We start from the raw sequence: 55,170 nt of genomic DNA, 5'->3' as shown, positions 1-55,170 counted from the left end.
GCAAAATATCAGCATGACAAAAATCGAATTTCAGCAGCATAAGTTGTCATTGGCGTCATGAACACCCCCTTCGATACGCTCATCACGTCATCAACGTTTTCGGAGAACACGCTCATGAACAATCCCTTGCTCAATCAACACGTGATCATCGACGGGCGACGCATCGCCACTGGCTGTCACGGCGAAGGGCTGCCGGTTGTCCTGCTGCACGGCACGCCTGCGCACTCGATCATCTGGCGCAACGTCGTACCCGCGCTGGTGGAGGCCGGGCTGAAAGTGCATCTGTTCGACCTGCTGGGTTTCGGCGCATCGGAGTTTCCGCAAGACCAGGACACGTCGGTTGCGGCCCAACGGATCCTGCTGGAGCAGTTGCTGGACCACTGGGGGCTGGAGCAGACGCATATGATTGCCCATGACATAGGCGGAGGCGTCGCGCTACGGCTGGCGATTGATGCACCGCGACGTTTCCTGTCCCTGACCATCGCCGATATCGTCAGTTATGACTCGTGGCCCTCTACAAGCTGGCAACACATCCGCACACATTACCCCGAACACGCGGTCATGAATGCAGACGAACATCGGCAATTAATGATTCGGCAATTGCGCATGGCGGTTTTCACCAAAAGCATCATGGAGGGCGAGTTGCTTGAAGCTTACCTGACACCGATCACCGGTCTCATCAGCCAGCAAGGCTTTTACAAAAATCAGGTCGCGCATTACGACTCGCGCTACACCCAAGACTTTGCGCAACGTCTGCCCGAGCTGAATATTCCAGTGCAGATCCTCTGGGGCGCCGAAGATGAATGGCAACCATCAAGTTATGCCCACCGTTTGCACGGCGACATTCCTGGCTCGATATTGCAGATCATCGACAACGCAGGTCATTTCCTGATGGAAGATCAACCGCTGTTATTTGCCCTGAAGGCCAGTGCGTTTATCCACAACCATCAATGATTCAAACACGACCCTATAGGAGCGCACGAGCAACGCGAGGCCGCGATGGCGATTCGTCTGACACACCCCCATCGCGGCCTCGCGCTGCTCGTGCACTCCTACAGTTAATATGAACCCCAACGCAAAAAACCCCGGAGGGTCATCACCGTCCGGGGTTGTTTTTTACCCATCGGTTACAGCTTGGCGATAGAAACCTCAGTGGACTTCACGAACGCGATTACTTCACTGCCAACCACCAGTTCCAGCTCTTTTACCGAGCGAGTGGTGATCACGGAAGTCACGATACCCGAAGCAGTCTGTACGTCGATTTCCGACAGGACATCGCCTTCGACGATTTCCTTGATGGTGCCTTTGAACTGGTTACGAACGTTGATGGCTTTAATAGTCATGATGATCTTCCTGTGTGGGATGGATTGCTAACGGTCGGTTAATTGGCCCAACGCAATTGCGTAGGCAGCGGTGAAACGGGATCAGGTTCTGGCGGCGAGCCGGGCAGAGACAGCACTCGTTCGAGCACTTGCGCTTCCAGATTGGCCAGACGATGCGAGCCGCGGGCGCGTGGCCGTGGTAAATCAACCAGCAAGTCCAGGCCAATGCGCCCTTCTTCGATAAGAATCACGCGGTCCGCAATGGCAACCGCTTCGCTGACGTCATGAGTCACCAGCAGCACGGTGAAACCATGTTTACGCCAGAGGTTTTCAATCAGTTGCTGCATCTCGATGCGGGTCAAGGCATCCAGCGCGCCCAGAGGCTCATCGAGCAACAGCAGGCGCGGCTGGTGAATCAACGCACGAGCCAAAGCCACCCGCTGTTTTTGACCACCGGACAAAGCCGCTGGCCATTCCTCGGCACGTTCGGCCAGGCCGACCGCTTCCAGAGCTTCCAAGGCTTTACCACGCCAGTCACCGCTCAGACCAAGACCGACATTGTCGATGATCTTTTTCCAAGGCAGCAGACGTGCTTCCTGGAACATCAGCCGTGTGTCTTCACGGGCATCTGCCAGCTTTCCAGAACCGGCGAGCAGTTGCCCTGCAGTAGGCTTGTCCAGACCGGCCAGCAAGCGCAGCAGCGTACTTTTGCCACAGCCGCTGCGACCGACCACGGCAACGAACTGCCCGGCCGGAATGTGCAGATCGATGTTCTTCAGCACTTCACGGCTGCCGAAGGCTTTCTTCAGCTGTTGCACCGCCAGAGGAATACCACGCAGCAGGTGCGCGGGCTGTTGCTGTTTCAAGCTGCTCATGCGGCACCGCCTTTAGTCACTTGATAGGCCGGGTGCCAGCGCAGGCAAACACGCTCCAGACCACGCGCGGCCAAGTCGGCCAGCTTGCCCAATATTGCGTACAGCACGATGGCCAGTACCACGACGTCGGTTTGCAGGAATTCCCGGGCATTCATTGCCAGGTAACCAATACCGGAGCTGGCAGAAATCGTTTCCGCGACGATCAGCGTTAACCACATAAAGCCCAGCGCGAAACGCACACCAACCAGAATCGAAGGCATCGCCCCCGGCAGAATCACATGCCGGAACAGACCGAAGCCGGACAGACCATAGCTGCGGGACATCTCGACCAGCGCCGGATCAATGTTGCGAATGCCGTGATAGGTATTCAGATAAATCGGGAACAAGGTGCCCAGCGCGACCAGAAAAATCTTCGCGGTTTCGTCGATGCCGAACCACAGGATCACCAGCGGAATCAGCGCCAGATGGGGAATGTTACGAATCATCTGCACCGAGCTGTCCAGCAGGCGCTCGCCCCATTTCGACAAGCCGGTAATGAAGCCCAGCGTAAGACCGATGCCGCCACCGATGGCGAAACCGAGGCCTGCACGCCAGCCGCTGATTGCCAGGTGGGTCCAGATTTCACCACTGGAAACCAGATTGACGCCCGCCTCAATGACTGCGCTCGGCGCAGGCAGAATGCGGGTGGACAGCCAGCCAGCGCTGACCGATAGCTGCCAGATAGCCAGCAGCAGGATCGGCAGAGCCCAAGGTGCGAGGCGCTGGATTGTTCGTTGCGAAGCGTTAGTGCTCATGGAGTTGTCTCCTCATGGTCCGGCTGATTACGGCGCTTTCGCGACTGCGGCGGGCGGCGTCCAGACCACATCCGCGATGTTCAGCGGCTTGGGAATCAACTTGAGCTGATAAAACGTGTCAGCGATTTTTTGCTGCGAGGCGACCACTGCCGGAGTCAGGAACAGCGCTCCGTAGCCTTGGCGTTTGACCGAAGTCAGGGTGATATCCGCCGGTAAACCGAGCAGTGGCGCGACCTGTTTAGTCACCTCTTCAGGGTGGCTCTTGGACCACTCCCCTACCGCGCGGACCTCTTCAATCAGTGCCTGAACGACTTTTGGATTTTTCTGAGCATAAGGCTTGGTCGCCAGATAGAACTGGTGGTTATCCACAATCCCGGTGCCATCGCGCAGGGTTTTCGCTTGCAGTTGCTGCTCGGCAGCTGACTGGTACGGATCCCAGATCACCCAGGCATCAACGCTGCCGCGCTCGAATGCGGCGCGGGCATCGGCTGGCGGCAGGAATACGGTCTGGATGTCGGTGTATTTCAGGCCCGCGTCTTCAAGGGCTTTAACCAGCAGGTAATGCACGTTGGAGCCCTTGTTGAGGACGACTTTCTTGCCTTTGAGTTCTTTGACGGAAGTGATGGGCGAATCCTTGGGTACCAGAATCGCTTCGCTGGTCGGCGCTGGCGGCTCGTAAGCGACGTAGACCAGATCAGCACCCGCGGCCTGGGCAAACACAGGCGGCGTTTCGCCGGTCACACCAAAATCAATGGAGCCAACGTTTAGCCCTTCAAGCAGTTGCGGGCCACCAGGGAACTCGGTCCATTGCACTTGCACGCCCTGCTCGGCCAGGCGCTTTTCCAGCGTGCCTTTGGCTTTGAGCAGCACCAGCGTGCCGTATTTCTGATAACCGATACGCAAGGTCTCGGCCTGTGCCTGGGTCACAGCGCCGAAGGCGACCGCTGCGGCAAACAGAGCGACCAAACCTTGACGCAAAATAGCTGTGCGCATGGCGCGCTCCTTTGCTAATTCAGTGGCACCTGCTGGACCGTTGGCGGACGAGTAAGGTGTGAGGGGTTCATTGACCCGATCAATCGGATCGGAATGCAGCGACCATATCAGTGATTTTTTATATCTATAAATCTTATTTTTTCATTTGGTTATTCTTTAAATGCATATATGACGAGTTGTCGAATTATCTGTGGGAGCTGCCGAAGGCTGCGATGACGTTTTTCCTGAAATACTGCAATCGCAGCCTTCGGCAGCTCCTACAGAACGTCGAACTTCAGGCATAAAAAAGGGCCGACTAATCGGCCCAAGCAAACCCATCTGTCGTGGAAGGGTGATTCAGCGATTAGGCTGTGGCGTCAAACGCAGGTACGGTTTGACGGCTCTGTAGCCTTTAGGAAAGCGTTGCTTGATCTCGTCTTCATCCTTGAGCGAAGGCACGATCACTACCTCATCACCGTCCACCCAGTTGGCAGGCGTTGCGACTTTGTAGTTATCGGTCAGTTGCAAAGAGTCGATGACCCGCAAGATCTCGTTGAAGTTACGCCCGGTACTGGCTGGATAGGTGATGGTCAGACGTACTTTCTTGTTCGGATCGATCACGAACAAAGAGCGCACGGTCAGGGTTTCACTGGCGTTCGGGTGGATCAGGTCGTATAGCTCGGACACTTTGCGGTCGGCGTCGGCCAGGATCGGAAAGTTGACCAGCGTATTCTGGGTCTCGTTGATATCGTCAATCCATTTCACGTGAGAATCGACCGGGTCCACTGAGAGCGCAATAGCTTTCACGCCGCGCTTGGCAAACTCGTCCTTGAGCTTGGCGGTGAATCCCAATTCAGTGGTGCAGACCGGGGTGAAGTCAGCGGGGTGGGAAAACAACACGCCCCAGCTGTTACCCAACCATTCGTGAAACTGGATACGACCTTCACTGGAGTCCTGTTCAAAATCAGGGGCGATATCGCCAAGTCGCAAGCTCATGGATGTAGCTCCTTGTTGTGATGTTTGCTAATTCATTGAAGCCACTTTGCGCCCCTTCACTAGAAATTAAAAAGAATAGATAACGCTTTGAATATAGCGTTTGGAGATATCAAATTTCAGGCAAAAAGAACCCCGCACTGGGCGGGGTTCTTTTTCAACTGACCAGGCTTATTTGAAAGCGTAGGTGTAGTTGAAGATCACACGAGTTTGGTCGGTGTTGGTAGAACCAGCCAGGTCTGCATCACCACGGTAAGAGCCGTGACGAACAGTGGTACCAAAGCCTTTCAACGGACCGCTCTGGATCACGTAGTCAACACGCATGTCACGTTCCCACTCGGAGAATTCGCGACCAAGAGTGCCGTTGGACGCCACACCTTTGATGTCTTCAGCGTGAATGTAGGCGATCGAAGCCTTCAGGCCTGGGATACCAGCACGAGCGAAGTCATACGAGTACTGACCGAATGTAGAGTTAGTACCGGCACGAGTGAAGTTAGCGATCATGGCGTCGGTGAAGAGGTAGACACTGGAACCGCCGTTGCCTTCAGGACGGTTATTGCCATTAACTACGCTGCCTTGGCCCAGGAAGACCATGCCGCCGTCATCACCGACTTGCTGGTGACCGAGCAGGAATGCGTTGCCACCCAAGGTGTAGGTGAACATAGCGGACCAGGTTTGGTTATCAACTTCGTTGGCGTTTTTGGCGTAGCCACCGTTGTTGTTGAAGAAGTAACCAGGATCACCATTCTTGCCGTCTTTGCTGCTGTTGAAGTAGCGCAGATCAGTCTTGAACGATTGGTCTTCAGCGATCGGGAATACGTGTACCAGACCCAGGAAGTGCTGCTTGTAGTAGTCTTCCAGGTTTGCGTAGTAGTACTGCAAGGTCAGGTCTTTAGTGACTTTCCAGTCACCGCCAGCGAAACGGAACTGGTTGCTGCCTTCAGTACCGCCAGCAACAGACAGATCAGTCCAGTTGCTCGACGCACGGCCGATAGACTCAGTCAACTGACCGGCAGTCAAAGTAACGTTGTCGATTTCTTTGGAAGAGACAATGCCGCCCTGGTAAGCAGCTGGCAGCAAACGACCGTCGTTGGAAACCAGAATTGGCAGGTTTGGTGCCAAAGCGTTACCCAGACGCAGTTCAGTTTTGGAGAAGCGAGCCTTGGCGTTGGCCCCCAGACGAGACCACTCATCTACAGAAGATCCATCGGTATCAGTAGGGCTGATGCCACCTGCCGCAGCGTGGTGTCCACGACCACCATCAAGGTGAATACCAACCAGCGCCTGTACGTCCAGACCAAAGCCAACTGTGCCTTGAGTGAAGCCAGACAGGTAGTCGAACTTCAGACCAGTTGCTGTTTCTTCGTTACGCTCGGCAGTGCCTTCGCGGTTATCGCCGTTGAAATACAAAGTACGCGAGCTGATCGACGCTTTGCTGTCTTCCAGAAAACCTGCTGCACCAGCCTGCTGAGCCATAACGCCGAAGGCTACAGCCAGGGCCAGAGTGGACTTCTTCATGAATCGCTCCTCGTGAATCTTAATTTTTTATAATTTCTGGTGCCGAGGCCCTTCGGGCGTTCTGACCCAAAAATTTACGGTTAGCGCTAAACCCGACCGAAGCCAATGGTTAACCAGCGCCTCAAGACCAATGACCCACCGATGAATCGGTGGTCGCAGGGTAGTGAACATTTAACAAATCCAAAAAGAATTATTACTAAGCTTTTAAGACCTGTCGGTTATATGTCACACACCTTGTCGGATCCTTCCGTCCTTGAGTGTATCGAGCTGTTTCACTAATTCCTAAATAATATTTCACTGCCATTCGTCAGATCATTCTGACTGGTACACCGGACAGCAAAAAGCAGACCACCTGCTCATCGGAATCATTCCACCGGAAACATCCAAAAAAACACTCAAGGCCCCGCATTCATTGAGGCGCACAGGGTACAGGGGCAATTGTTACAATTGTCATCACTCAGGCTTAGGCACCTCAAATTTATCCTGAAAAAAGTTTGAAACGATCGTTTCAGTACCTTCTGTCGGACAATTTCAAGGGTGTTTGAGCGCGCTTGACGAGGAAGGCCGCGAACAAAACTGAAAAAACGTTGTCGCCACGGCTTATCAGGCAATCATTAAAAACGTGCACCAGCAGCAGGCAATGCACCATAACGAAGCGGTTTCCCAGCACAGCAAAACTCGCGCCCGTCAGCTTGAATGAGAGCTGAACACATAATTGATAAATGAATGAAACACGTTGGAAGCCCATGGGACGGGGCTCTGGCGGGAACATCATCGGGGGCGAGGCTTTTTGTTAGAAGAAATATCAGAAACTGGCACGACGCCTGCAATAGGTTACGTATCACCAGTTTTGGGGACCTTGGTACAGGCAGGCCGGGGATTCCCCTCTTTTATTCCTCTCGGAGACTGACCTCCAGTCTCCAGCGCCCGTCCAGCTCTTCACCGTGCAAGTCGCCGTGAAGTGGGCGGGCCGCCAGTAGAGTCAGCAGCAAATCCCTCTTGTCCCGCTCCAGCTTCCAGCGTACGTCCTTCCCGTTAACTTTCAGTTGCCCTCTCCATGGCTGACCTGCAGCCGTAAAACGCATGGCGAACATCCCGTTCTCATGCTCGGGCACAACGTCTGGCTCACGGTTGAACCACAAGGCAATCCCTGTAGGCCGCTCTTCGATTTGTAGAAGTTCCAGCGGGTCAGGCGCAGTCAAACGCCCGATCATCATCCCTATCGACATACCAACGATCACCATCGAACCTAAAACCTTTGGCCATAGCTTCGGCCGCGGATCCTCTTCGAGGGTAGAATGCTCGTCGTCCTTCAGTTCGGAGCCGTGCATGTTTCACGTCATCCTTTTCCAACCAGAAATTCCGCCGAATACCGGCAACGTCATCAGGCTGTGCGCCAACACTGGCAGCACCCTGCATTTGATCGAGCCCTTGGGCTTCGAGCTGGATGACAAGCGCCTGCGTCGTGCCGGGCTCGATTATCACGAGTTCGCCACGCTGCAGACACATCCCGACCTGTCCAGTTGCCTGCAAAGCATCGGTCATCCGCGGCTGTTTGCTTTTACCACAAAAGGCTCACGCCCCTTCCACGATGCCAGTTTCCAGGAGGGTGACGCCTTCCTGTTCGGCCCGGAAAGTCGCGGCCTGCCTGCTGACATACTCGACGCCCTTCCCGGCGACCAGCGCCTGCGCCTGCCGATGCGCGAGGGTTGCCGAAGCCTTAACCTGTCCAATACCGTTGCTGTGGCAGTGTATGAAGGCTGGCGGCAGTTGGGGTTCAAGTAGTACCTGACCTTGCGCCCCCTAGTGGCAGCGGTGCAAGGCTCCACAGCGAAGTCAGCCCCACAAAAAAGCGCCTCAAAGGGCGCTTTTTTGTTGCCGCGATAACACTTACTGAACAGTAGGTGTCTCGCCAGCAGCCTGCATGCGTTGCAGCTCTTGCGCGTACAGGGCGTCGAAGTTGACCGGAGACAACATCAGCGCCGGGAACGAACCACGGACTACCAGGCTGTCGATGGTCTCGCGAGCATACGGGAACAGGATGTTCGGGCAGAAAGCACCCAGCGTATGGCTCATCGAACCTTGATCCAGGCCTTTGATCAGGAAGATACCGGCTTGCTGGACTTCAACGATGAAAGCCACTTCGTCACCGTTGTTAACGGTAACCGACAAGGTCAGAACCACTTCGTAGAAATCACCTTCCAGCGGCTTCTGACGAGTGTTCAGATCGAGGCTGACAGTCGGGGTCCATTCCTGACGGAAGATCGCAGGGCTTTTTGGCGCTTCGAACGACAGGTCGCGAACGTAGATGCGCTGCAGCGAGAATTGCGGTGCGTCTTCTTCGTTGGTAGCGGTGCCGTTGGTCGGTTGATCGGTCATCTCGGGTCCTTTTAACGTTTAAGTTCTGGAAGGGGTTGGAGTCTGGCTCAGAGCAGCTCATCAAGCTTGCCGGCGCGCTCGAGGGCGAAAAGATCGTCGCAGCCGCCCACATGAGTCGAGCCGATCCATATCTGCGGAACGGAGGTACGGCCGGACTTTTTCACCATTTCGGCGCGAACTTGCGGCTTGCCATCGACTCTGATCTCTTCGAAAGACACATGCTTGTTCTGCAACAATTGCTTGGCGCGGGTGCAGTAAGGGCAATAATCGCTGGAATAGACGATGACTTCAGCCATATCACTTCACCAAAGGCAGGTTGTCTGCGCGCCAGGTGGATACACCGCCGGACAGTTTGGCGGCCGTAAAGCCCGACTTGAGCAGTTCGCGAGCGACGGAACCAGCCTGCTGACCCATGGCGTCTACGATGATCAGCGTCTTGGCCTTGTATTTTTCCAGCTCGCTGGTGCGGGTCAGAACCTTATCATTCGGGAAGTTCAGAGCACCTACGATGTGGCCAGCGGCGTAATCCTTGGTGGAACGGATGTCGATGACCACGGCCTGATCCTTGTTGACCAGCGCGGTCAGCTCACCTGTGCTCAGGCTGCGACCGCCCTTGCTCAATTCGTAGGCGATCAGCATCCCCAGCAAAATGATGAAAGCGCCAGTGATCAAATAGTGGTTGGTAGCAAAAGCAAGCAGGTGCTGAAGCATCAGTAGGTTCCAGGGCGTTAAAATGTCGGCCAGTATACACAGCAGCCAAGGTCGGCCAAAGCCCGTCAGACAATGAGGTCGATCAAGTCCGCATGACATCGTGCCCGAACCGATAACTCCGGTATCGCGGCTCGCAATTGCAGATCAACAGCCCCTAAAATGCCGGTCTGTTTTCCAACTTACTTTTTTAGCCACGAGTGGGTTCTATGACTACCACGCCAAAACCTTTGGTCCTGATCATTCTGGACGGCTTCGGACACAGCGAGAGCCATGAGGGCAACGCCATTCTGGCAGCCAAAATGCCGGTCATGGACCGCCTTTACAAGTCTATGCCCAACGGCCTGATCTCGGGTTCGGGTATGGATGTCGGCCTGCCGGACGGTCAGATGGGCAACTCTGAAGTCGGCCACATGAACCTGGGCGCCGGACGCGTGGTTTATCAGGACTTCACTCGAGTCACCAAAGCCATTCGCGATGGCGAGTTCTTCAAGAACCCGACTATCTGTAGCGCAGTAGATAAAGCTGTTGATGCGGGCAAGGCCGTGCACATTCTCGGCCTGCTTTCGGACGGTGGTGTTCACAGCCACCAGGATCATCTGGTTGCCATGGCAGAACTGGCCGCCCAGCGTGGCGCCGAAAAAATCTATCTCCATGCATTCCTCGACGGCCGCGATACACCACCGCGCAGCGCTCAAGCATCCCTGGAACTGCTGGACTCCACATTTGCCCGACTGGGCAAAGGCCGTATTGCCAGCATCATCGGGCGCTACTTCGCCATGGACCGCGACAACCGTTGGGACCGTGTCGCTGCGGCCTATAACCTGATTGTTGATGGTGTGTCGGAATTCAACGCAGCCAGCAGCGTGGCTGGCCTCGAAGCCGCCTACGAGCGCGGCGAAAACGATGAATTCGTCAAAGCCACCAGCATTGGTGACAAGGTCACCGTGGAAGACGGCGACGCCGTTGTGTTCATGAACTTCCGCGCCGACCGCGCCCGGGAAATCACCCGTGTATTCGTCGAAGACGATTTCAAGGACTTCGAGCGTACCCGCCAGCCGAAGGTCAACTACGTCATGTTGACTCAATACGCAGCGAGCATTCCTGCGCCGTCCGCGTTTGCAGCCGGCAGCCTGAAAAACGTGCTGGGTGAGTACCTGGCCGCCAACGGCAAGACCCAACTGCGCATCGCTGAAACCGAAAAATATGCTCACGTGACCTTCTTCTTCTCGGGCGGCCGTGAAGAAGAGTTCCCGGGCGAAGAGCGCATCCTGATCCCGTCGCCGAAAGTCGCGACTTACGACCTGCAGCCAGAAATGAGCGCGCCGGAAGTCACCGATAAAATTGTCGATGCCATCGAAAACCAGCGTTATGACGTGATTGTCGTCAACTATGCCAACGGTGACATGGTCGGCCACAGCGGCATCATGGAAGCGGCAGTCAAGGCCGTTGAATGCCTGGACGTCTGCGTCGGTCGCATCACTGATGCACTGGAAAAAGTCGGCGGCGAAGCGCTGCTCACGGCTGACCATGGCAACGTCGAGCAAATGACCGATGACCACACGGGCCAGGCGCACACCGCGCACACCTCTGAGCCGGTGCCTTTCATCTATATAGGCAAACGCAATCTCAAAGTGCGCGAAGGTGGAGTTCTGGCCGATGTCGCACCCACCATGCTGAAACTCATGGGGCTGGAAAAACCGGAAGAAATGACCGGCCATTCGATCCTCGTTGACGCGTAAAAACGCTACACACCGGCATGTCGCTTAGCCACATGCCGGTTTTTTATCTGTCTGGCCTCAAGCGAGGCGTTTTTTTTGCAGCGTGTGCCGGGCATACTAAGCCTGACACTTTTTTTCACAATTCCTCGGTATCGCCCACCCTCATGCTTCGCGCCTTGATCACCCTTGCTTTGATCTGCCTGCTGAATCCGGCGTTTGCCGACGATCAGCGGGCGCTCACCCAGAAACAGATTGACGCTGCGCGTCAGGATGTCGCCGAGCTGCAAAAAGCCTTGGGCGACCTGCAAAAAGAGAAAGCCGGAGTCCAGAAGGACCTGCGCGGTACTGAAACCGAAATGGGTAAGCTGGAAAAGCAGGTCGAGGTCCTGCAAAAGGAACTAAAAAAGACCGAAGCCGAGCTCAATCGGCTCAACCAGGAAAAAAGCAAACTCCAGAGCGCACGCGTTGAGCAACAACGCCTGATCGCCATTCAGGCCCGGGCTGCGTATCAAAGCGGTAGGCAGGAATACTTGAAGCTGCTGCTCAATCAACAGCATCCGGAAAAATTCGCCCGCACGCTGACCTACTACGATTACATGAGCCAAGCGCGCCTGACCCAGTTGCGTACCTTCAATGAAACACTGCGTCAGCTCGCGGGCGTTGAGAAAGACATTGACCTGCAACAGGCGCAACTGCTGGTTCAGAAAAGCTCGCTGGAAACCCAGCACGACGAACTCGACAAGGTTCGCCAGGAACGCCAGACGGCGCTGGCCAAGCTCAATCAGGACTACAAGTCGCGGGACCAGAAGCTCCAGGCGCGGCAACAGGAACAGGCCGAACTGGGCAAAGTCCTGAAGACGATCGAGGAAACGCTGGCGCGCCAGGCCAAAGAGGCTGAAGAAGCACGGCAGAAGGCGTTGTTGGCCGAGCGTGAGGCTGAAGAAAAACGCCAGCGCGAAGCTCAGGCGCAAGCCAGTAGCAGCAATAAAAGCAGCAGAACCGACAGCGATGACGCACCTAAACGCCCGGCCAAAGCGCCTGGCGCGATGGTTTCCAGCGCTGGCGCTTCATACGGCGGAGCATTTTCTGCGGCCAAGGGCAAACTTCCATGGCCGGTTGATGGTCGATTACTGGCACGCTTCGGTGAAGCCCGCGGTGATGACGCCCGCTCCACTTGGGACGGCGTGATGATCAGCGCATCGGCCGGTAGCCAGGTCCATGCCGTGCACGGTGGTCGGGTGGTATTCGCGGACTGGTTGCGCGGCGCCGGGCTTCTGGTCATTCTCGACCATGGCAATGGTTATTTGAGTCTGTACGGCCACAACCAGACATTGCTCAAGGCAGCCGGTGACATTGTCAAAGCCGGTGAAGCCATCTCCACTGTAGGCAACAGTGGTGGACAGGACACACCGGCGTTGTATTTCGCTATTCGTCAGCAGGGTCGCCCTAGTGATCCGGCCCAATGGTGCCGCACTCAAGGATAAGTCGGTTCCACTTTCAGGAGTTCGTTAGACATGCCGTATCTGTCCCGCCTCACCTCGCTGGCCCTGGCTATAGCCGTCGTTATCGGCGCTCCACTGGCCCAAGCCGCGGAAGTCAAAGCCGCGCCAGCCTCAATCCCGCCTGCAGCTGCTAGCGCCAAGGCGCCGCTGCCGCTCGACGAGCTGCGCACGTTCGCGGAGGTCATGGATCGGGTCAAGGCCGCTTATGTCGAGCCGGTGGACGACAAGACGCTGCTGGAGAACGCCATCAAAGGCATGCTCAGCAACCTCGACCCGCACTCGGCTTATCTGGGCCCTGAAGACTTCCAAGAGCTGCAGGAAAGCACCAGCGGTGAATTCGGCGGGCTGGGTATCGAAGTCGGCGTTGAAGATGGCTTCGTGAAAGTCGTTTCCCCTATCGACGATACTCCGGCTTCCAAGGCGGGCATCGAGGCCGGCGACCTGATCGTCAAGATCAACGGCGCACCGACGCAAGGTCAGACCATGCAGGAAGCGGTCGACAAGATGCGCGGCAAGATCGGCGAGAAGATCACCCTGACGCTGGTTCGCGATGGCGGTAACCCGTTCGACGTGACGCTTGCCCGTGCGACCATTCAGGTCAAGAGCGTCAAGGCGCAGATGCTGGAGAACGGCTACGGCTACATCCGCATCACCCAGTTCCAGGTGAAAACCGGGGACGAGGTCGGCAAAGCGCTGGCCAAGTTCCGCAAAGACAACGGCAAGAAAATGAGCGGGTTGATTCTTGACCTGCGTAACAACCCTGGCGGTGTTCTGCAGTCGGCGGTTGAAGTGGCCGATCACTTCCTGACCAAGGGCCTGATCGTTTACACGAAAGGCCGTATTGCCAACTCTGAATTGCGCTTCTCGGCTGATCCGGCAGATGCCAGTGAAGGCGTACCTCTGGTCGTGCTGATCAACGGCGGCAGTGCCTCGGCTTCGGAAATCGTCGCTGGTGCCTTGCAAGACCAGAAGCGCGGCATCCTGATGGGCACCGACAGCTTCGGTAAGGGCTCGGTACAAACCGTGTTGCCGCTGAACAATGACCGCGCCTTGAAGATCACTACGGCGCTGTATTACACACCTAACGGTCGTTCCATCCAGGCTCAGGGCATCAACCCGGATATCGTCGTGCGTCGCGCCAAGGTCACCAACGAAGCTGACGGTGAAGCGTACAAGGAAGCCGACCTGCTCGGTCACTTGGGCAACGGCAATGGCGGCGCTGACAAACCTACGGTCAAAGGCGGCGCAGCCAAGGCACGTCCGCAGGATGATGACTTCCAGCTGAGCCAGGCGCTGAGCCTGCTCAAGGGCCTGAGTATCACACGCGGCAATTAACCAATGCGCGTGTTCCTGTCTCGTTGGTTGCTGGCCGCATTTTGCGTACTCACTGGCGTTGCTCACGCGGCGCCAGCTGCCCAAGCCAGCAAACCTGCCTTCCTCACACTGATCATTGATGACCTGGGCCAGAATCCGGCCCGGGATCAGCGTGTGCTTGCCCTCCCCGGCCCGGTCACCCTGGCGATCATGCCGGATACACCTCATGCCACCGAGTTCGCCCGCCAGGGGCATCGTGCTGGCAAGATCGTGATTCTGCACATGCCCATGGACCCGGCGACCGGCCCGTACGCCTGGCATCCAGAGCTCCCCCTTGCCGAGCTGGAAAGCAGACTGAACGCCGCTCTGCTCAAAGTCCCCTACGCTGCTGGCATCAATAACCATATGGGCAGCCGTATGACCGCCGAGCCGGTTGCCATGGGGTGGTTGATGGCCGAGCTTCAGCGTCGCCATCTGGTTTTCGTCGACAGCCGCACCAGCGCGAAAACCGTTGCGGCAGCCGAGGCGCAAAAGATTGGATTGGCCAGCGTGTCGCGGGATGTTTTTCTCGATGATGAGCGCACGCCTGAGGCCATTACCCGGCAATTGAAAATCGCCATTGAACTGGCCCGCAAACAGGGTTCAGCCGTGATGATTGGCCATCCCTACCCGGTAACCCTCGACGTGCTTGAACGCGAACTACCGCGCCTAAAAGCCCAGGGTATCGAGTGGATCGACTTGCGTCAGATGATCAGCGTCAGGGGTAATCAGGCGATGGCCGGGCACGGCAAGAACGGGGTTTATCGGTAAAGATCGGAATCATTAAAAAGGTAGGAGCGAACTTGTTCGCGAAGCGATATGTCAGGCAGCCCCTCATCGCGACCTAGCAGTGGCGGGACTGAAAACTGTGCCATCGTTCATCGCGAGCAAGCTCGGCTCCTACAATTGACCGCGCCCCCACATTAAAAATGCGGTGCTATCGGTACTGCGCCAGGATCTTGTCCACAAACCCTTCCGCCCGTAGCTGGTCCAGCGACGCCTGTAACTTGTTCACCACCTCATCAGGCGTTGCCTTGTTCAAGGCCAGGTACAGATCAGCATGATGGAAACGCAACACGGTTTTCAGACCGGTCACGCCCTCTATTCTGGCCAGATAAGGCCCGGTCGGATCACCCGCCGCCCACAAGTCGATCTGCCCGTTAACCAGCTTTTTGGCATTGTCCTGATCGCGCAGCAGCAGGATCGGGTTCAGCCCCTGGGCCAGCAATCGCTCGCCGATCGCATCACCTTTATAGGCACCGATCCGGTAGGCCTTGGCCTGCTCCAGACTGGCCAGTTTGATGGGGCTGTCAGCGCGGGCGAGCATGATCCAGTCATAGGACCCCACCGGCCCGACCCATTTGAAAAGCTTTTCCCGCTCGGGCAATCGCGCCGTTGAAAACACCGCGTAACCGGGTTTTTCCAAGGCCAGTTTGTAGATCCGTTCCCAGGGAAAACGCAACGTCATGCTGTAACTGATCCCGGCCCGCTTGAACGTCTCGCGCACCACTTCAGCGGCGATGCCTTCGATGTTGCTCTCCTGAGCGAAATTTTTGCCGTCGACCGCCATGTTGTAGGGCGGGAGGTTTTCGGTCATCAGCACAATGGAGTCGCGTCCCGGTGCCTCAATGGCGTCGTCGGCCATTGCAGCCTCAGTGGCGCTAACGAGCAAAGCGCTGAAGGCCGTAAGGGCAATAAAACGAGATTTTAACATTGGCGCTCTCCTTACGCTGACGGCAGACAGAGTGCAGCGCTCAAAAGCGCTTGTCCAGCAGACATGGCGCATTGCCCACATACGCCAGATTAAGCTTAGAGACGACATGGACTGTAGGAGTGAGCTTGCTCGCGATAGCGTCAGGTCAGAAGATAATTTCTCAACCGATCTACCGATATCGCGAGCAAGCTCACTCCTACAGCGCAGGGATGCGAATCTCTAGCGAACCACAATCCCGCGCGCGGCCATGTAAGCCTTGGCTTCCGGCACGGTGTATTCACCGAAGTGGAAAATACTTGCCGCCAATACCGCGCTGGCGTGGCCTTCAATAACACCATCAGCCAGATGCTGAAGATTGCCGACACCGCCCGAGGCGATGACAGGGATACCCAGGGCATCACTGATTGCTCGGGTTACACCCAGATCGAAACCGTTCTTCATGCCGTCCTGATCCATGCTGGTCAGCAGGATCTCACCGGCGCCCAGGTCTTCCATCTTCTTGGCCCACAGCACAGCGTCCAGACCTGTCGGCTTGCGCCCACCGTGGGTGAAGATCTCCCAGCGCGGGGTTTCGCCCGGCAGCGAAACTTTCTTGGCATCAATGGCAACGACGATGCATTGCGAACCGAAATGCTGAGCGGCTTCGGCGACGAACTCGGGATTGAACACCGCAGCAGTGTTGATCGACACCTTGTCGGCACCGGCATTCAGCAGGTTGCGGATGTCCTGCACGGTACGCACGCCACCGCCCACAGTCAGCGGGATAAACACCTGGCTGGCCATGCGCTCGACGGTATGCAATGTGGTATCGCGACCATCGACGCTGGCGGTGATGTCCAGAAAGGTAATTTCGTCGGCGCCCTGCTCATCGTACAGACGCGCAATTTCAACCGGATCACCCGCGTCACGGATGTTCTCGAACTTGACGCCCTTGACCACACGACCGTTGTCGACGTCCAGGCAAGGGATGATGCGTTTGGCCAGGGCCATTGAGTCAATCTCCAATGTGTAGGAGCGCGCTTGCCCGCGATCGGCTGCGAAGCAGTCGTAAAATCATTGATCACACCATCGTAGGAAGGTCGTACCGACCTTATCGCGGGCAAGCGCGCTCCTACAGGAATCTCTAGCGCTGGTAGCCGTCACACAACGCCTGAGCTTCAGCCACATCCAGCGTGCCTTCGTAAATTGCACGGCCGGTGATTGCTCCGATGATCCCCGGAGCCTTGGCATCCAGCAATGCGCGAATGTCGCCCAGATTGTGAATGCCACCGGAAGCAATGACCGGGATCCGCGTTGCGGCAGCCAATGCAGCCGTGAACGGGATGTTGCAACCCTGCATCATGCCGTCTTTGGCGATGTCGGTATAAACGATGGCCGAGACGCCATCCGCTTCGAAACGCTTGGCCAGGTCAATAACCTGCACGCTGCTGACCTCAGCCCAACCGTCGGTAGCCACGAAACCGTCTTTGGCATCCAGGCCGACAATCACTTTGCCGGGGAATGCGCGGCAGGCTTCAGCGACAAACTCGGGTTCTTTAACGGCTTTGGTGCCGATGATCACGTAGCTCACGCCCGCTTTAACGTAGTGCTCGATGGTCTCCAGCGAGCGAATACCGCCACCGATCTGAATCGGCAGAGTCGGGTAACGCTTGGCAATGGCAGTGACCACATCGCCGTTGACCGGCTGACCTTCGAACGCGCCGTTCAGGTCGACCAGATGCAGACGACGGCAACCGCCCTCGACCCATTTGGCAGCCATGGCAACCGGGTCATCGGAGAACACGGTGGAGTCTTCCATCCGGCCCTGGCGCAGACGCACACAGGCACCGTCTTTGAGATCGATAGCGGGGATGATCAGCATGCTTTTTCCTTCGTCAAAAGAGCTCAAGAGCAGCTACAAGCCGCAAGCTTCAAACGGCAAATTTGCGCGCCCGACGACTTGCAGGTTGAAGCTGCTTCTATTCAATTTTTCTCGAGCGCCCACAGGTCACTTTCGATGCTCTCGAACCTCTCTTTGAGGTGCTGCTGAACATCAAAAATCGCTCGATTGTAGTAATGCGGGGCGATCTCGCTAGTAAAAAACTCAAGCACCTCAGCGACCTCGAACGACCCAAGGTCCAGTTCGAAACGCTGAGAGAACAATCGCTTGAGCTTGTCGATGGCCTGTTGCTCGTGTTCGGCACTGAGCGTCAGGATCGGCGGCTTGTTTTTGCCTTTGGCCATAACGACTACCAGCGACCGTCCCACGCGGCGAAGTTCTGCAGCAATTGCAGGCCATGGGTATGGCTCTTCTCCGGGTGAAACTGCACGGCAAAGCGCGAACCATCAGCAAGCGCAGCGGCGAAATCGACGCCGTAGTGACCGCGACCGACAACCTGACGCTGATTGGCCGCATCAATGTAGAAGCTGTGCACGAAGTAGAAACGCGCCATGTCCGGAATGCTGTGCCACAGCGGGTGATCCACTGCCTGCGCCACCTCGTTCCAGCCCATGTGCGGCACTTTCAAATGCGCGCCATCTTCATGCAGATCCTTGCCGAAGAACTTCACCTGGCCGGGGAACATGCCGATGCAGTCAACGCCACCGTTCTCTTCGCTGCTGTCGAGCAACGCTTGCATACCGACACAAATACCGAGAAACGGGCGGTCCTGACTGACTTCACGCACCAGCGAATCAAAGCCCAGGCGGCGAATTTCAGCCATGCAGTCACGAATCGCACCTACTCCGGGGAACACCACGCGATCGGCTTCACGAATCACATTGGCATCGCTGGTGATGTGCACGCGGCCAGCGCCAACGTGCTCAAGCGCCTTGGCAACAGAGTGCAGGTTGCCCATGCCGTAATCGATGACCGCGACTGTCTGCATCAGAGCACACCCTTGGTAGAAGGCATTTGCCCGGCCATACGATCATCCAGCTCAACCGCCATGCGCAGTGCACGACCGAACGCTTTGAAGACGGTTTCGATCTGGTGGTGAGTGTTGGTGCCACGCAGGTTGTCGATGTGCAGCGTCACGTTGGCGTGGTTAACGAAGCCCTGGAAAAACTCCTGGAACAGGTCAACGTCAAAGCCGCCAACAACGGCGCGGGTGTACGGCACATGCATTTGCAGGCCCGGACGACCCGAGAAATCGATGACCACACGCGACAGCGCTTCATCGAGCGGCACATAGGCGTGACCGTAACGACGGATGCCTTTCTTGTCGCCGATAGCCTTGCTGAAAGCCTGACCCAAGGTGATACCGACGTCTTCCACCGTATGGTGATCGTCGATCTCAAGGTCGCCTTTACAGTTGATATCCAGATCGATCAGCCCGTGACGGGCGATCTGGTCGAGCATGTGCTCAAGAAAAGGCACGCCGATATCAAATCGGGCCTTTCCGGTGCCATCCAGGTTAATCGACGCGTTGATCTGGGTTTCCAGAGTATTACGCTCGACGTACGCCTTACGTTCGGCCATCACCAGCTCCGCAAAATCATTGGGCGAAAAAGGCGAGCATTATAGGCCCAGAACCGGCTGGCATGAAGCAAACAGAAGAAGGGAAAGCGAGAAGACGACGAATTACGGAGGGATGCTGCTTTTTGGTGCGAATAAATCGGGAGAATGTGGGAGCTGGGCTTGCCCGCGATAAGGCTGAGCGCGATCTAAAGTGAATCGCGTCGACCTCATCGCGGGCAAGCCCGGCTCCCACCATACAGCGTTCCAACTTGAGGCTTGGGTTGCTAGCCTCTACAGCGGCTTAGTGGAACAACACCGCAGTCTTCTGCAGAGTGATCCAGACGCCCCACGCCAGCGGGATGCCTACTGCCAGCCAGGCGGCGATAGCCAGTGGCTTGCTGCCCGGATCGGCTTTCCACTCAAGAACAGTGGTGTGATCCGCGCCTTTGTCCATACCGTAGGATTGCTCGACGGCCAGCTCTTCTTCAGTCATGAAGTACTTGTCGGCCACCGGACGAACCAGCAGGTTACAGATGAAGCCCAGCACCAGCAGACCGGACAGGATGTACAAGGTCATATCGTAAGCGTCGGCACGGGCAACGCCGTGGCTCAGCTGATATTCACGCAAGTAGTTGACCAGAACCGGACCGAGGATGCCCGCAGCAGCCCAGGCAGTCAGCAAGCGACCGTGGATCGCACCAACCATTTGTGTACCGAACAGGTCAGCCAGGTAAGCCGGAACCGTTGCGAAACCACCGCCGTACATCGACAGGATTACGCAGAACGCGGCTACGAACAGTGCAACGCTACCCATGTGGCTCAGGCTTGGCACCAGCGCGTAGAGCAGGAAGCCCAAGGCGAAGAACACGAAGTAAGTGTTTTTACGACCCAGGTAGTCCGAGAACGAAGCCCAGAAGAAGCGACCACCGATGTTGAACAGACTCAACAGGCCGGTGAAGCCCGCAGCGATAGCAGCGATCTGGCCCAACTGAGCAGCGTCAAGCTGGTTGAACGCCAGGTCGAGGCCCAGCAGCTTACCGGCGAAGACTTCCTGCAGCAGTGGCGAAGCCATGCCAAGAATACCGATACCAGCCGAAACGTTAAGGCACAGCACCAGCCATACCAGACGGAACTGAGGCGTTTTCCAGGCCACGCTCACGTGCACGTGACGGTTGGTGATCATCGCGTTGCTGGCTTTCTTGACCGGAGCGGTCCAGCCTTCTGGTTTCCAGCCGGTTGGCGGAACGCGGTAGGACAGTGCGCCACCGATCATGAAGATGAAGTAAATCACCGCCATCACCACGAAGCTCTGCCAGACGCCCACGCCTTCAGGCGAAGCGAAATGGTTCATCAGCGCTGCGGCCAGTGGAGCACCCACCATCGCGCCGCCACCGAAGCCCATGATCGCCATGCCGGTAGCCATACCGCGCTTGTCCGGGAACCACTTGATCAGGGTCGAGACCGGCGAGATGTAACCCAGCCCGAGACCGATACCGCCGATCACACCGGAGCCGACCCACATCAGCCATATCTGGTGGGTATAAATCCCCAACGCAGATATCAGCAGACCGCCACACCAGCACAGTGCCGATACAACACCGGCCTTGCGCGGGCCTGCGTGTTCCAGCCAGCCACCCCAGATGGCAGCCGAGCAGCCCAGGAAGATGAAGAACAGGGTGTAGATCCAGCCCAGCATGGAAATGGGCCAGTCGCAGGCAGACGAGAAGATCTGTGCGAAGAAGCTCATGTCAGGCGCGCAGGCTACTGGAGCCTTGATGCCAACTGCCTTGGACAACGGCAGCCAAAACACAGAGAAGCCATACGCCATGCCGATGCACAGGTGGATAGCCAATGCTGCAGGTGGTACCAGCCAGCGGTTAAAACCAGGCTTGGCGATGATGCGTTCTTTGGACAAGAACGCAGGCTGTGCGGGTGAACCGCCCAACGCAGTGCTTGTACTCATTGTTATTTCCCCAGAAAAAGAAGCTCACAAGGTGTCTACGTTCCACCCACAGCCTCCGTGCACGTAGGCAACGACCGTTTTATCGGCAGAGTTCCCGATTACGTGACAAATCGACGCACCGGATTAGCGAACGGCGCGAGATTATCATCTGTCAATTAAAAAAAGGCGTTTTGACATCACTTTTTTTGACGCCATCGGTCCGACTCCTGTTTTTAGGGCACAATCTCCCGTGCCACCCGTCGCAAGAGGACATTCCATGCCTATCGTTGTTGAATATCTTCAGTCGGCTACCTACCAGGCTCAGGGCGATTTGCAGAAAATTTATCGCGACGCCCCTCGCTGGCTGCTCACACCTTTCGGCGATGCGTTGGAACTGGTCGATAACTGCCTTGAAGACGGCACTCTCCTGGTCGCACACCTCAATGACCGATTACTCGGTGCCGCACGCCTTCAACGTCATGACTCGGTGTGGGAGCTGTCTCATTTATGCGTTCGCAAAGCCACACGCCGCAGGGGCCTGGCCGAACAACTGATCCGACAAGCGCAAAAGTCGGCGCGTCAGGCAGGTTGCGAGCTACGCTTGCTGGCAACCGCCGAACCTCCCGAAGTCCAGGCCCTCGCGGCCAAACTCCAGGTGCCATTGCAGGTCAAAGCAGCCGCAAAAGCTGAACAAGGCCAGGCTTGAGGCATCCAAAACCCTGCACCTGCGTGAGGAGGTTATACTCGCGGGCAAATTTTGAACGTTCGACTACAAGGACTCGCCCATGAAAGCGTTCGGCAAAATCCTGGGACTTTTTGTTCTCGGGCTGTTGCTGATCATCGTGGCTCTCGGCTTTGCCCTGACCCATCTGTTTGATCCCAACGACTATAAAGACGAGATTCGCCAACTGGCCCGTGACAAGGCGCACGTTGAACTGACCCTCAACGGTGACATCGGCTGGAGCCTGTTCCCCTGGCTCGGTCTTGAATTGCACGAAGCCAGCGTCGCGACCCTGAACAATCCGACCAAGCCTTTTGCCGATCTGCAGATGCTGGGTCTGTCCGTTCGCGTACTGCCGCTGCTGCGTCGCGAAGTACAGATGAGTGATGTCCGGGTCGAAGGCCTCAACCTCAGCCTGAGCCGCGATGAAAACGGTCATGGCAACTGGGAAGACATCGGTAAACCGGCTACCCCTGACGTAGCCACCACCACGCCTCCAGCCGATGGCGAACAGACTCCGGCAGCGAAACCGGACAAGCCATCGCAGCCGATCAAACTGGATATCGACAGCCTCACCGTGAACAACGCTCGGGTGGATTACGTCGATGCGCGCAAAGGTCAGTCCTTCACCGCCGAGAGCATCCAGCTCAGCACCGGTGCCGTTCATGAAGGCGCCGACATCCCGATCAAACTGACTGCATTCCTCGGCACCACCCAGCCCGTCATGCGCGCCAAGACCGAACTGGTGGGGCAACTGCGCCTGGATCGTGCCCTCAAGCGTTATCAGTTTGGCGACATGCGTTTGTCCGGCGAAGCATCGGGTGAGCCATTGCAGGGCAAGACCGTGACCTTCGCTGCACAAGGTCAGTTGTTGGTAGATCTGGCAGCGAACGTTGCCGAATGGACCAACATGAAGCTGTCTGCAAACCAGCTACGTGCTTTGGGTGAGTTCCGCGCGCGCGACCTGGACAAAACCCCGCAAATCAGCGGCGCATTGTCCGTTGCTCCGTTCGACCTGCGGACCTTCCTCGACAGCGTTGGCCATTCGCTCCCGGCCATGGCCGAAGGTAGCCTGAGCCAGGTCGGAATGATCACCCGCATCAGCGGCACGCCGAACAGCGTGGCATTTGAAGAATTGAATCTGAAAGTCGACGACAGCACCTTCACCGGTCGTGTCGCCGTGGAAGACTTCGCCAAACAGGCCCTGCGCCTGCAACTCAAGAACGACACCTTCAACGCTGATCGCTATCGCCCTGCCGAAAGCGAGGAGAAAAAAGGCGCGAGCGCGGCACGCAAATCTGAAGTGCAGAACAGCGAAGCCGCCGCCGTGGCCGGCGCAGGCACTACGCCGCTGCCGGAGCAGCCGACCAAAGCCGCCTGGAGCACCGCCAAACTGCTGCCTCTGGAGCGCATGCGTAAACTTGATGTCGACGCTGACGTCAGCTTCGGCGCATTGACTGTCGAGAAGCTGCAAATACAGAACGCCGTACTGAAGACTCAAGCCCTGGACGGCGTAGTCAAAGTCGACAGCCTGCGCGGTGATCTCTACGGCGGCAATTTCGACGTCAAAGGCAACCTTGATGTACGCCCGGACGTGCCACTGCTGAACCTGCAAACGCGAGTCGACAAGGTCCCGGTCGAGCGCTTCCTGCAAAGCCAGGATCAAAACCCGCCCGTCAGAGGCTTGCTGACCCTCAACAGCAATCTGACCGGCAAGGGCGACAGCGAAAAGGCGCTGATCGACAGCCTGAACGGTACGGCCAGCTTTATGCTCACCAACGGTGTGCTGGTTAATGCCAACCTTGAGCAGCAGCTTTGCCAGGGCATCTCGATTCTCAACCGCAAGACACTCAGTGGTGAGCCTCGCGGCAAGGACACGCCTTTCCGGCAGCTCAACGGCAATCTGGTGTTCCGCAACGGCGTGGCCAGCAACCCGGACCTCAAAGTGCAAATCCCTGGCCTGACCGTCAACGGCAATGGCGATGTGGACCTGCGGGTGCTGGGCATGAATTATCACGTCGGCGTCATCATCGAAGGCGACAAGACTGAAATGCCCGACCCGGCCTGCGAGGTTAACCCGCGCTATGTCGGTATCGAGTGGCCTGTTCAGTGCCGCGGCCCACTGGAGCTGGGCGCCAAGGCTTGCCGTCTCGACAAGGAAGGCCTCGGCCAGATCGCCGCGAAAATGGCAGGCGACAAGATCGGCGAGAAGATTGAGGAAAAGCTCGGCGATAAAGTCAGCCCTGAATTGAAAGACGCCCTGCGCGGCCTCTTCAAACGCTAAACACAACACCTGTCGGAGCGCGCTTGCCCGCGATTCAACCTATCAGGCGACACATTGTCGCCTGACCTGACGCAATCGCGGGCAAGCGCGCTCCTACCCTGAACAGGCGAAGACCTGGATTACTCATCAAACCGGATCAGCAATGCAACCCGAGCAATTCTCCAGCGCTGTGCTTGATTGGTACGACCGCCACGGGCGACATAACCTGCCCTGGCAGCAAGGCATCACGCCATACCGGGTCTGGGTGTCGGAAATCATGCTGCAGCAAACCCAGGTCAGCACCGTACTGAATTACTTTGACCGCTTCATGGAAGCGCTGCCCACTGTTCAGGCATTGGCCGAAGCGCCTGAAGACGAAGTACTGCATCTATGGACCGGGCTGGGGTACTACACCCGGGCGCGCAACCTGCAGAAAACCGCAAAAATCGTGGTCGCCGATCACGACGGTGAATTCCCTCGCGATGTCGAAAAACTCATTCTGTTGCCCGGCATCGGCCTCTCGACTGCCGGGGCTATCGCCAGTTTGAGCATGGGCCTGCGCGCGCCGATCCTCGACGGCAACGTAAAACGCGTTCTGGCGCGCTTTACGGCACAAGAAGGTTATCCGGGTGAGCCGAAGGTCGCAAAACAGCTATGGGCCACCGCAGAGCGCTTTACGCCACATGCCAGAGTCAACAACTACACCCAGGCAATGATGGATCTGGGCGCTACGCTGTGCACACGAAGCAAACCCAGTTGCCTGCTTTGCCCGCTGGAGTCTGGCTGCGAAGCTCATCTATTGGGCCTGGAGACACGCTATCCGGTGCCCAAGCCACGCAAAGAAGTCCCGCAAAAGCGCACACTCATGCCAATGCTTGCCAACCGCGACGGTGCGATTCTGCTTTATCGCCGTCCTTCCAGCGGCCTGTGGGGCGGATTGTGGAGCCTGCCGGAGCTGGACGACTTCGAGGATCTTCAGCATCTGGCAGTGCAACACTCGCTGGAGCTAGGCCAACATCAGGAACTGCCGGGGCTGGTCCATACCTTCAGCCACTTCCAGCTGAGCATTGAACCTTGGCTGGTCCGGGTTGAGGAGTCAGCTCATCACGTGGCCGAGGCCGACTGGCTCTGGTATAACCTCGCCACCCCGCCGCGCCTGGGCCTTGCTGCCCCGGTGAAGAAGCTGCTGAAACGCGCAGCCGACGTATTAAACGCAGGAGAGTCGTCATGACCCGCACCGTAATGTGCCGCAAGTACAAAGAAGAATTGCCAGGCCTGGAACGCGCCCCTTACCCCGGCGCAAAAGGTGAAGACATCTTCAACCACGTGTCACAGAAAGCCTGGGCCGACTGGCAGAAACACCAGACGCTGCTGATCAACGAAAAGCGTCTGAACATGATGAATGCCGAAGATCGCAAATTCCTCCAGACCCAGATGGACAAGTTCCTGTCAGGCGAGGAATACGCACAAGCCGAAGGCTACGTTCCACCCGAGAAATAAAGCGTTTTAAGCAGTGCGGGTCGTAAGCGACGGTAATAATTCAGATTTTTTTAAAAACATGCTTGACGACCCCCTGAAAAACACGTCTAATGCGCCCCGTTGCCCAGATAGCTCAGTCGGTAGAGCAGGGGATTGAAAATCCCCGTGTCGGCGGTTCGATTCCGTCTCTGGGCACCACTAATTGATTTCAGGTGGTGCAAGCATCACCTGAAAAATAAAGAAACCCGCCTAGTGCGGGTTTTTTTATGGCTGCGTTTTTCTTCCACGGTATGAGAGCCCTACCGGTTTCGAGCAGGCCAGCTTCGCTCTAAAAGTCCACTCGCATCACAACGGCAATTTACAAACGCTTTGCTGGCAATCACATCTTTCGAATCCATTCGTGCTGCCCCCCCCCCTACCGCCGTTACGGCCGGTAAAGCGGGAATGCCTCCATCAGCGGCGGTATCTCCTGGCCCATCTCTGCTGCGCTCTCAGAAGGGTTGCCCGGTTTTGGAATATTCCTGGCGAAGTGAAAGATGATGGTCTGGCCGGTGGTGCCATCCTTGTAATACTTGAAATAGCTGACCTCCGAGAATTGCCCGTCTTTACGCAGAGAATTGGGATAAAACATCATCGCGTAATCGATCCCGGTTCTATTGTCGGTCAGCAGGACTGCGGGCATGTTCGGATTTTCCTGCTGATGAAGCTGGATGGCGCGCTTGGCGAGGTCGAGGGGTTTGAAGCGGTTCATTTCGCGAGGGACGACGGTAAAGTCCACCATTTCATTCCAGGCATCCATGCTTTCCTCTGCCGGAAAATACTCCCACAAGCCCGGCTTTTGGAATTTCAGAACAAACGTCTTGCCGCCGAACACCACCGTTTTGGTGTCGGCAATCGACGGGCTGGACATGTCGGAGGTTAACGGCGTGGTGCAGCCGCAGAGCAGGACAAAGGCAAACAACACAAGCGATGTGGCTTTCATTTCAATCCTTGGAGATGTGCGTCGGTGTATTTTTTCGCAAATTACAGTAGCCCAACGCATTACCGAATACTTCTTTTATCGAGGTCGAAGGTGAAGTGGTAGTGCGCACAGTACAGCGCCCAGACCTGTATGCCCGCCGTTCAGCTCCTCTGGGCACGACTAATTGATTTCAGATGGTGCCAGCATCGCCCGAAAAATAAAGAAACCCGCCTAGTGTTTTATAGCTGGGATCACAGCCTGCAAATCGTAAAGCCTCACTCCCCCCCTCCTGCTTCACCCCGCCCCTTCGCACGTCATCAAACCTTCAAGCCCACCTCTCCCTATTGGGAAAAGCCACACGCTAGAAACGGAATGGACTGACAGCAAAACCCGGTCGTGCTCCGTACTCTGCTGGCCAGATTCATCGTCGCCCAATTCACCAAGCGAGGATCAAGCTGCAACCCACTATCGATATCGGTCCAGAGCATCAAAGAAATGGATGACATTGAGCTAATCAGGCTGCGCAAATCCTATGCAGGCGAGCTTTCATTTGAACGGAAGGAGACCAACCTTGCGTTCAAGGTAATAGCGTTCCGTCCGTTCGATGAAGACGGGCTGAGCATTCCGGGCTTGACCGTTGAAATCCACTTGCGAGTGGGCCTGACCGCGGACCGGTGCAAATATACGTTCACACTGTTTCGGCTGAGCAAGCAGAAAAAGCGGCGCATCTACCAATTGGAAGTCGTGCCAAGAGCCAAGCGATCACACAATGGTCCGCCCCGGCTTTTTGGCCCGCACGAGCACCTTGGAGAAACCGAAATCCTGCCTGTACAAAGCGATATGGACTGCACAGACTACGTCGGCTGGCTGGAGTTTTTTTGCACTAGAGTGAATCTCGCATTGGACGCGGCGATGCCCTACCCATTTGGTGACGATAATGGAATGTAACTGGCTGATGAATAATCTGGGTTTTGAATGCAGGTCTGTTCAGGGACGGCATCACGGATCTGTGCTCGAGGTCGACACGCCATTCTCATTCTCAGATGGTGAACCGGTTGCTTTTTACGTGGTTGAGCACGGCAATGCGCTGGTGCTTAGCGACAACGGTGACACTCTTGCGCACCTTATTGGAGTTGGCCTCGCTGTCGGCGACAAGCGTCGCTGGGCATCGATTCGTAACCGGCTTGAGCTTTTTGAGATGGCTATCAGTGACGAAGGAGAAATCAAGGCGTCCGGCCCGAAGGATGATGCCTCCAGGCTTATAGCTCGCTACCTTGAGGGCATTCTTTGCGTCATTAACTACGAGCGGGAATCGCTCTGCGCACCGGTCGACGCCAATACATTGGTTGACGAAGTCGCGATGCTGCTGCGCCAATGGAAGCCGAACGCCAGACTAACGCTAAACCACAAGGTTCGGGGCATGTCTCAGCGTGAACATCACTTTGATTTCCAACTCGACAATTTACTGGTCGACGCAATCAACCCTAACGCCAATGCTACGGGCAGCGTGATGCGCAAGGCTGGCGATGTCTTGAGCAGCCCATCCTCAAGCGGGCAAGAGCTACTGGTGATAATTGATGACAGGATCGACAGGGCTCTAGCCGCTACGGAATGCGGAATTGTTTCGTCGCTCGTGAAAGCCGTTCTGTTTACCGACCTGGAGAAAAGGGCCCCCCCTTCAAAGGCGCAGCACTAGCCATTGGAGCAACAGGCTTCAGGTGTAACTCGCCTCGCGAGGGCAATTCTGGCTCAATAAAGTGCCTTAAATAACGACGACCGGTCATCGGATCCGCCCGGCCTTTGATCCACGCCAGTTCACGGCAAGTGACATGGCATAGTAATATCGCATTAATACTTTAGTTCTCTCTGGCGGCCTCCGTATGCGTGCTTCAGGCGCGAGCAAGTTTTCTGGTTTTACCCTGATCGAGTTGCTCATCACCGTAGCCATTGTTGGCATTCTGGCCGGCATCGCATTCCCCGCCTACGACAGCTATGTCACCAAGAGCAAAATCAAATCCGCTCAGGCAGATCTGGCTGCGTTGAGCCTGGTCATGGAAAACCGTTTTCAGCGCCAGCTGGTTTACGGCACCACGACGTCCAGCACCACTGCAGACACCAAATGTGTCGCGAGTACTGGCAGCACAGGCTGCACCTCTTCGTCCTGGCAGCCGAGCCAGTCTGATTCGTTCACCTACAAGATCGTGACGTCGACCAACTCCACCTACAAGCTGGAAGCCTTGGGCACGAGTGGCAAGGTCAATGGCTGCAGCATCACCCTGACTCAGGACAATGTGCGAGCTGTTGCCAGTTGCAGCCCATACAACGGCGCCTGGCTATGATGCGTGCCAAGGGCTTCACGCTGATCGAACTCATGATCACCATCGCCATCTTCGGCATATTGCTGGCTATCGGCGCGCCGTTCACCAAAGCGTGGAGCGATAGCGCCAAGCAGCGAGAGGCGGCCGGGGTGTTGAAACAAGGCATCAGCCGCGCCAAGGCCACTGCTCTGCGTAACCCTGAAGGTGCCCGTGATGACGTGGCGGCCGCGGCGCTGTGTCGCTCAGGCCAGACACTGAAACTGTTCAAGATGGCCACAACTGTGGATTGCGCATCGAGTGCAACACCACTCTGGACCGCACAGCTGCCCGCCTCCGTCGGGGTCAAGGTCAGCGGCTCGGACGTTTCCTGTGTTGCGTTCAATAGTCGCGGCTTGCCGGTACTTGGCGGCAATGCCTGCACCACGTCCAGCATCGACGTAACAGCAGGCAGCGAGAGCACCTTCAATGTCCCGATCATTTAGCGGTAACGGGCGCAAGGAACGCGGCGACATACTCATGGAATCACTGATCGGCATCGTTCTGATGTCGATCATCGGGCTGGGTATCAGCTACGCCTCCTCTCGAGCGACCAACACTCAGCGGGATATGAAGCTGCAAAACGTCGCGGTCAGTCAGATGCGCAACTTGCTTGCGCTCAATGGCAAGGCCCTGTGCACCAATGCCTCGCTGGCGACCATTACCCTGCCGACACAAACCAATGCCATCAATCTGGATGTCGCCTGCACAGCGGCATCTCCCGTGACCATCGGCGGGCGCACGATCACCGGCGGAACATCCCTGGGTACCGTGGTGCTAACGACGCGAACGGCCGACAACGCGTTGTTCGGTGGCGTGATTCGTGTCGGCGACGAGACATGAAACAAGCACAACGCGGCTTCAATCTGGTCAGCCTGCTGGTGGGCGTAAGCCTGTCGATGATCAGCATCCTGGCGCTGCTGTCGCTATATAAAAACCTGATTGGCGTGTCTGTGCAGTCCATTCAGGACTCCCGACAGGACGGTCAGATTGCTGCTGCGGTACTGACAGCGCAACGTGAACTGTTGAATGCTGGTTTTCGGGTAGATGCCAACCCTGTGCAGATCATCTTGCTTAACGATGCAAATCTCAGCAACGGCACCCTGACCGGAACCCCTCGTGCGTTTAATGCAGCCACTTCGACGGCTCCCGCAACGGGCAATGCGATGGTCTGGACCTACAAGCCTACTGCAACCGGCAGCGCGATCTGTTCCGGGTTGCTGATGAAGAAAGATAGCGGCAAAGAAACAGGAAGCCTTCTGCGCCTGCAAGGTGGCACTAACTGCTCGCTGGTATCGCAGTGGGGCACCACGACATGGACCAGCACTGCGCTGATTGAAACGAATCAACCAGCAGCATTTTTCTCGGTGCTCTACGCACCCTGCTGGCCGTTTGGGAAAACTGCCGACGCAGCCGTCAACCGTCTGCAAGTCATGATGACCGCCAGCACGAGCACGATAGACATCAACAGCAGCGAGCCTCAACCCGCTTACGTCAAAAGCAAAAGCACCACATGCCTACCCAACCTTGAAAAGCCGAGCGCATCATGATTTCCAAGGCCGGCCTAAAGTCCAGAGCATGCCAACGGGGTATGGCGACGACGCTCGTCATGCTGCTTACCGGCATGGCGATGACAGTCACCGCCATGGGTATGGTTTATGGCATCCGCAGCGCTCAAGACCAGCAGATGGCCAGCCACGCGGCGGTGCCAGCCGAGTCCAAAGCCTGGGAAGGGGTTGAGCTGGTACGCCTCTACTTGCTGGACATCGCTAGCCAAACCCAGGGTGAAGATCGCTTGGTTGCGCTCACTGGTAACCTGGCGAGCAATATCAACGGGCTGACAATCAGCGTTTCAGAACCTTACGTCAAAGCGACCGGCCTCATCGGCTTCAATATTTCATCGGCAGCAGGCAATAACGGCGCAGCCGGTGCAACCGCGACCTTGCAGGTTTTCTACAACGTAAAATTCGCGTCGGCTGCAGGTGCAGGTGTGATTACACAGAGCGACATCATCAAGATAGGTAAACCGCTTAACCTGACAGGATCGATCACCTTCAAGGGTAATCCTAACGCGAAGATTTCGGTAAAAGGCGATGCCAACCTGAGCGGCTCCGTGACAGGTTTACAGTACTTGCAGGCCAGCGGCGATATAGTCATCGGTGGCGGTATTCAGGTTGACGAGTTGTTCGCCAATGGAACGCTTACACTCAACGGTTCAGCCAGCACCCAGAAAGGCTCGGCCCTGGGCAACATCACTTTAGCCAGTGGCGGCACCCAAGGAACGCTTTACACCAATGGCGATATATCAATTACCAACGGTTCGGTAGGTTCCGCAAACGCACTGGGCAAAATCACCACCTCGACGGGCGGGACGCTGGGGACGCTGAATGCAGGCAAAACCATCGCGATAAGCAACGGCACAACAACTGAGGCCAATGCGGTTGGCGACGTTACCGTTACCAGTTGGCCGAGCATCAACCGCATCAATAGCAAAGCTAACGTTACGTGCCCCAGCCCGTACTGGTTTCCTCAAGGCACTATCAAAGCCCAGAGCACCAGCGGATGCCCGAACACGACCGCAGTGGTCGCTCCAACCAGTGTGACGGTGACGTTGTTCACGCCGCTGACGGCAAAGCTTGAGGACACCGCAAAGGTTGATGCCTACGACTTCAAGGACGCCTCGAACTATGTATTCGAGTACGTGAACGGAAAAAGACAGGTCACCGTCCAGAACATCAACGGGATGACAAACGGAATTTATTACCTGGGCAATTATCCTCAACAGAACGGCAGGGGCTACAACGACTTCCTGTGCAAAAACGTCGACAGTTCGAACAACTGCACATTGCCTGCTGCTCCTGACTCAACCACTCGCACGCTTTGTCAGGGTCAGTCGACTTACAACGGATGTATCACTTACGCCAACGGCACATGGACTGTTTCAGGCAAGAACCTGGCACCCGGTGCACTGTGGTTCAAGGGCAATCTGCAAATGAGCAACGGCGAGTACTACAACACTGTCGTTGCTACAGGCAATATCGCCACCAGTGGTGCCCACGTCCTGTACGCGCTGAACTACGCAGGCTACAAAGTCGTCTGCACCAACAAGTTTCTGAAGGACTCAACGAACGACTTCGCCGGCATGTACCCGACCAACTTCTGCGACACGGCTGGCGCCAAGCTGATATCCAATGCCTTGGGTAACGTTGGTTATCTGGATGGCAGTTTCACGAATGGCGTGTTTTCCGGAGGTGCGATCACGCTGGGCGCCTCAAGCGTAGTCTATGGAAGCATCGTGGCCGGAGATGTGTTCCTTACCGAAGGAAGCAGCACCGTGCACGGCTATGTTACAGCGGCGGCGCAAGGCGCTACGCCGGCCAATGCCTGGGGCGGCTCAACGCTTATAGACCTCAGCAATCTGCCCGACACCTACGTGCCAGGCCAGATCCCTTCCGGAGGGCAATCCACGTGCACCACCAATTGCACGGGTTCCACTGGGACGACGGTCGCAGTAAAGTGGACGCGCTATTTGTGATGCGAGCGACCCAAGGCTCGCCTCTAGACCTCAACTTCAAGATCAGGAAACTCATCGGTGGCTTCGCCAGACAAGCAGCAAAAACGCGCCCAACGGGCGAAAGCCAAGGCCAAGCAAAACCGCTCGCAAAAGCCGGGCAAAAAAGTCGTACACCCGATCTTCGCCTCGCCGCTGGTTGACCAGCCTTTTGATGACGTCGAACTCGATCTGAGCACGTTCGATTTCAAGGACATTGTGGAGAACGGCTTTGACCCCGCCGACTTCGACGATCTGTTCCAGACCATGAAGCAAGCGCAGTCCATCAGCCAATTGGCAATGTGCGCCGTGTTCCTGCAATACCCGGTTCTCGCGCTGGTCATTGCCGAGGAAGATGAAGATCAAGCCACTGACTTCATGATGGGCCTGCTGATCACCTACCGCGCCATGTTCCACGACGAAGACGAAGATGCGGCCATCGAATGGATTGGCAGCCCGGCGTTCCAGGCTGATTACAACGAAGCCTCACGGTTGCTGATGGTGCGAGACCAAAAGGCTTCGTGATTCGAGCCGAGCTCCCGCAGCGGTCTCGCATAAAAAAAACCACCCATGCCAAAACAGCAATAAATCATTCGAAAACTTGAAATTGTGGCAAGCCTCGGACTGTTCTAGATTCGGGGCAACAATCACTGTTGCCAGGTATCTCGAATGCGCCGTCCTGATGAGCTCGTGGAAAAAACCGCAGTTGAGTTGCGCCGTCTGATTGGCAGTAAGCAGATCTCCCCCGTGGAATTGATGGACGCGTGCATTCAGCGCATCGAGCAGGTCAATCCTTACGTCAATGCGGTGACCGCCACATGCTTTGATCAGGCAAGGCAACAGGCTCGTGAAGCGGAGCAGGCGGTGCTGTCAGGCCAACCGCTTGGCTTGCTGCACGGCTTGCCGATCGGCATCAAGGATCTGGAAGCGACTGCTGGCCTGCTGACCACCTACGGCTCACCGCTCTATCGCAACAACATTCCTACCAAAGACAACACACTGGTTGCGAGGCTGCGAGCCGCCGGGGCGATTGTCACCGGTAAAACCAACGTTCCGGAAATGGGTGCTGGTGCCAATACCCGCAATGATGTGTGGGGCGCAACGGGCAACCCGTTCAACCCGGCGCTGAATGCTGGCGGATCTTCCGGTGGCTCGGCAGCGGCGCTGGCCACCGACATGCTGCCGCTGTGCAGCGGCTCGGACACTGGTGGTTCCCTGCGCATCCCCGCCGCCAAATGTGGCGTGGTTGGCTTGCGCCCTTCTCCCGGACTGGTACCCAGCGAACGACGTCTGATGGGCTGGACACCTATCTCAGTGGTCGGTCCCATGGGTCGCACCGTGGCCGACACCCTGCTGCAGTTGCAGGCCACAGCTGGGTTTCACGTCAGCGAGCCATTGAGCTATGAGGTTGATGCCAGCCTGTTCCGTGCGCTGCCGGATGTAGATCTTGGCACCTTGCGAGTCGGCTACACCGAAGACTTCGGCTGCTGCGATGTGGATGACGATATTCGGCAGGTGTTTCGGCGCAAGATTGCCGCCCTGCGACCGCTGTTTCGTAGCTGCGATGAGGTCCAGATGGAGCTGGGGGAAACGGATCGCTGCTTCGACGTGTTAAGAGCCGAGAGCTTTGTGGCAGGCACCCGTGATGCCTATCTGCGAGACCCTGCCTCCCTGGGTGAAAATCCGCGCGCCAATTACGAGATGGGCATGCGCATGACGCTGGAAGACTGCGCCTGGGCTGCCACCGAACAAACCCGAATCTATCGCCGTTTCCAGGCGCTATTCGAAGACTACGACCTGATCCTGTCGCCGACCACGCCGGTATCGCCCTTCCCATGGCAAGACCTCTATCTGAAAAGCATCAACGGCAAACAGCTGGAGAATTATTACCGCTGGCTCGCCCTGACCTACGTCGTCACCCTGGCGACCAACCCGGCGCTGTCGCTGCCCTGTGGCGTGGATCACAACGGCATGCCGTTTGGTCTGCAAGTGGTGGGGGCGTTCCGTGCTGATGCTTACCTGCTGGCGTGTGGCGAACAGATCGAGCGGGCGTCTGTAAACCACCCCGAACTGCAGCGGCCGAGACCGGATATCGACAAGCTGCTCGGGAGTCAGGTTGATCTGAAATCCATCGTTACCGCACCGCCTTCGAGTGATGGCGGAATCGAAAGTACGACCGAAGTATCGTCGGTTTGAGAAGCATCCCTGCGGGAGATTCTATGGTCGCCTGCAACCGCTCACCTGTGGAGCGAGTCTTGCCCGCGCAGAAAAAACGCGGCATGACTCCAAACCGCAGTGTTCTTGTCGCGAGCAAGCTCTGCTCCCACAGGCATCCCTGATGAGGTGGGCAACATAGAATCTCCCACATCTCGCCTCTTATCCCCGCCGATCCTCCCGAGGGCACTGGCTGAATCGTGCCCGATAACTGCGTGTGAAATACGAAGGCGATTCAAAACCGCAGGCAATACTCACTTCCAGCACGCTCATGTCGCTTTGCCGTAACAGCTGCCGCGCTTTCTCCAGGCGCAGACCAAGGTAGAAATTACTCGGCGTATCGTTGAGATGCAGGCGGAACAGTCGTTCCAGCTGACGGCGCGTTACCTGAATGCCCTCAGCCAGCTCTAGTGTGCTTAAAGGCGGCTCTGTGTGCTGCTCCATTTCGCCAATCACCTGCACCAGCTTCTTGTTGCTGATGCCGAAGCGCGTGGCGATCTGCATGCGCTGGTGATCCTTGCGCGGGCGGATGCGGCCCAACACGAACTGCTCGGAAACCTTGATAGCCAAGTCTGGGCCGTGGGCCTGACCGATGAGGTCGAGCATCATGTCGATGGACGCAGTCCCACCAGCCGAAGTGATGCGACGCCGATCAATTTCGAACAGCTCTTGCGTCACTTGCAGGGTCGGCCAAGCCTCTTTGAAGGCATCGATCGCTTCCCAGTGCATGGTCAGCCGATGGTTTTCCAGCAGCCCCGCCTGAGCCAGCACAAAACTGCCGGAGTCGATAGCGCCCAGCGTCACGCCCTCGTTGTCCAGACGTCGCAGCCAGTGTTCAAGTTTCGGCGTGCAAAACCTCAAAGGCTCAAACCCCGCCACCACCCATAGCGTTGCGCCCTTCTTCAGCGGCTCCAGCGCGGCATCGGCGTTGACCGACATGCCATTGCTGCCGATCACCGCCCCACCATCAATGCTCATCACATGCCAGCGATACAACTCGCCGCCAAAACGGTTAGCCACTCGCAACGGCTCTACGGCCGACACAAAGCCCATCACCGAAAAACCGGGCATCAGCAGGAAGTAGAAGTCCTGGGGCATGTCATCGCTTCTGTAGAGGGTGGTTGTCAGGGGGTCTATGTGTTCAGGACGGCCCGTCGGTACAGCAAGCAGGACTCGCTGCTGAACAAGACGTTGGTTCACGCCACTTCTGAAATACGCCCGTTAGATAAACACAGCAATAGACCATGTCGCTACCGTGCAAGTGCCGGTCGCCGCTGTGCGCTTCCACAAGGCTTGGGCTGCGTAGCTTTGCATTATCAAAAGCGAACCAAGCCTGTAAGGAACCCCGCCTCATGAACCACGACGTCATCATTACTTGCGCGCTGACCGGCGCAGGCGACACGACCGGGAAAAGCCATCTGGTCCCGATCACCCCCAAGCAAATCGCCGACGCGGCCGTCGAAGCAGCCAAGGCTGGTGCAACGGTCGTGCACTGTCACGTAAGGGATCCGCAAACGGGCAAATTCAGCCGTGATGTAGCGCTGTATCGCGAGGTGATGGAGCGTATTCGTGAGGCGGACATCGACATTATCGTCAACCTCACCGCTGGCATGGGCGGCGATCTTGAGATCGGCGCGGGCGAACGGCCAATGGAGTTCGGTCCCAGTACCGATCTGGTTGGCCCGCTGACCCGCCTTGCCCACGTTGAAGAGTTACTGCCGGAAATCTGCACGCTGGATTGCGGCACCCTGAACTTCGGCGATGGCGACACGATTTATGTCTCGACACCGGCGCAACTCCGGGCAGGTGCGAAGCGCATTCAAGAGCTGGGCGTGAAAGCCGAGCTGGAAATTTTCGACACCGGTCATCTGTGGTTTGCCAAGCAGATGATCAAAGAGGGCTTGCTGGATAACCCGTTGTTCCAGCTGTGCCTGGGTATCCCTTGGGGCGCACCGGCAGACACCACCACGATGAAAGCCATGGTCGATAACCTGCCTGCGGATGCGGTGTGGGCCGGTTTCGGCATCGGCCGCATGCAGATGCCAATGGCGGCGCAAGCCGTGTTGCTCGGCGGAAACGTGCGGGTCGGGCTGGAGGACAACATCTGGCTGGATCGCGGTGTGCTGGCCAGCAATGGGGCATTGGTCGAGCGCGCCAGTGAAATCCTGACGCGTCTGGGGGCCAGGGTGCTAACCCCTGCGGAAGGCCGCGTGAAGATGGGCCTGAGCAAACGCGGCTAACCACCTGTAGGCGCTGCGGAGGCTGCGATCGACCGGGCAACGGTCGCCGCGATAACCGGCCATCCGCAGCCTCGGGCAACTCCTACAAACTCCTTTCGAATGCCAGGACTGATCATGACCTTCATCACCCACATCAAAACTTTCGCTGCTTTGGGCAGCGGTGTCATCGGCAGCGGCTGGGTGGCTCGCGCTTTGGCCCACGGGCTGGACGTCGTCGCTTGGGATCCAGCGCCCGGTGCCGAGGCCGCGTTGCGCAAACGGGTCGCCAATGCGTGGCCCGCACTGGAGCAGCAAGGCCTGAAGCCCGGCGCAGCTCAGGATCGTCTGCGTTTCGTCACGACCATCGAAGAGTGCGTGCGGGATGCCGACTTCATCCAGGAAAGCGCTCCTGAACGGCTCGACCTGAAACTCGAGCTTCACGCGAAGATCAGCGCCGCTGCCAAGCCTGATGCGCTGATCGGCTCAAGCACTTCCGGGCTCCTGCCCAGCGAGTTCTACGAAAGCGCAACACATCCTGAACGCTGCGTGGTGGGGCATCCGTTCAACCCGGTGTATCTCCTGCCATTGGTGGAAGTGGTCGGCGGCAGGTACACCGCACCTGAAGCCATTCAGGCTGCCATCAGCGTCTACGAATCTTTGGGCATGCGCCCCTTGCACGTGCGCAAGGAAGTCCCCGGATTCATCGCAGACCGCTTGCTGGAAGCGCTGTGGCGCGAGGCGTTGCATCTGGTCAATGACGGAGTGGCGACCACCGGCGAAATCGACGATGCGATCCGCTTCGGTGCCGGGCTGCGCTGGTCATTCATGGGCACCTTCCTGACCTACACGCTGGCTGGAGGCGATGCCGGAATGCGTCACTTCATGAACCAGTTCGGCCCTGCCTTGAAGCTACCGTGGACTTACCTGCCCGCTCCGGAACTGACCGAAAAGCTGATCGACGATGTAGTCGATGGCACCCGCGATCAGCTCGGGGACCAAAGCATCGCGGCGCTGGAGCGTTATCGCGATGACTGTCTGCTGGCGGTACTGGAGGCTGTCCGAGCTACCAAAGAAAAGCACGGGATACCGTTTAGCGATTGAGTGTTGCTGCACTCCTCGTGATTGAACAGCGAACCTCCCACAAACGCTTGCGAGCCTTTTTAAAGCGGGGCAACGAATGCCAAAACTGATTACCTACCAAACCCCCGTCCTTCCTGAGTGGGTGGACTACAACGGCCATTTGCGCGACGCGTTTTATCTGCTGATCTTCAGCTACGCCACCGATGCCTTCATGGATCGGATCGGTCTCACCAGCGACAATCGAGATGCCAGCGGTCACTCGCTGTTCACGCTTGAATGTCATATCAATTATCTGAACGAGGTGAAGCTGGGCGAAGCGGTAGAAGTCCACACTCAGGTCATCGGTCACGACAAAAAACGGCTACACCTCTATCACAGCCTGCACAAAGCGGGCATCGATGACCCGCTATCGGCCAGCGAGCAGATGCTGTTGCATGTTGACTTGGCGGCCGGTCCGCGCTCGGCGCCTTTCAGTGACGCCGTGCTGGATGAACTGGCAGGAATCGTCGAGACCCAACAGGACTTGCCAGCGCCACAATACATAGGGCGCGTCATCGGGCTGCCGCAAAGAGCCTGATACTGAACCGCCAAATGTGGAAGGCAGCTCGGTTTATCACTTAAACCCAGCTGCATTCATCGCGAGCAAGCTCTGCTTCCAAAGGCCTCTTCGAACCTGTCAGTAACCCACAAAAAAGCCCGCATCGCTGCGGGCTTTTTCAATGCTCAATCAACCGTTATCAGTTGATCTTGGCATCCAACTCACCACGAGCGTAACGCTCAAACATCGCGTCCAGGGACACTGGTTTGATCTTCGACGCATTGCCTGCAGTGCCGAACGCTTCGTAACGAGCGATACACACGTCACGCATTGCCGTTACAGTCTTGGCCAGGTACTTACGAGGGTCGAACTCGCTCGGGTTCTTGGCCATGAATTCACGGATGGCACCAGTGGACGCCAGACGCAGGTCAGTGTCGATGTTGACCTTACGTACGCCGTGCTTGATGCCTTCAACGATCTCTTCAACCGGTACGCCGTAGGTTTCTTTGATGTCGCCGCCGTACTGGTTGATGATTTTCAACCACTCTTGCGGGACCGAAGACGAACCGTGCATCACAAGGTGAGTGTTCGGGATGCGCTTGTGGATTTCCTTGATGCGATCAATCGCCAGGATGTCGCCGGTAGGCGGCTTGGTGAACTTGTAAGCGCCGTGGCTGGTGCCGATAGCGATTGCCAGTGCGTCAACCTGGGTTTTCTTGACGAAGTCAGCGGCTTCTTCAGGATCAGTCAGCATCTGGCTGTGATCGAGCATGCCTTCAGCGCCAACGCCATCTTCTTCGCCAGCCATACCGGTTTCCAGCGAGCCCAGAACACCCAGCTCACCCTCAACCGAAACGCCACAGGCGTGGGCAAAGGCAACTACGCGACGAGTCACTTCAACGTTGTACTCATAGGTGGTCGGCGTTTTGCCGTCGACACCCAGCGAGCCGTCCATCATCACCGAGCTGAAGCCCAGCTGGATCGAACGCTGGCAGATGTCAGGGCTGGTGCCGTGGTCCTGGTGCATGACCACCGGGATATGCGGGAATTCTTCAACTGCCGCCAGGATCAGGTGACGCAGGAATGGCGCGCCAGCGTATTTACGGGCGCCGGCCGAAGCCTGAACGATCACCGGGGAATCGGTCTTGTCGGCCGCTTCCATAATGGCGCGCATTTGTTCCAGGTTGTTCACGTTGAAAGCTGGGACGCCATAACCGAATTCGGCTGCGTGGTCCAACATCTGGCGCATGCTGATAAGTGCCATTGTCTGTCTCTCTCCCGGTAGGGTCGTTATCGTGCAAACCTGCCGTAGCGGCGGCTGCTATTCAAGTTCTACGCATCAGCCGGAGGCCATGCGCTGGATCATCGGTGCAGTCTGTTTAACGCTTCTTGCAACCGCGCCCGATCAAATCATTGGTGGCGTCCCAGTACACCAGGCCTTCGTCGCCCTTGTTCTGGAAAGCCAGCACGCCATTGCTGTACAGCGATGGCGAACCAGGCTCGGCTTTCAACCGGAAGACCTGATCGCTTTCGTTCAAGCGTACATCGACTTCGGTCTTGGCCTTGTCGGCATAGCGCCAATGGACCTGAGCTTTACTGTCGCAAACCCAAGAGGTCCAGGTGTTGTCTGTTTGTGGAGCCTTCATGCTGGCGCAACCACCAAGCACTGCAAGTGTCGCAAGGGCAATCAAGCCTTTCATTACGTCTCCTGGCCTGCCCTGGGAAGCAAGGCAAATGCCAGTCGCTTCAACCCTCAGGGGCAGTTCTGTTCCTGATTCCGATCATCGGCCGGTTCACCCGTGGCCTGCGCCTCAACCCGCTGAGTATTCTGGGTTGTTGGCACGTTTACGGATGCCGGGCTGAACACTTCACAGGTCTTGGCACGAGGGCCAGAACCGCTACAACCGGCAAATATCACACAACTCATCAAGGCAAGGGCGGCGATTTTCATGGCGAAGTTCCTTATCCAGAAAAGTTATCCACCCTTTAATGACCACCACAGGCTCAAGATGTTGCCAAACTCATCTGCACGACAGCGCCTTAACGGCAGCCCACTGGCCCGAGATTGGGCATGAACTCGTACTTGTCCAGCACCGCCTCGCCCCCGCGCTTGTAGATCACAGGCACGGTTTCTGCCTGCCAGTTGGCCTGATAGCAGCTCAACTGGACAAGCGCAGGCTCACGCACGACCTCTTCGGCTTCCGGCTCACTGGCACAGCCAGCGAGCAGTGCGGCAAGGATGAGTAGCGGTAACGGCCTGAGCATTTCATTTCCCTTTTGCAAAGCCTGATCCTCAGGCCTTGGCGCGTTGTTCCAGGATTTCCACGGCTGGCAGAACTTTGCCTTCGACAAACTCCAGGAATGCACCACCACCGGTAGAAATGTAGGAGATCTGATCCGCTACGCCATATTTATCAATCGCCGCCAGAGTGTCACCCCCACCTGCGATGGAAAACGCCGAGCTTTCAGCAATCGCCTTGGCCAGGGTCTTGGTGCCTTCGCCGAACTGATCGAACTCAAACACGCCAACCGGACCGTTCCACAGAATAGTCTTGGAAGATTTCAACAGATCGGCGAAATGCGCTGCAGTTTGCGGGCCGATATCCAGAATCATGTCGTCATCAGCAACATCGGCGATCAGTTTGACCGTCGCGGCTGCGCTTTCAGCGAATTCTTTGGCGACCACTACGTCAACCGGCAAAGGCACGCTGACCTTGGCTGCGATCTCGCGAGCGGTGTCCAGGAGGTCCGGCTCGTACAGTGATTTACCAACCTTGTGGCCAGCAGCCGCCAGGAAGGTGTTGGCAATGCCGCCGCCGACGATCAACTGGTTGCAGATGGCACTCAGGCTGTTGAGTACGTCAAGCTTGGTAGAAACCTTGGAACCGGCAACGATAGCGGCCATTGGCTGGGCCGGAGCGCCGAGGGCTTTGCCCAGTGCTTCCAGCTCGGCAGCCAGCAACGGACCTGCTGCTGCGACTTTGGCGAACTTGGCAACGCCGTGGGTCGAGCCTTCAGCGCGGTGTGCCGTGCCGAAAGCGTCCATGACGAAGATGTCGCACAGGGCAGCGTATTTCTGCGCCAGTTCGTCAGCGTTCTTTTTCTCGCCCTTGTTGAAGCGCACGTTTTCGAACAGCACGATATCGCCCGCTTTAACGTCGACACCGTCCAGATAGTCGGAAACCAGAGGCACTTCACGACCCAAGGCCTTGCTCAGGTATTCGGCAACGGGCTTGAGGCTGTTCTCGGCAGAGAACTCGCCTTCGGTTGGACGACCCAGATGCGAGCAGACCATCACGGCCGCGCCCTTTTCCAGCGCCAGTTTGATGGTCGGCAGCGACGCCAGGATACGTGCATCACTGCTGACTTTGCCGTCCTTGATCGGGACGTTCAGGTCTTCGCGAATCAATACACGCTTACCTTGCAGGTCGAGCTCGGTCATCTTCAACACGGTCATGAGTGAATCCCTGTTTTTACTGTTGTGGGTCTGCGACGTGCAAAAAGTGCTCAGCAACGTCAAGCATTCGATTGGCAAAACCCCATTCGTTATCGAACCAGGCCAGCAAATTAACCAGCCGCGGGCCGGAAACTCGGGTCTGACTCGCATCAACGATGGCCGAATGAGGGTCATGGTTGAAATCACAACTGGCGTGCGGCAACTCGGTATAGGCCAACAACCCTTTGAGCGGTCCGCTGGTGGCCGCGTCTCGAAGCAGGCGGTTGATCTCGACGGCATCGGTATCACGCGCAGTTTGCAAAGTGATATCGAGGCAGGACACGTTTACCGTCGGCACGCGAACTGCTTTGGCCTGAATTCTGCCCGCAAGTTCCGGAAGCAGCCGCTCAATACCGCGCGCCAGACCAGTGGACACCGGAATGATCGACTGAAAAGCCGAGCGTGTACGGCGCAAATCCTCATGGTGATAGGCGTCTATCACCGGCTGGTCATTCATCGCCGAGTGAATGGTAGTGATGGTGATGTATTCCAGCCCGACAGCCTGATCCAGCAAACGCAACAACGGTACGCTGCAGTTGGTGGTACAGGATGCGGCAGACACCAACAGCTCGGTGCCGGTCAGCTTTTGCTGATTGACGCCGAACACAATCGTGGCGTCGACGTCGGCTTCGCTGGCCATAGGCTGGGAAAACAGCACTCGCGGTGCGCCAGCATCTATGAAGCGCTGGCCATCTTCACGAGTGTTGTAGACACCTGAACATTCGAGCACCAGATCAACTTCCAGCGCCGCCCAGTCAACGCCTTCGGGCGTCTCGCTGCGCAACACTCTGATCTTGTGATCATTGATATGCAGGTATTGCCCTTCGACCCGCACTTCGCCGGGAAACCGGCCATGTGTGGAGTCAAAGCGCGTGAGGTATTCGAGACTGGCCATATCGGCCAGATCGTTGATGGCAACCACTTCAAACCCGGCTTTCGCCCCCCGCTCGCACAGTGCGCGCACGACGCAACGACCGATACGGCCATAGCCGTTGAGTGCAACTTTGTAAGGGCGGTGCTGAGGCATGGGGTTCTCGTTGGGCAAACTACCAAGCGAACTCTGTGGGAGCAGGGCTTGCCCGCGATAAGGTCAGCTCGGTCTCAAGCACCGTGTTGACCTTATCGCGGGCAAGCCCTGCTCCCACAAGGGTCCGCTTCAGCAGGTAAATCGCTATCAGTCTTCCAGCAGTTCTTCAGCCTGACCCAGGATGTTTTCCAGGGTGAAGCCGAACTCTTCGAACAGGGCTGGCGCAGGGGCCGACTCGCCGAAGGTGGTCATGCCGATGACCCGACCTTCCAGGCCGACGTACTTGTACCAGAAGTCCGCGTGAGCAGCTTCGATGGCGATACGAGCACTGACTTGCAGCGGCAGAACCGCTTGCTTGTAGCCTGGATCCTGAGCATCGAAAACGCTGGTGCATGGCATGGAAACCACACGCACGTTGCGGCCTTGAGCGCTGAGTTTTTCGAACGCCTGAACGGCCAGACCCACTTCCGAACCGGTAGCGATCAGAATCAGCTCTGGCTCGCCAACACAGTCACGCAGCACGTAACCACCACGGGCGATATCCGCCAGTTGGGCTTCGTCGCGAGTCTGGTGAGTCAGGTTCTGACGGGAGAAGATCAACGCCGACGGGCCGTCGTTGCGCTCGATGGAGTACTTCCAGGCCACTGCCGATTCCACAGCATCCGCAGGACGCCAGGTGTCCAGGTTAGGCGTGGTACGCAGGCTGGTCAGTTGCTCGATTGGCTGGTGCGTCGGGCCGTCTTCGCCCAGACCGATGGAGTCGTGGGTGAACACGTACAGCACGCGCTTCTTCATCAGCGAGGACATACGCACCGCGTTGCGGGCGTATTCCATGAAGATCAGGAAGGTCGCGCCATAAGGTACGAAGCCGCCGTGCAGGGCGATACCGTTCATCATTGCGCCCATGCCGAATTCACGCACGCCGTAATGCAGATAGTTGCCGTTGGCGTCTTCGCCGGTGATGCTCTTGCAGCCTTTCCAGATGGTCAGGTTGGAACCGGCCAGGTCAGCCGAGCCGCCGAGGAACTCAGGCAGCAAAGGACCGAAAGCACCCAGTGCATTCTGGCTGGCCTTGCGGCTGGCGATGGTTTCGCCCTTGGCATTGACTTCAGCCACGTAAGCAGCAGATTTTTCAGCGAAGTCAGCTGGCAGCTCGCCGCTCATGCGACGAATCAGCTCGTTGGCCAGCTCCGGGAATTCGGCAGAGTAGGCAGCAAAACGCTGATCCCAATCAGCTTCGGTCGCCAGGCCTTTCTCTTTGCAGCTCCACTCGGCGTAGATGTCAGCCGGAATGTCGAATGGGCCGTGGGTCCATTTCAGGGCGGCACGGGTCAAGGCGATTTCTTCAGCACCCAGCGGAGCACCGTGGGACTCTTCTTTGCCTTGCTTGTTCGGTGAGCCGAAACCAATGGTGGTCTTGCAGCAGATCAGGGTCGGCTTGTCGCTCTTGCGAGCGGTGTCGATGGCGATCTTGATCTCTTCGGCATCGTGACCGTCAACGTTGCGGATCACCAGCCAGCCGTAGGATTCGAAGCGCTTTGGCGTGTCATCGGTGAACCAGCCTTCAACTTCGCCATCGATGGAGATGCCGTTGTCGTCGTAGAAAGCGATCAGCTTGTTCAGACCCAGAGTACCGGCCAGCGAGCCGACTTCGTGGGAAATGCCTTCCATCATGCAACCATCACCCATGAACACGTAGGTGTGGTGGTCGACGATGTTGTGGCCTGGACGGTTGAACTGGGCAGCCAGCGTCTTCTCTGCAACCGCGAAGCCGACGGCGTTGGCGAAACCCTGACCAAGCGGACCCGTGGTGGTCTCAACGCCCGGCGTGTAACCGAATTCCGGGTGACCTGGAGTGCGGCTGTGTAGCTGACGGAAGTTTTTCAGGTCTTCGATCGACAGGTCGTAACCGGTCAGGTGCAGCAGCGAGTACACCAGCATCGAGCCATGACCGTTGGACATGATGAAGCGGTCACGGTCGGCAAAATTCGGGTTACTCGGGTTGTGCTTCAGATAGTCGCGCCAAAGTACTTCGGCGATATCCGCCATGCCCATAGGGGCACCGGGATGGCCGCTGTTGGCTTTTTGCACGGCATCCATGCTGAGTGCACGAATGGCGTTGGCACGCTCACGACGGCTGGGCATCGCTGATCTCCTGAGAACTGGAAAAGAATGGATCTGAAAAAGGCGAGCATTTTCCCTCAGGCACTGCCTGGGAGCAATGAAAGATAGCGGCTTGTGGTTGTTTTTCCTGCTCGCGCTTCGTTATTTGTTCATCCATGGCGCGCTCCCGGCCCGGAATAACGGTCCTAGATAGCCCTGAAATCACCGCCCATCAAGCAATATCAAAACTTTTTGATATTGCCCTTGCGGCATAGACGGTCGCTAACTAGACTGCCAGCCCTATGAACCTGCGCGTACCTGCAATTCGTCACGACGACAGCGACGACCTCTCTGCCTTGTGCAAGGCCGGCGGCGACCCGTTGCGACTGAATGTATTACGCGCCTTGGCCAACGACTCATTCGGCGTGCTGGAACTGGCGCAGATATTCGCCATTGGTCAGTCCGGCATGAGCCACCACCTCAAGGTGCTGGCCCAGGCGGATCTGGTTGCAACGCGACGCGAAGGCAATGCCATTTTCTACCGACGCGCCCTGCCCCATACCGGACAACCGGGCGGCAGATTGCATGCAGCCATGCTGGATGAAGTCGACATGCTGGCGCTGCCCAACGATGTGCAGTCGCGTATTGGCCTGGTGCATCGTCAGCGGGCCAACGCCAGTCAGGATTTTTTCGCCCGTACGGCAGAAAAATTTCGCGCCCAGCAGGACTTGATTGCCGGGCTTGCCCAATACCGGGAAAGCCTGCTGTCGCTGCTCGACAAGCTGAACTTCGGGCCGCAAGCAACCGCACTGGAAGTGGGTCCGGGGGATGGCGGGTTTCTGCCGGACCTGGCACGACGCTTTCAGCACGTAACGGCGCTGGACAACAGCCCGGCGATGCTCGAAATAGCCCGCCAGCTATGCGCGGCGCAGGCATTGGCTAATGTAGAGCTCAAGCTCGCCGATGCACTGGATGCCGTGGATGTAAGCGCCGACTGCGTTGTATTGAATATGGTCCTGCACCATTTCGCCGCGCCGGCAGATGCACTCAAACAACTGGCAACTCTGTTGCAACCGGGCGGTAGCCTGTTAGTGACAGACTTGTGTAGCCACGATCAGAGCTGGGCCAAGGAGGCCTGTGGCGATCTCTGGTTAGGGTTTGAACAGGAAGATCTGGCCCGTTGGGCCATCGCTGCGGGGCTAGTTCCCGGGGAAAGCCTCTATGTAGGCTTACGTAATGGTTTCCAGATTCAGGTCCGCCATTTTCAGCGACCGGCTGGCGACACTCACCATCGGTAAAATTCAGGAAACCCGTAGAGATGAGCGAATACTCCCTTTTCACCTCCGAGTCCGTGTCCGAAGGGCACCCAGACAAAATCGCCGACCAGATTTCCGATGCGGTTCTGGATGCAATCATTGCTCAGGACAAACACGCTCGCGTAGCCGTTGAAACCCTGGTCAAGACCGGTGTTGCCATCGTTGCTGGCGAAGTGACCACCAGCGCCTGGGTTGACCTCGAGCAGATCGTTCGTGATGTGATCAGCGACATCGGCTACACCAGCTCCGACGTCGGTTTCGACGGTGCCACTTGCGGCGTGATGAACATCATCGGCAAGCAGTCCCCTGACATCAACCAGGGTGTTGACCGTGCCAAGCCTGAAGATCAGGGCGCTGGCGACCAAGGCCTGATGTTCGGCTACGCCAGCAACGAAACCCCAGAGCTGATGCCAGCGCCAATCGCGTTCTCGCACCAGTTGGTCAAGCGTCAGGCTGAAGCCCGTAAATCCGGCCTGCTGCCTTGGCTGCGCCCGGATGCCAAGTCCCAGGTGACTTGCAGCTATGAGAACGGCAAAGTTGTCGGCATCGACGCAGTCGTTCTGTCTACTCAGCACAACCCTGAAGTTTCCTACAACGATCTGCGCGAAGGCGTGATGGAACTGATCGTCAAGCACGTGCTGCCAGCTGAGCTGCTGCACAAGGACACCCAGTTCCACATCAACCCGACTGGCCAGTTCATCATTGGCGGCCCGGTGGGTGACTGCGGTCTGACCGGTCGCAAGATCATCGTCGACAGCTACGGCGGCATGGCCCGTCACGGCGGCGGGGCGTTCTCCGGCAAGGATCCATCCAAGGTTGACCGTTCGGCTGCTTACGCTGGCCGTTATGTTGCCAAGAACATCGTTGCTGCGGGCCTGGCCGAGCGCTGCGAGATTCAGGTTTCCTACGCTATCGGCGTCGCACAACCGACTTCGATCTCGCTGAACACCTTCGGCACCGGCAAGATCAGCGATGACAAGATCATCAAACTGGTCCGCGACATCTTCGACCTGCGCCCATACGCGATCACCACCATGCTCGACCTGCTGCACCCGATGTATCAGGAAACTGCAGCCTACGGCCACTTCGGTCGCACACCGCAAACCAAGACCGTGGGTGGCGATACTTTCACCACGTTCACCTGGGAAAAAACCGACCGCGCCGACGCCCTGCGCGCCGCTGCCGGTCTGTAATACGCCTTAAGTTTCAGGCGTAACAAAAAGCCCCTGGCGACTATGGTCGTCAGGGGCTTTTTGGTTTTGGCCAGGTAAAACCTGTAGGAGCGCGCTTGCCCGCGATCACGTCAGCACAGGCGCTATGTTCATCGACTGACAGACCGAATCGCGGGCAAGCGCGCTCCTACAAGTCCCCGTTTGCTGCGCAACAAAGCTGTGTCAGGGATGCTGGATGGCCTCCTACAGGAAATTCCATTCCATTTCTAAGCTCTTCTGGCCACCAACAAAACCGAAGCCGCGCTGGCCAGCAACCCTGCGCACACCCGGTTGAACAGTCGCTTGCCACTGGGCCGCGCAAACAATCGGCGGGCGTGAATGCCCATCCAGGCGTAGATCGCAATGGCGAGGCATTCCAGCGCCAGAAACAAAACGCCGAGTACCGCGAACTGCTCCGTCACGGCTCCAGCCTGATCAACGAACTGTGGCAAGAAAGCGGTAAACAACAGAATCGCTTTCGGATTACCAATCGCCACCAGAAACTCCTGCCGAGCCAGGCTGAACAGACCTTTCTCTAAACCGACCACGCTGCCCTCTTCCTCTGGACTCGCCCGCCACAGTTGCACCGCGAGATAAAAAAGATACGCCGCACCAAAGATTTTGATCGCATGGAATAACCACTCTGAAGTGTGCAGCACTGCGGTCAGCCCCAGCGCCGCCAGCGCAATCATGATAGCGAAGGCCAGCAAACGTCCCAGCCCGCCGATGCAGGCGCGGGCAAAGCCATAGCGAGTCGCGTTACTGATCGAAAGCAGATTGTTGGGACCGGGCGCCATGTTCAGCGCAAAGCAGGCCGGCACGAAAACCGCCAGAGTCGAGATATCCATGAGTCACCCATCAGCACTTGGACAAGGGAGCAGTAATAGTGAAGGCAGCATTTCACTCTTCAAAGACACAGTCGCGAATCAAAAGAGCGGCATCTGTACTGGCTGAATGATTCAGTAATCAGCGCAACCAGACATGTCACTCAGCGCTCGCTAGCCTCACAAGCACCTCTTCAAGCAAGGATGCTTCGATGCGCATATTGGCCGCCATCACCCTCACGCTTACCAGCCTTACCGCCCACGCCACCCCATGTCCCGACTGGACACCCGCCAAAGCCCGCCATTCAATCACCGCCCTGCAAACACAAATCGCTACGTGGGATGACAGCTATCACCGACAAGGCGTCTCGCTGATTGCCGACGAACTCTATGACCAGTCCCGACAGCGTCTAGCGTTCTGGCGAACATGTTTTGCCAAGCCCAACACCGAAGCCGATAACCCTTTGAAGACTGCCAGAGGGATGGTTCGTCATCCTGTTCCGCACACCGGCGTCAACAAGCTCAGCGATGAAGCTGCAGTGCGCGACTGGCTAAAGGGCCGGTCGGATCTTTGGATTCAACCCAAGATTGATGGCGTGGCGGTAACGCTGGTTTATGAACACGGGGAATTGGTACAAGCGATCAGTCGCGGCGACGGAGATGCAGGCCAAGACTGGACCGTACACGCAAAACACATCGCAGCCATTCCCACCCATCTGCCCTGGCAGGAAACCCTGGTGCTGCAGGCCGAGTTGTATCTGCGTCTGGATAATCACGTGCAAGCCAAGGCCGGGAGCGTGAACGCGCGCAGCAAGGTTGCCGGCATGATGGCCCGTAACGAGTTAAGCACTGAGGAGGCAGACCAGATCGGCTTGTTTGTATGGGACTGGCCTGCCGGACCGGCCTCAATGACCGAGCGCCTGGCTGGCTTGAACGCATTGGGCTTCGACGACAGCGCTCAATATAGCCAGCCGCTGAAAGGCTTTGCTCAGGCGCATCGCTGGCGCGAGTACTGGTATAGCAACCCGCTGCCGTTTGCCACTGACGGCGTCATCATCCGACAGGGCGAACGACCTCCCGTACAGCGCTGGCAAGCTAGGGCACCTTATTGGATCGCCGCCTGGAAATACCCGTTTGCGCAAGCGTTGGCGGAGGTACGCAAGGTCAACTTCAACATCGGCCGTAGCGGCAAGATAACCCCCGTGCTGGAGTTGGAACCTGTGCGTCTGGATGACCGGCAGATCAGCCGCATCAGTGTTGGCTCGCTGCAACGCTGGCAGGCGCTGGATATAAGACCCGGCGATCAGGTGGCGGTGAGCCTCGCAGGCCTGACCATTCCACGGCTGGACAGCGTCGTCTCACGCAGTGTCGAGCGCAGCGATTTGCAGATTCCCGAGGCCAAAGACTTTCATGCACTCAGTTGCTGGCAACCCAGCCCCGGTTGTGAAAGCCAGTTTCGCGCAAGGCTTGTCTGGCTCAGCGGCAAGAAAGGTCTGGCGCTGACCGGAATCGGTCCCGGGACCTGGGATAACCTGATCAGCGCCGGGAAAATCAACGGGTTGCTCGACTGGCTGACCCTGGAAAACGAACAGCTTGCTAACATTTCCGGGCTGGGTGAGCGCAGCAGCGCTAAACTGCTCGACAGTTTGCAGGAGGCTCGCTCAAAGCCGTTTGCTGTGTGGCTAAAGGCTATCGGCCTGCCGCCCACGGGGAATGCTCACTTGGGCGAGCAATGGGGTGAACTGGAGAAGCGAACGGCGCAGCAATGGCAGATGGAACCGGGCATAGGTTCGGGTCGTGCCAGCCAATTGGTCGCCTTCTTTCAGCATCCCCAAGTTCAGGCCTTGAGTGAACAATTACGAGCTCAGGGTATTTCAGGTTTTTAAAGTGCCAGGCGTTCAATCATCAAGCCTGGACGTTATGGTTTTCAAAAGGAGTTCATATGAAGGTTTTTTCACCACTGATACTGCTGACCTGCTGCAGCATGCTGGCAACCCCGCTTCTGGCGGCTGAAACGGCACCAGAAGCCAGCGCATGCGTGGTCAAAAGTCAGGAAATCAGCAAAAAGATCGAAGAAGCAAAAACTGACGGCAACAAGGCTCAGCAGGCTGGCCTGGAAAAAGCCCTAAGCGAAAACAACGCAAATTGCACCGAAGCCTCGCTACTGAAAGAACACGAACAAAAAGTGCTGGATGCCAAGCGCGAAGTCAAAAAGCGTGAGTCTGATCTGAGCAAGGCGATGAGTAAGGGCGACCCGGAAAAAATCAACAAGCGCAAAGACAAACTGGCCGAATCCCGCAAAGAACTGCAGGACGCCCAGACAGAACTCGAAGACCTTCAGCCGCAGGAATGAGTCGCAAACGGCTCAATCCTTTGAACTCAAATGTATTCCCTGTAGGAGCGCACGAGCAGCGCGAGGCCGCGATAGCGTTCTGTCAAACACACCGCTATCGCGGCCTCGCGCTGCTCGTGCGCTCCTACAGACCCTGCGACTGCATCAATTTCAATGATTACGAAACTCTCTATGACACGCCTCGCACACTGCCTGAACCTTGTTCAGGGCCGGTGTCAGTGTGCTTGATTTGAAGGGGCGTTCATGACTGGCAACGACCAGTTCAGCAGTCTCTGACTCCAGCGAACGAGCCAGCTCCTGAAAACGAGCCTGCTTTTGCCAAACGGCGTCCGTGGCGCTGGTGTGATCTGATTCTTTCACCTCAGGGAAGTGTTTCCACGGCTGATGAGCCAAGCTGTCGAGCTTGAGCGCGCCCTCTTCAAATCGCTGACCATCGAACGCCACTCGCCCACGCAACATGCCGCCCAGGTCTTCGCTGGTCTTGAGCATGTCCTTGAAGATTGCCTTGCGCTGGGCCAATGGCGAGTTCGGGTCTACACCGCCACACGCGCTCACGGTCAGGCAGGCGAGCAGCACAGCGCACAATCTTTTCAAAGTTGTATCCAGCAGGGTCCGCAGAAATGGCGGCCAGTATCCTCGGCCGCCTCTTGAAGACCAAGCGCTCGATTGCCGCAGTCAGGCAGGCAGCGGCGTGGCTGAAGCGATGAACAACCCGATGATCAAGCCAATGCCTACCAACCACGCGATCGAGCGCAGTGCAGCCCAATCAGCCAGATAGAAAATGATGTAGAGCAGGCGGCTGGTGATGAACAGGACCGCAACTACGTCGATCGTCACCAACTGTGCGTTGCCCGCAATGTGGGCGATGATCACTGCTGCGGCAAAGCCCGGCAGGATTTCGAAGCTGTTGAGCTGCGCCGCATTGGCACGCGCAGGCAAACCTTCAAGGTTATTCAGGAAATTACGCGGGTTGTGGTTGTGCTTGCCATTGAACTTGCCACTGGAAAACTTGGCGATGCCTGCACAAACGATCGGCAGAATAATCGCGACCAATACGCACCAGAATGCAACCGTCATAGCAGAATCCTTATAGTTTGATTTTCATAACCAGCATGCCAAGCAGAACCAGGCCACATGCTAAGAGCCGGGGCCGACCAAAAGGTTCTTTCAGATAGCGCATGCCAAACAGCACCACCAGAATCACGCTGACTTCGCGCAAGGCAGCAGCCTCCGCCACCGACCCCAATTGCATTGCCCACAACACCAGAGCGTAGCTGAGCAACACGCATAAGCCGACGCTCAAGCCCAGTCGCCATTGCTCACGCCAAAACAGGCTGAACGGTGCACGCTTGTAGGTGATTGCCAGTAGTGGAAACGGCCAGGCACTGATCAGGGTGAGCCAGACCAGATAATCCAGCGGATGCACGCCCATTTGCAGTGCCTGGCCATCGATCCAGGTGTAGCAGCCGATGCACACCCCGATCAATGCAACCACGGGCAGCAGCGACCAAGGCAATCGATCACCGCCGCCGCCCTGCCAAAGCAGACAAATCATGCCGCAAGGGATCAGCAGAATACCGAGGATTTGCTGAGTGCTCAGTTCTTCGCCGACAAAGATCAGGGTCAGAGCCAGCACCACCAGCGGCGAGAGGCCCCGCATCAGCGGATAGACGAGCCCGAGGTCGCCGACTCTATAGGCCTGAATCAGCAGATATCTGTACAAGAGTTCGAACAACGCCGAGGCGATCATCCACGGCCAGATTGCAGCAGGTGGAGGCTCGACAAAACCCACGGCCAGCACCGCAAACAGCAACGCCACGAAATCCATGCTGGCGATGACCAGCAACCGCTCACCGCTGAATTTGATCAGGGTATTCCACGTCGCGTGCAGTATCGCCGCGATCAACACCAACGCCGTAGCCAGCAAAACACTCTCCCTGTTTCAGATTCAGACTGCCGTACCTGCCACCACGCTGTCATGCAGCACACTCAGACCTGTAGGAGCTCACCGAGGTTACGAGGCCAGCGATGACGGCGTGTCTGACACATCGCTATCGCTGGCCTCGTAACCTCGGTGAGCTCCTACGGGGTCGCAGTCAAATTAGCAGGCGCATATGCTCAATCAGCGCCCCTGAATTCAATAGCCCCTGTCACACCTTGTCCAACCTTCGCCAATGAGAATCCTTACTATTAACGTTTAACCCCGAATCGTAAGGAAGTTCCATGCACTCTGTTTTTCGTTTGCGGCCGACTGTCGCCATGACGAAGCTCGCGCTGGCGTGCCTCATCGCCCAAAGCGCCTGCGTTCAGGCTCAAGAAACTACCGCCGCCCCGGCGATCACTCTGGAAGACGTGACCGTCACCGCCGCCGGTTACGAGCAGAGCGTAGAGGATGCACCTGCTTCCGTGACAATCATCACCGGCGATGAGCTGCGCAAGCGATCTTTTCGCGACTTGACCGACGCCCTGCGCGATGTCGAAGGCGTGACGGTCAATGGCAGCGCCAACGAAACCGATATTTCGATTCGCGGCATGCCTGCCGACTACACGCTGATCCTGGTCGACGGTAAACGCCAGAGCGCTCGGGAATCAAGGGTCAACGGCAACTCGGGTTATGAGCAGAGCTTCATCCCGCCAGCCGAAGCCATTGAGCGAATCGAAGTTGTGCGTGGCCCAATGTCCTCGCTGTACGGCTCCGATGCGATTGGCGGCGTGATCAACGTCATCACCCGTAAAGTCTCCACCGAATGGGGTGGCTCGGTCACTTACGACTATTCGGCACGTCAACACAGCGACCAGGGTAATGCACGGCAGACCCAGTTCTACCTCAATGGCCCACTGATTCAGGACACTCTTGGGTTGCAGGTCTGGGGACGTTATCTGGATCGTCAGGCAGACAATGACGTTGAAGAAACCAATGGCTTCAGCAAGGCAGACCATAAGGACCTGACCGCGCGCCTGGCTTTCACCCCGACCATCGACCACGACATCCTGCTGGAAGCCGGTGCCACCCGCCTGAAAAACGGCGACGGCCTGAGCCCCAACTGGGCCACCCGCGAACAGGAAAACAACCGCGATCACTGGTCGATCTCTCACCAGGGACGCTGGGACTGGGCGACGTCGGACATCTCGTTCGCACAGGAAGAATCCAGCCGCGAAGGCAAGGCCGACGCTGCGCAGGCTGATGTGCTGGGCCGCAAGCCTACCGTGAAGAACTCGGTGCTTGACGCCAAGCTGGTAATCCCGACCGAACACAACATCACTACCACTGGCCTGCAATGGAACGAGACGACGGTCACTGACTGGAACCAGGGCCTGGGTGATCGCATCGACTACGACTTCTCCGTCGTGCAAAAGGCGTTGTTCGCTGAGAACGAGTGGGCTATGACCGACACCTTCTCCCTGACTACCGGTCTGCGCATGGACCACCACGAAGAATACGGCGTGCATTTCAGCCCGCGTGTTTACGGCGTCTGGAACGCGACTGACGAATGGACCATCAAGGGCGGCGTCGCACGCGGCTTCAAGGCTCCTGAGTTGCGCGCTGTGATCGAAGACTACGCCTACCTGCGTCGTAACCGGTTCGTGATGTTCGGCAATCCGGACCTCAAGCCTGAGTCGAGCACCAACTACGAGTTGTCGGCCCTTTGGTCCAATCGCGACGACTTGTCGGCCGGTGCGACGGCGTTCTACAACGACTTCAAGGACAAACTGTCCACGGTCACCACCACCGAAACCTGGAATGGTTTTATCGTCATGGATCGGGTCAACGTCGACAAAGCCGTGATCAAGGGCGTGGAGCTGAATGGTCGTTGGGATATCAATAGCGATCTGGCCTTGAAAGCCAACTACACCTACACCGATTCAGAACAAAAAACCGGGGCCAATGCCGGTGCACCGCTGGCACTGACGCCCAAGCAGAAAGCCAACGTGCGCACTGACTGGACGCTATCCGACAAGACCCAGCTCTGGGCAGCGGTCAACTACTACGGCGAGGAGTACGGCAACACCATCACCGACGAATCGTCACCGGGCTACACCACGGCAGACTTTGGCGGCTCGTATGAACTGACCAAAAACGTCTCGTTCAACGCCGCGCTGTACAACCTGACCGACAAACGACTGGACGACGAAACCTACGGCACCGTGAACTACGGCCGCACGCTGTGGGCATCGACGACCGTGCGGTTTTAAAGTACCCGTTGCACGAGTTGAAGTGAGCTCCCACA

At 57.2% G+C, this 55,170-nt stretch carries 59 protein-coding genes and 1 tRNA gene; 28 read left to right on the top strand and 32 right to left on the bottom strand.

Annotation, left to right across the window (positions count from 1 at the left end):
• Positions 1-114: 114 nt before the first annotated feature.
• Entirely contained in the window at positions 115-954 is an 840-nt protein-coding gene (locus AUC60_RS08830; RefSeq protein WP_087265863.1) for an alpha/beta fold hydrolase, read from the top strand.
• A gap of 173 nt (positions 955-1,127) precedes the next feature.
• Here AUC60_RS08830 and AUC60_RS08825 read toward each other — a convergent pair whose 3' ends face one another.
• The 8 genes from AUC60_RS08825 to AUC60_RS08790 form a co-directional block, all read right to left on the bottom strand.
• Positions 1,128-1,343: a TOBE domain-containing protein gene (locus tag AUC60_RS08825; RefSeq protein ID WP_020291765.1), complete on the bottom strand. Its 216-nt coding sequence runs from the start codon at positions 1,341-1,343 to the stop codon at positions 1,128-1,130.
• Positions 1,344-1,381: 38 nt separating this feature from the next.
• A complete protein-coding gene (ssuB, locus tag AUC60_RS08820) occupies positions 1,382-2,197 on the bottom strand; it encodes an aliphatic sulfonates ABC transporter ATP-binding protein (RefSeq protein WP_087265861.1) in 816 nt (271 codons plus the stop codon).
• Entirely contained in the window at positions 2,194-2,991 is a 798-nt protein-coding gene (gene ssuC, locus AUC60_RS08815) for an aliphatic sulfonate ABC transporter permease SsuC (protein ID WP_087265859.1), read from the bottom strand. Before ssuC ends, ssuB begins: the two co-directional genes overlap by 4 nt.
• A 27-nt stretch (positions 2,992-3,018) precedes the next feature.
• Positions 3,019-3,984: a sulfonate ABC transporter substrate-binding protein gene (locus AUC60_RS08810; protein WP_087265855.1), complete on the bottom strand. Its 966-nt coding sequence runs from the start codon at positions 3,982-3,984 to the stop codon at positions 3,019-3,021.
• Positions 3,985-4,320: 336 nt separating this feature from the next.
• Positions 4,321-4,959 carry a peroxiredoxin gene (locus AUC60_RS08805; protein ID WP_087265853.1) on the bottom strand — a complete coding sequence of 213 codons (639 nt, stop codon included), beginning with the start codon at positions 4,957-4,959 and terminating at the stop codon, positions 4,321-4,323.
• A gap of 168 nt (positions 4,960-5,127) precedes the next feature.
• On the bottom strand, positions 5,128-6,474 hold the full coding sequence (locus tag AUC60_RS08800) for an OprD family porin (RefSeq protein ID WP_087265851.1): 1,347 nt from the start codon (positions 6,472-6,474) through the stop codon (positions 5,128-5,130).
• 508 nt (positions 6,475-6,982) lie between these two features.
• A complete protein-coding gene (locus AUC60_RS08795; RefSeq protein ID WP_087265849.1) occupies positions 6,983-7,222 on the bottom strand; it encodes a hypothetical protein in 240 nt (79 codons plus the stop codon).
• 142 nt (positions 7,223-7,364) lie between these two features.
• Positions 7,365-7,805, bottom strand: a complete 441-nt coding sequence (locus AUC60_RS08790; RefSeq protein WP_087265846.1) for a hypothetical protein — start codon at positions 7,803-7,805, stop codon at positions 7,365-7,367.
• Here AUC60_RS08790 and trmL point away from each other — a divergent pair.
• Positions 7,804-8,259, top strand: coding sequence for a tRNA (uridine(34)/cytosine(34)/5-carboxymethylaminomethyluridine(34)-2'-O)-methyltransferase TrmL (gene trmL / locus AUC60_RS08785; RefSeq protein ID WP_087265844.1), 456 nt, complete (start codon positions 7,804-7,806; stop codon positions 8,257-8,259). The genes AUC60_RS08790 and trmL overlap by 2 nt on opposite strands.
• A 105-nt stretch (positions 8,260-8,364) precedes the next feature.
• On the opposite strand, the gene secB is transcribed toward trmL, so the two are convergent.
• Genes secB through AUC60_RS08770 form a run of 3 tightly spaced genes read right to left on the bottom strand, consistent with a single transcriptional unit; the run spans position 8,365 to position 9,564 of the window.
• The gene (gene secB, locus AUC60_RS08780; protein WP_027898930.1) at positions 8,365-8,853 is read right to left on the bottom strand and encodes a protein-export chaperone SecB; all 489 of its coding nucleotides are present in this window, start codon (positions 8,851-8,853) and stop codon (positions 8,365-8,367) included.
• A gap of 47 nt (positions 8,854-8,900) precedes the next feature.
• On the bottom strand, positions 8,901-9,149 hold the full coding sequence (grxC, locus tag AUC60_RS08775) for a glutaredoxin 3 (RefSeq protein ID WP_087265842.1): 249 nt from the start codon (positions 9,147-9,149) through the stop codon (positions 8,901-8,903).
• Between the two features lies 1 nt (position 9,150).
• A complete protein-coding gene (locus AUC60_RS08770) occupies positions 9,151-9,564 on the bottom strand; it encodes a rhodanese-like domain-containing protein (RefSeq protein WP_087265841.1) in 414 nt (137 codons plus the stop codon).
• A 206-nt stretch (positions 9,565-9,770) separates the two neighbouring features.
• Here AUC60_RS08770 and gpmI point away from each other — a divergent pair, with 206 nt between their 5' ends.
• The 4 genes from gpmI (at position 9,771) to AUC60_RS08750 (ending at position 14,908) form a co-directional block, all read left to right on the top strand.
• Entirely contained in the window at positions 9,771-11,303 is a 1,533-nt protein-coding gene (gene gpmI, locus AUC60_RS08765; protein WP_087265839.1) for a 2,3-bisphosphoglycerate-independent phosphoglycerate mutase, read from the top strand.
• A 143-nt stretch (positions 11,304-11,446) separates the two neighbouring features.
• Positions 11,447-12,766 (top strand): murein hydrolase activator EnvC family protein, encoded by a 1,320-nt coding sequence (locus tag AUC60_RS08760; RefSeq protein WP_087266032.1) that lies wholly within the window; start codon positions 11,447-11,449, stop codon positions 12,764-12,766.
• A gap of 30 nt (positions 12,767-12,796) precedes the next feature.
• Positions 12,797-14,119 carry a S41 family peptidase gene (locus AUC60_RS08755; RefSeq protein WP_087265837.1) on the top strand — a complete coding sequence of 441 codons (1,323 nt, stop codon included), beginning with the start codon at positions 12,797-12,799 and terminating at the stop codon, positions 14,117-14,119.
• Positions 14,120-14,122: 3 nt separating this feature from the next.
• Positions 14,123-14,908 (top strand): divergent polysaccharide deacetylase family protein, encoded by a 786-nt coding sequence (locus tag AUC60_RS08750; RefSeq protein WP_087265835.1) that lies wholly within the window; start codon positions 14,123-14,125, stop codon positions 14,906-14,908.
• A 166-nt stretch (positions 14,909-15,074) separates the two neighbouring features.
• Here the strand turns inward: AUC60_RS08750 and AUC60_RS08745 are convergent, their stop codons facing one another.
• From AUC60_RS08745 to AUC60_RS08715, 7 genes are all read right to left on the bottom strand, one after another.
• Positions 15,075-15,851, bottom strand: a complete 777-nt coding sequence (locus AUC60_RS08745) for a substrate-binding periplasmic protein (RefSeq protein WP_087265833.1) — start codon at positions 15,849-15,851, stop codon at positions 15,075-15,077.
• A 219-nt stretch (positions 15,852-16,070) separates the two neighbouring features.
• Positions 16,071-16,841 (bottom strand): imidazole glycerol phosphate synthase subunit HisF, encoded by a 771-nt coding sequence (hisF, locus tag AUC60_RS08740; protein ID WP_087265831.1) that lies wholly within the window; start codon positions 16,839-16,841, stop codon positions 16,071-16,073.
• 133 nt (positions 16,842-16,974) lie between these two features.
• Positions 16,975-17,712, bottom strand: a complete 738-nt coding sequence (hisA, locus tag AUC60_RS08735; protein ID WP_087265829.1) for a 1-(5-phosphoribosyl)-5-[(5-phosphoribosylamino)methylideneamino]imidazole-4-carboxamide isomerase — start codon at positions 17,710-17,712, stop codon at positions 16,975-16,977.
• Between the two features lie 101 nt (positions 17,713-17,813).
• Positions 17,814-18,074 (bottom strand): DUF2164 domain-containing protein, encoded by a 261-nt coding sequence (locus AUC60_RS08730; RefSeq protein WP_087265827.1) that lies wholly within the window; start codon positions 18,072-18,074, stop codon positions 17,814-17,816.
• A 5-nt stretch (positions 18,075-18,079) separates the two neighbouring features.
• Positions 18,080-18,718, bottom strand: coding sequence for an imidazole glycerol phosphate synthase subunit HisH (gene hisH, locus AUC60_RS08725; RefSeq protein ID WP_027898919.1), 639 nt, complete (start codon positions 18,716-18,718; stop codon positions 18,080-18,082).
• On the bottom strand, positions 18,718-19,311 hold the full coding sequence (gene hisB, locus AUC60_RS08720) for an imidazoleglycerol-phosphate dehydratase HisB (protein WP_027898918.1): 594 nt from the start codon (positions 19,309-19,311) through the stop codon (positions 18,718-18,720). Before hisB ends, hisH begins: the two co-directional genes overlap by 1 nt.
• Before the next feature lie 280 nt (positions 19,312-19,591).
• A complete protein-coding gene (locus tag AUC60_RS08715) occupies positions 19,592-21,253 on the bottom strand; it encodes an OFA family MFS transporter (protein WP_087265825.1) in 1,662 nt (553 codons plus the stop codon).
• Positions 21,254-21,509: 256 nt separating this feature from the next.
• On the opposite strand from AUC60_RS08715, the gene AUC60_RS08710 reads away from it, so the two are divergent.
• The 5 genes from AUC60_RS08710 to AUC60_RS08690 all read left to right on the top strand — a co-directional run bounded on the left by AUC60_RS08710 (position 21,510) and on the right by AUC60_RS08690 (position 25,893).
• Complete coding sequence (locus AUC60_RS08710) at positions 21,510-21,938, top strand: acetyl-CoA sensor PanZ family protein (RefSeq protein ID WP_087265823.1); 429 nt, start codon at positions 21,510-21,512, stop codon at positions 21,936-21,938.
• A gap of 79 nt (positions 21,939-22,017) precedes the next feature.
• Positions 22,018-24,237, top strand: coding sequence for an AsmA family protein (locus AUC60_RS08705; RefSeq protein ID WP_087265821.1), 2,220 nt, complete (start codon positions 22,018-22,020; stop codon positions 24,235-24,237).
• A 142-nt stretch (positions 24,238-24,379) separates the two neighbouring features.
• On the top strand, positions 24,380-25,447 hold the full coding sequence (gene mutY, locus AUC60_RS08700; RefSeq protein WP_087265819.1) for an A/G-specific adenine glycosylase: 1,068 nt from the start codon (positions 24,380-24,382) through the stop codon (positions 25,445-25,447).
• Positions 25,444-25,716: an oxidative damage protection protein gene (locus AUC60_RS08695; RefSeq protein WP_027901312.1), complete on the top strand. Its 273-nt coding sequence runs from the start codon at positions 25,444-25,446 to the stop codon at positions 25,714-25,716. Before mutY ends, AUC60_RS08695 begins: the two co-directional genes overlap by 4 nt.
• A 101-nt stretch (positions 25,717-25,817) precedes the next feature.
• Positions 25,818-25,893 (top strand) — tRNA-Phe (locus tag AUC60_RS08690).
• A gap of 226 nt (positions 25,894-26,119) precedes the next feature.
• Here the strand turns inward: AUC60_RS08690 and AUC60_RS08685 are convergent.
• The gene (locus AUC60_RS08685; RefSeq protein ID WP_087265817.1) at positions 26,120-26,677 is read right to left on the bottom strand and encodes a hypothetical protein; all 558 of its coding nucleotides are present in this window, start codon (positions 26,675-26,677) and stop codon (positions 26,120-26,122) included.
• A gap of 474 nt (positions 26,678-27,151) precedes the next feature.
• On the opposite strand from AUC60_RS08685, the gene AUC60_RS08680 reads away from it, so the two are divergent.
• From AUC60_RS08680 to AUC60_RS08640, 9 genes are all read left to right on the top strand, one after another.
• A complete protein-coding gene (locus AUC60_RS08680) occupies positions 27,152-27,604 on the top strand; it encodes a hypothetical protein (RefSeq protein WP_087265815.1) in 453 nt (150 codons plus the stop codon).
• Between the two features lie 7 nt (positions 27,605-27,611).
• Positions 27,612-28,352 carry a DUF1828 domain-containing protein gene (locus tag AUC60_RS08675; protein WP_158099106.1) on the top strand — a complete coding sequence of 247 codons (741 nt, stop codon included), beginning with the start codon at positions 27,612-27,614 and terminating at the stop codon, positions 28,350-28,352.
• A gap of 184 nt (positions 28,353-28,536) precedes the next feature.
• Entirely contained in the window at positions 28,537-28,995 is a 459-nt protein-coding gene (locus AUC60_RS08670) for a type IV pilin protein (protein WP_087265811.1), read from the top strand.
• On the top strand, positions 28,992-29,456 hold the full coding sequence (locus AUC60_RS08665) for a pilus assembly FimT family protein (protein WP_238599541.1): 465 nt from the start codon (positions 28,992-28,994) through the stop codon (positions 29,454-29,456). Before AUC60_RS08670 ends, AUC60_RS08665 begins: the two co-directional genes overlap by 4 nt.
• The gene (locus AUC60_RS08660) at positions 29,440-29,853 is read left to right on the top strand and encodes a hypothetical protein (protein ID WP_087265807.1); all 414 of its coding nucleotides are present in this window, start codon (positions 29,440-29,442) and stop codon (positions 29,851-29,853) included. Before AUC60_RS08665 ends, AUC60_RS08660 begins: the two co-directional genes overlap by 17 nt.
• Positions 29,850-30,560: a PilW family protein gene (locus AUC60_RS08655; RefSeq protein WP_087265805.1), complete on the top strand. Its 711-nt coding sequence runs from the start codon at positions 29,850-29,852 to the stop codon at positions 30,558-30,560. Before AUC60_RS08660 ends, AUC60_RS08655 begins: the two co-directional genes overlap by 4 nt.
• Before the next feature lie 59 nt (positions 30,561-30,619).
• The gene (locus AUC60_RS08650; RefSeq protein ID WP_087265803.1) at positions 30,620-32,545 is read left to right on the top strand and encodes a hypothetical protein; all 1,926 of its coding nucleotides are present in this window, start codon (positions 30,620-30,622) and stop codon (positions 32,543-32,545) included.
• Between the two features lie 57 nt (positions 32,546-32,602).
• A complete protein-coding gene (locus tag AUC60_RS08645; RefSeq protein ID WP_087265801.1) occupies positions 32,603-33,085 on the top strand; it encodes a hypothetical protein in 483 nt (160 codons plus the stop codon).
• Between the two features lie 144 nt (positions 33,086-33,229).
• Positions 33,230-34,756, top strand: a complete 1,527-nt coding sequence (locus tag AUC60_RS08640; protein ID WP_087265799.1) for an amidase — start codon at positions 33,230-33,232, stop codon at positions 34,754-34,756.
• Between the two features lie 180 nt (positions 34,757-34,936).
• Here the strand turns inward: AUC60_RS08640 and AUC60_RS08635 are convergent, their stop codons facing one another.
• Positions 34,937-35,872, bottom strand: coding sequence for a GlxA family transcriptional regulator (locus AUC60_RS08635; protein ID WP_087265797.1), 936 nt, complete (start codon positions 35,870-35,872; stop codon positions 34,937-34,939).
• Between the two features lie 254 nt (positions 35,873-36,126).
• Here AUC60_RS08635 and cdhC point away from each other — a divergent pair, with 254 nt between their 5' ends.
• The 3 genes from cdhC (at position 36,127) to AUC60_RS08620 (ending at position 38,650) form a co-directional block, all read left to right on the top strand.
• Positions 36,127-37,014 carry a 3-dehydrocarnitine:acetyl-CoA trimethylamine transferase CdhC gene (cdhC, locus tag AUC60_RS08630; RefSeq protein WP_087265795.1) on the top strand — a complete coding sequence of 296 codons (888 nt, stop codon included), beginning with the start codon at positions 36,127-36,129 and terminating at the stop codon, positions 37,012-37,014.
• A 114-nt stretch (positions 37,015-37,128) separates the two neighbouring features.
• Positions 37,129-38,094: an L-carnitine dehydrogenase gene (locus AUC60_RS08625; protein ID WP_087265793.1), complete on the top strand. Its 966-nt coding sequence runs from the start codon at positions 37,129-37,131 to the stop codon at positions 38,092-38,094.
• A gap of 76 nt (positions 38,095-38,170) precedes the next feature.
• Positions 38,171-38,650, top strand: a complete 480-nt coding sequence (locus AUC60_RS08620) for a thioesterase family protein (RefSeq protein WP_087265791.1) — start codon at positions 38,171-38,173, stop codon at positions 38,648-38,650.
• Between the two features lie 160 nt (positions 38,651-38,810).
• Here the strand turns inward: AUC60_RS08620 and fba are convergent, their stop codons facing one another.
• The 8 genes from fba to AUC60_RS27840 form a co-directional block, all read right to left on the bottom strand.
• On the bottom strand, positions 38,811-39,875 hold the full coding sequence (gene fba / locus AUC60_RS08615; protein WP_087265789.1) for a class II fructose-bisphosphate aldolase: 1,065 nt from the start codon (positions 39,873-39,875) through the stop codon (positions 38,811-38,813).
• A 115-nt stretch (positions 39,876-39,990) separates the two neighbouring features.
• On the bottom strand, positions 39,991-40,311 hold the full coding sequence (locus tag AUC60_RS08610; RefSeq protein WP_087265787.1) for an MliC family protein: 321 nt from the start codon (positions 40,309-40,311) through the stop codon (positions 39,991-39,993).
• 53 nt (positions 40,312-40,364) lie between these two features.
• Positions 40,365-40,562, bottom strand: coding sequence for a hypothetical protein (locus tag AUC60_RS08605; protein ID WP_087265785.1), 198 nt, complete (start codon positions 40,560-40,562; stop codon positions 40,365-40,367).
• A gap of 89 nt (positions 40,563-40,651) precedes the next feature.
• Positions 40,652-40,876 (bottom strand): hypothetical protein, encoded by a 225-nt coding sequence (locus AUC60_RS08600; protein ID WP_087265783.1) that lies wholly within the window; start codon positions 40,874-40,876, stop codon positions 40,652-40,654.
• Between the two features lie 28 nt (positions 40,877-40,904).
• Positions 40,905-42,068, bottom strand: a complete 1,164-nt coding sequence (locus tag AUC60_RS08595) for a phosphoglycerate kinase (RefSeq protein ID WP_087265781.1) — start codon at positions 42,066-42,068, stop codon at positions 40,905-40,907.
• A gap of 16 nt (positions 42,069-42,084) precedes the next feature.
• Entirely contained in the window at positions 42,085-43,134 is a 1,050-nt protein-coding gene (gene epd, locus AUC60_RS08590; RefSeq protein ID WP_087265779.1) for an erythrose-4-phosphate dehydrogenase, read from the bottom strand.
• A 147-nt stretch (positions 43,135-43,281) separates the two neighbouring features.
• Positions 43,282-45,279, bottom strand: coding sequence for a transketolase (tkt, locus tag AUC60_RS08585; protein WP_087265777.1), 1,998 nt, complete (start codon positions 45,277-45,279; stop codon positions 43,282-43,284).
• Entirely contained in the window at positions 45,263-45,415 is a 153-nt protein-coding gene (locus tag AUC60_RS27840) for a hypothetical protein (protein WP_158099105.1), read from the bottom strand. The genes tkt and AUC60_RS27840 overlap by 17 nt, the downstream gene beginning before the upstream one ends.
• A gap of 124 nt (positions 45,416-45,539) precedes the next feature.
• Between AUC60_RS27840 and AUC60_RS08580 the strand changes: the two genes are divergently transcribed.
• Both AUC60_RS08580 and metK read left to right on the top strand, forming a co-directional pair.
• Positions 45,540-46,535, top strand: coding sequence for an ArsR/SmtB family transcription factor (locus AUC60_RS08580; protein ID WP_087265775.1), 996 nt, complete (start codon positions 45,540-45,542; stop codon positions 46,533-46,535).
• A gap of 20 nt (positions 46,536-46,555) precedes the next feature.
• A complete protein-coding gene (gene metK, locus AUC60_RS08575; protein WP_087265773.1) occupies positions 46,556-47,746 on the top strand; it encodes a methionine adenosyltransferase in 1,191 nt (396 codons plus the stop codon).
• Between the two features lie 245 nt (positions 47,747-47,991).
• Here metK and AUC60_RS08570 read toward each other — a convergent pair whose 3' ends face one another.
• Complete coding sequence (locus AUC60_RS08570) at positions 47,992-48,612, bottom strand: LysE family translocator (protein WP_087265771.1); 621 nt, start codon at positions 48,610-48,612, stop codon at positions 47,992-47,994.
• A gap of 188 nt (positions 48,613-48,800) precedes the next feature.
• Between AUC60_RS08570 and ligB the strand changes: the two genes are divergently transcribed.
• The gene (ligB, locus tag AUC60_RS08565) at positions 48,801-50,474 is read left to right on the top strand and encodes an NAD-dependent DNA ligase LigB (RefSeq protein WP_087265769.1); all 1,674 of its coding nucleotides are present in this window, start codon (positions 48,801-48,803) and stop codon (positions 50,472-50,474) included.
• A gap of 56 nt (positions 50,475-50,530) precedes the next feature.
• Positions 50,531-50,941, top strand: a complete 411-nt coding sequence (locus tag AUC60_RS08560; protein WP_087265767.1) for a DUF1090 domain-containing protein — start codon at positions 50,531-50,533, stop codon at positions 50,939-50,941.
• A 150-nt stretch (positions 50,942-51,091) separates the two neighbouring features.
• Here the strand turns inward: AUC60_RS08560 and AUC60_RS08555 are convergent, their stop codons facing one another.
• The 3 genes from AUC60_RS08555 to AUC60_RS08545 all read right to left on the bottom strand — a co-directional run bounded on the left by AUC60_RS08555 (position 51,092) and on the right by AUC60_RS08545 (position 52,868).
• Positions 51,092-51,547, bottom strand: a complete 456-nt coding sequence (locus AUC60_RS08555) for a c-type cytochrome (RefSeq protein WP_087265765.1) — start codon at positions 51,545-51,547, stop codon at positions 51,092-51,094.
• A 69-nt stretch (positions 51,548-51,616) separates the two neighbouring features.
• Complete coding sequence (locus AUC60_RS08550; protein WP_087265763.1) at positions 51,617-52,018, bottom strand: MAPEG family protein; 402 nt, start codon at positions 52,016-52,018, stop codon at positions 51,617-51,619.
• Between the two features lie 10 nt (positions 52,019-52,028).
• Positions 52,029-52,868 carry an EamA family transporter gene (locus AUC60_RS08545; RefSeq protein ID WP_087265761.1) on the bottom strand — a complete coding sequence of 280 codons (840 nt, stop codon included), beginning with the start codon at positions 52,866-52,868 and terminating at the stop codon, positions 52,029-52,031.
• A 296-nt stretch (positions 52,869-53,164) separates the two neighbouring features.
• Here AUC60_RS08545 and AUC60_RS08540 point away from each other — a divergent pair, with 296 nt between their 5' ends.
• Complete coding sequence (locus tag AUC60_RS08540; protein WP_087265759.1) at positions 53,165-55,135, top strand: TonB-dependent receptor domain-containing protein; 1,971 nt, start codon at positions 53,165-53,167, stop codon at positions 55,133-55,135.
• Positions 55,136-55,170 lie beyond the last annotated feature (35 nt).

This window comes from Pseudomonas caspiana, assembly GCF_002158995.1.
GTDB lineage: Bacteria > Pseudomonadota > Gammaproteobacteria > Pseudomonadales > Pseudomonadaceae > Aquipseudomonas > Aquipseudomonas caspiana.
This window is presented reverse-complemented; position numbering and strand designations above follow the sequence as displayed.

Excerpts from the sequence above, each read along its gene's own strand:
- ssuC (WP_087265859.1), bottom strand. The coding sequence starts at position 2,991 with ATGAGCACTAACGCTTCGCAACGAACAATCCAGCGCCTCGCACCTTGG.
- AUC60_RS27840 (WP_158099105.1), bottom strand. The coding sequence starts at position 45,415 with ATGGATGAACAAATAACGAAGCGCGAGCAGGAAAAACAACCACAAGCC.
- AUC60_RS08710 (WP_087265823.1), top strand. The coding sequence starts at position 21,510 with ATGCCTATCGTTGTTGAATATCTTCAGTCGGCTACCTACCAGGCTCAG.
- AUC60_RS08755 (WP_087265837.1), top strand. The coding sequence starts at position 12,797 with ATGCCGTATCTGTCCCGCCTCACCTCGCTGGCCCTGGCTATAGCCGTC.
- AUC60_RS08625 (WP_087265793.1), top strand. The coding sequence starts at position 37,129 with ATGACCTTCATCACCCACATCAAAACTTTCGCTGCTTTGGGCAGCGGT.
- AUC60_RS08680 (WP_087265815.1), top strand. The coding sequence starts at position 27,152 with ATGGATGACATTGAGCTAATCAGGCTGCGCAAATCCTATGCAGGCGAG.
- AUC60_RS08550 (WP_087265763.1), bottom strand. The coding sequence starts at position 52,018 with ATGACGGTTGCATTCTGGTGCGTATTGGTCGCGATTATTCTGCCGATC.
- metK (WP_087265773.1), top strand. The coding sequence starts at position 46,556 with ATGAGCGAATACTCCCTTTTCACCTCCGAGTCCGTGTCCGAAGGGCAC.
- AUC60_RS08655 (WP_087265805.1), top strand. The coding sequence starts at position 29,850 with ATGAAACAAGCACAACGCGGCTTCAATCTGGTCAGCCTGCTGGTGGGC.
- AUC60_RS08805 (WP_087265853.1), bottom strand. The coding sequence starts at position 4,959 with ATGAGCTTGCGACTTGGCGATATCGCCCCTGATTTTGAACAGGACTCC.
- ssuB (WP_087265861.1), bottom strand. The coding sequence starts at position 2,197 with ATGAGCAGCTTGAAACAGCAACAGCCCGCGCACCTGCTGCGTGGTATT.
- AUC60_RS08685 (WP_087265817.1), bottom strand. The coding sequence starts at position 26,677 with ATGAAAGCCACATCGCTTGTGTTGTTTGCCTTTGTCCTGCTCTGCGGC.
- AUC60_RS08800 (WP_087265851.1), bottom strand. The coding sequence starts at position 6,474 with ATGAAGAAGTCCACTCTGGCCCTGGCTGTAGCCTTCGGCGTTATGGCT.
- AUC60_RS08605 (WP_087265785.1), bottom strand. The coding sequence starts at position 40,562 with ATGAAAATCGCCGCCCTTGCCTTGATGAGTTGTGTGATATTTGCCGGT.
- AUC60_RS08570 (WP_087265771.1), bottom strand. The coding sequence starts at position 48,612 with ATGGATATCTCGACTCTGGCGGTTTTCGTGCCGGCCTGCTTTGCGCTG.
- hisF (WP_087265831.1), bottom strand. The coding sequence starts at position 16,841 with ATGGCCCTGGCCAAACGCATCATCCCTTGCCTGGACGTCGACAACGGT.
- AUC60_RS08730 (WP_087265827.1), bottom strand. The coding sequence starts at position 18,074 with ATGGCCAAAGGCAAAAACAAGCCGCCGATCCTGACGCTCAGTGCCGAA.
- AUC60_RS08660 (WP_087265807.1), top strand. The coding sequence starts at position 29,440 with ATGTCCCGATCATTTAGCGGTAACGGGCGCAAGGAACGCGGCGACATA.
- cdhC (WP_087265795.1), top strand. The coding sequence starts at position 36,127 with ATGAACCACGACGTCATCATTACTTGCGCGCTGACCGGCGCAGGCGAC.
- AUC60_RS08745 (WP_087265833.1), bottom strand. The coding sequence starts at position 15,851 with ATGTTAAAATCTCGTTTTATTGCCCTTACGGCCTTCAGCGCTTTGCTC.
- AUC60_RS08670 (WP_087265811.1), top strand. The coding sequence starts at position 28,537 with ATGCGTGCTTCAGGCGCGAGCAAGTTTTCTGGTTTTACCCTGATCGAG.
- AUC60_RS08760 (WP_087266032.1), top strand. The coding sequence starts at position 11,447 with ATGCTTCGCGCCTTGATCACCCTTGCTTTGATCTGCCTGCTGAATCCG.
- AUC60_RS08560 (WP_087265767.1), top strand. The coding sequence starts at position 50,531 with ATGAAGGTTTTTTCACCACTGATACTGCTGACCTGCTGCAGCATGCTG.
- AUC60_RS08795 (WP_087265849.1), bottom strand. The coding sequence starts at position 7,222 with ATGGGCTTCCAACGTGTTTCATTCATTTATCAATTATGTGTTCAGCTC.
- epd (WP_087265779.1), bottom strand. The coding sequence starts at position 43,134 with ATGCCTCAGCACCGCCCTTACAAAGTTGCACTCAACGGCTATGGCCGT.
- AUC60_RS08750 (WP_087265835.1), top strand. The coding sequence starts at position 14,123 with ATGCGCGTGTTCCTGTCTCGTTGGTTGCTGGCCGCATTTTGCGTACTC.
- AUC60_RS08620 (WP_087265791.1), top strand. The coding sequence starts at position 38,171 with ATGCCAAAACTGATTACCTACCAAACCCCCGTCCTTCCTGAGTGGGTG.
- AUC60_RS08770 (WP_087265841.1), bottom strand. The coding sequence starts at position 9,564 with ATGCTTCAGCACCTGCTTGCTTTTGCTACCAACCACTATTTGATCACT.
- fba (WP_087265789.1), bottom strand. The coding sequence starts at position 39,875 with ATGGCACTTATCAGCATGCGCCAGATGTTGGACCACGCAGCCGAATTC.
- AUC60_RS08635 (WP_087265797.1), bottom strand. The coding sequence starts at position 35,872 with ATGCCCCAGGACTTCTACTTCCTGCTGATGCCCGGTTTTTCGGTGATG.
- tkt (WP_087265777.1), bottom strand. The coding sequence starts at position 45,279 with ATGCCCAGCCGTCGTGAGCGTGCCAACGCCATTCGTGCACTCAGCATG.
- hisH (WP_027898919.1), bottom strand. The coding sequence starts at position 18,718 with ATGCAGACAGTCGCGGTCATCGATTACGGCATGGGCAACCTGCACTCT.
- AUC60_RS08715 (WP_087265825.1), bottom strand. The coding sequence starts at position 21,253 with ATGAGTACAAGCACTGCGTTGGGCGGTTCACCCGCACAGCCTGCGTTC.
- AUC60_RS08595 (WP_087265781.1), bottom strand. The coding sequence starts at position 42,068 with ATGACCGTGTTGAAGATGACCGAGCTCGACCTGCAAGGTAAGCGTGTA.
- AUC60_RS08600 (WP_087265783.1), bottom strand. The coding sequence starts at position 40,876 with ATGCTCAGGCCGTTACCGCTACTCATCCTTGCCGCACTGCTCGCTGGC.
- mutY (WP_087265819.1), top strand. The coding sequence starts at position 24,380 with ATGCAACCCGAGCAATTCTCCAGCGCTGTGCTTGATTGGTACGACCGC.
- AUC60_RS08830 (WP_087265863.1), top strand. The coding sequence starts at position 115 with ATGAACAATCCCTTGCTCAATCAACACGTGATCATCGACGGGCGACGC.
- AUC60_RS08825 (WP_020291765.1), bottom strand. The coding sequence starts at position 1,343 with ATGACTATTAAAGCCATCAACGTTCGTAACCAGTTCAAAGGCACCATC.
- AUC60_RS08610 (WP_087265787.1), bottom strand. The coding sequence starts at position 40,311 with ATGAAAGGCTTGATTGCCCTTGCGACACTTGCAGTGCTTGGTGGTTGC.
- AUC60_RS08695 (WP_027901312.1), top strand. The coding sequence starts at position 25,444 with ATGACCCGCACCGTAATGTGCCGCAAGTACAAAGAAGAATTGCCAGGC.
- grxC (WP_087265842.1), bottom strand. The coding sequence starts at position 9,149 with ATGGCTGAAGTCATCGTCTATTCCAGCGATTATTGCCCTTACTGCACC.
- AUC60_RS08810 (WP_087265855.1), bottom strand. The coding sequence starts at position 3,984 with ATGCGCACAGCTATTTTGCGTCAAGGTTTGGTCGCTCTGTTTGCCGCA.
- AUC60_RS08640 (WP_087265799.1), top strand. The coding sequence starts at position 33,230 with ATGCGCCGTCCTGATGAGCTCGTGGAAAAAACCGCAGTTGAGTTGCGC.
- AUC60_RS08665 (WP_238599541.1), top strand. The coding sequence starts at position 28,992 with ATGATGCGTGCCAAGGGCTTCACGCTGATCGAACTCATGATCACCATC.
- AUC60_RS08540 (WP_087265759.1), top strand. The coding sequence starts at position 53,165 with ATGCACTCTGTTTTTCGTTTGCGGCCGACTGTCGCCATGACGAAGCTC.
- AUC60_RS08790 (WP_087265846.1), bottom strand. The coding sequence starts at position 7,805 with ATGCACGGCTCCGAACTGAAGGACGACGAGCATTCTACCCTCGAAGAG.
- hisB (WP_027898918.1), bottom strand. The coding sequence starts at position 19,311 with ATGGCCGAACGTAAGGCGTACGTCGAGCGTAATACTCTGGAAACCCAG.
- AUC60_RS08580 (WP_087265775.1), top strand. The coding sequence starts at position 45,540 with ATGAACCTGCGCGTACCTGCAATTCGTCACGACGACAGCGACGACCTC.
- hisA (WP_087265829.1), bottom strand. The coding sequence starts at position 17,712 with ATGCTGATCATCCCCGCTATCGATCTCAAAGACGGTGCCTGTGTGCGT.
- AUC60_RS08675 (WP_158099106.1), top strand. The coding sequence starts at position 27,612 with ATGAATAATCTGGGTTTTGAATGCAGGTCTGTTCAGGGACGGCATCAC.
- ligB (WP_087265769.1), top strand. The coding sequence starts at position 48,801 with ATGCGCATATTGGCCGCCATCACCCTCACGCTTACCAGCCTTACCGCC.
- trmL (WP_087265844.1), top strand. The coding sequence starts at position 7,804 with ATGTTTCACGTCATCCTTTTCCAACCAGAAATTCCGCCGAATACCGGC.
- secB (WP_027898930.1), bottom strand. The coding sequence starts at position 8,853 with ATGACCGATCAACCGACCAACGGCACCGCTACCAACGAAGAAGACGCA.
- gpmI (WP_087265839.1), top strand. The coding sequence starts at position 9,771 with ATGACTACCACGCCAAAACCTTTGGTCCTGATCATTCTGGACGGCTTC.
- AUC60_RS08705 (WP_087265821.1), top strand. The coding sequence starts at position 22,018 with ATGAAAGCGTTCGGCAAAATCCTGGGACTTTTTGTTCTCGGGCTGTTG.
- AUC60_RS08650 (WP_087265803.1), top strand. The coding sequence starts at position 30,620 with ATGCTGCTTACCGGCATGGCGATGACAGTCACCGCCATGGGTATGGTT.